This is a genomic window from Kribbella sp. NPDC049174, from assembly GCF_043197365.1.
In the GTDB taxonomy this organism is placed as follows: Bacteria; Actinomycetota; Actinomycetes; order Propionibacteriales; family Kribbellaceae; genus Kribbella.
In genome coordinates, this window is the sequence record NZ_JBICSZ010000008.1 from 1 (window position 1) to 54,820 (window position 54,820).

Consider the following 54,820-nt stretch of genomic DNA (forward strand, 5'->3'; position numbering starts at 1 on the left):
GGCGTGCCAATATGCACAGCGACTGGAATGACGAGGGAAGGCCGGGAGCCAAGGCCCCATGACCACGCCGGCGCCGAAGGCCCGGCCAAAAGCACCGTCATGCCGCCACCCCCGGTCCGGTCAGGGACAGGAAGACCTCGTCCAGGGTCGGTCTGCGCAAGGTGATGTCCTCCGGTTCGATCTTTGCCTCGTGCAATGAATTGGCGATCGTCACCAGTGCCCGGGTGCGGTCCTTCACCGGCACACTGATCCGTACGTCGGTGACCCGGATCTCCCCGTCCGCCAGGGGTTCGGCCAACTCGACCACCCGCGACACGTCCCCGAGATCCGCCAGCACCAGGTCCAGCCAGTCCGACCCGAGCCGGGTCTTCAGCTCGTCCGGGGTGCCCTCGGCGACGACCACCCCCTCCTTGAGCATCGAGATCCGGTTCGCCAGCTGATCCGCCTCCTCCAGGTACTGCGTGGTCAGCAGCACCGTCGTCCCGCCGTCGACGAGTTGCCGGATGGCGGACCACACCTCGAGCCGGCCGGCCGGGTCCAGCCCAGTGGTCGGCTCGTCCACGAACAGCACCGACGGCGCCACGATCAGGCTCGCGGCCAGGTCGAGCCGCCGCCGCATCCCGCCGGAGTACTTCGTCACCGCCTGGTTCGCCGCCTCGGTCAGGCTGAACCGCTCGAGCAGTTCGTCCGCCCGGCGTACCGAGGCCGCGTGGCCCAGGTGGTTCAGCCGGCCGAACATCACCAGGTTCTGCCGGCCGGTCAGTACTTCGTCGACCGCCGCGTACTGGCCGACCAGTCCGATCCGGCGCCGGACCTCCTTGCCCTGGCGGTGTACGTCGTACCCCGCGACCGTCGCCGTACCGGAATCCAGTTCGAGCAGTGTGGACAGGATCCGCACCGCTGTCGTCTTGCCGGCGCCGTTGGGGCCGAGGAGCCCCGTCACGGTGCCGGCGGTGACCTCCAGGTCGAAGCCGTTCAGCCCCGCCCCCTCGGTGCCGCCTTTGTAGTTCTTCCGTACGCCGACGGCCTCGATCACACGTTCCGTAGTCACTTCCCACCTCTCGCCGGGGTTGAACCGTAGAGTGTACCGTACACTGTACGACTCAGGTACGATCGGGTCAACGACGAGCGGTTGGAGTTTGTTCCCTTGAGTCCGAAGAAGGCGGTCGCGCCCGATCCGGCGCGCAGTCTGGCGCTGTTGTGGGGCAGTCACACGAAGGCGGGCCGGTCCGGCCTGACGGTGCGTTCGATCGTCGACACCGCGATCGAGCTGGCCGACGCGAACGGGCTCGAGGCGGTCTCGATGCGGATGGTGGCCGAGCAGCTGAAGGTCGGCACGATGTCGCTCTACACGCACGTCCCGGGCAAGGGTGAGCTGACCGACCTGATGTTCGACAGCGTGTACGGCGACCTGTACGCCGACGTCGACGAGCCGGCCCGGCAGTCGGGCGGCTGGCGTGGTGCGCTGGAGTTCATCGCCCAGCGCAACTGGGACGTGCTCACCAAGCACCCGTGGATCCACGAGGTCCCGACGATGCGGAACGCGCTCGGTCCCAACATCACGCTGAAGTACGAGGCCGAGCTCCGTCCGCTGGACGGCCTCGGCCTGACCGATGTCGAGATGGACTCGGCGCTGACTCTCGTCCTCACCCACGTCCACGGCACCGCCCGTGCCGGTGCCGAGCAGCTCCGCACCCAGCGCGACACGGGCCTGTCCGATCAGGAATGGTGGCGAGAGATCTCCCCGACCCTGACCCACGTCATGGCCGGTGCGGCCGACCGCTTCCCGGTGGCCGGCCGCGTAGGCACCTCGGTCGGCGAACACTTCCAGTCTGTCATCGACCCGGCCCACGCCCTCTCGTTCGGCCTGACCCGAATCCTCGACGGCATCTCGTTGCTGATCGACGAGCGTTAGCCGTTGAGCAGATCCTCGAACGGGGTGGGGTTCTCGTAGGGGTCGGCCTGCGTCGGCGTCTCGTGGTGGAGGGTCGCCACCAGCTCGGTCGCGGCCTGCGCGATCCGGGTACGGAGCTTGGTCGCGCCGGTGCCCCAGTCGGTGGAGGCGGCGTACACACCGGTCGGGACGGGGAGCGCCTTCAGATAGGCGAACAGGGGGCGAAGGGCGAAGTCGAGCACCAGGGAGTGGCGTTCGGTGCCGCCGGTCGCACCCAGCAGGACCGGCTTGCCGGCTAGCGCCTTGTCGTCGAGGACGTCGAAGAACATCTTGAACAGCCCGCTGTACGACGCACTGAACGTCGGCGTCACCGCGATCACAGCGTCAGCCCGAGTGACCGTGTCGAGCACCTTGCTGAGCTCCTCGGACGGGAAACCGGTGAGCAGGTTGTTCGTCAGGTCGTGCGCGTAGTCGCGCACCTCGATGGTCTCGACCCGCGACGCGATCCCGCGACCGGACAACTCGTCCCGGACGGCGGCCGCCAGCTGGTCGGCGAGCAGCCGGGACGACGAAGGTGTCGTCAGCCCGGCCGTCACCACGGCGATCAGACGCTCGCTCATACCGTCGGCTCCTCGATGGTCTCCAGGTCATGGGCCCGCTCGGCCGCGGCCTTCAGTGAAGCGTGCGTCGGCGCGTCCGGCACGTGCGCAGGCTTCTTCGCCGCGAACTCCTTGCGCAGCACCGGAACGACCTCGGACCCGAGGATGTCCAGCTGCTCCAGCACGGTCTTCAACGGCAGTCCGGCGTGGTCCATCAGGAACAGCTGCCGCTGGTAGTCACCGAAGTGCTCCCGGAACGTCAGCGTCCGCTCGATCACCTGCTGCGGGCTCCCGACCGTCAGTGGGGTCTCCCGGCTGAAGTCCTCCAGCGACGGGCCGTGCCCGTACACCGGCGCGTTGTCGAAGTACGGCCGGAACTCCCGGACCGCGTCCTGCGAGTTCTTCCGCATGAAGACCTGACCGCCGAGCCCGACGATCGCCTGGTCCGCGGCGCCGTGCCCGTAGTGCTCGAACCGGCTGCGGTAGAGCTCGATCATCCGCTTGGTGTGGGTGACCGGCCAGAAGATGTTGTTGTGGAAGAAGCCGTCACCGTAGTACGCCGCCTGCTCGGCGATCTCGGGCGACCGGATCGACCCGTGCCAGACGAACGGCGGTACGCCGTCCAGCGGCCGAGGTGTCGCGGTGAAGCCCTGCAACGGGGTCCGGAACTTGCCCTCCCAGTCGACCACGTCCTCGCGCCAGAGCCGGCGCAGCAGGGCGTAGTTCTCCACCGCGAGCCCGATGCCGTTGCGGATGTCCTGGCCGAACCACGGGTACACCGGTCCGGTGTTGCCGCGACCCATCATCAGGTCGACCCGGCCGTCGGCCAGGTGCTGCAGCATCGCGTAGTCCTCGGCGATCTTCACCGGGTCGTTCGTGGTGATCAGGGTGGTCGCGGTGGACAGGATCAGCTTCGACGTCTTCGCCGCGATGAACCCGAGCTGCGTGGTCGGGGAGGACGGCACGAACGGCGGGTTGTGGTGCTCACCCTGGGCGAACACGTCCAGGCCGACCTCCTCCGCCTTCAGCGCGATCGTCACCATCGCCTTGATCCGCTCGGCCTCGCTGACGGTCCGGCCGGTGGTCGGGTCCTCGGTCACATCACCGACGCTGAACACACCGAACTGCATCCTGTCCTCCTCCAAAACCTTGGTAGTTCACAATTAAACTACCTTTGCACCGCACAACGCCAATCCATGGTCCGTCATTCCCAGCTCTTGTCAGCGCGGGTCCGCGTGGTGAAACTAGGTCCCGCCACGCGAAACCGTCGACCGGCCGAAGCACCCGCACCAGAAGCCGCCTCACCGCCCCGAGGAGCGTTCCATGCAGCATCGCCTGACCCGCCGCCTCTTGCTCGGCAGTGCCGCCGCCATCCCCGCGACCACCTTCCTCAACCGATCGGCCAACGCGGGGAGCCCGCCCGCGGCCGGCCCGCCCGACCTCTCGACCCGGCTCCTCTCCGAGTGGGCCGAGGCTCCTGGTGCTCACCCCCTGATCCCCGACCTCTCGCACGCCGGTTACCGCGGCGGCTCGCGACCACGCCGTCCGCGGGTGGTCGCGAATGTCACCGACTTCGGTGCCCGCCCCGGCAGCCCCGACGACTGCGCCGGCGCCTTCAACAGAGCAGTGGAGTACGCCGGAACACGCGGCGGCGGCACGGTCGTCGTACCGCCCGGGGTCTACCGGCTCGACTCGCCGGTGTGGATCCACTGGTCCGGCGTCGTACTGACAGGCTCCGGCCGGGAGCGCACGATCCTGCACTTCACCCGGCCGATCGAGCAGAGCTACCGGCCGAACCTGCAGTCGACCGGTAACAGCCGATGGTCCTGGACCGGTGGGCAGATCTGGGTGATCGCCCCCGAACGGAAGGCTCGCTCCGAGGCCGAGGACTTCGCCTCGACCGAAGGTTGGCTGCTCGGCGAGACGTTGGCCGAGGTCGGGTCCGCATCGCGTGGTCAGCGGACGGTGGTCGTGTCGTCGACCGAGCACCTCACGGCCGGCGACATCGTCGTACTGGAGACCGACAATCCGGCGGATGCCGGCGTACTGCGGCATCTGGCCGGGGACGTGCCCGGGACGCGGGAGTACGACTGGCCGGTGAAGGCGCCGCAGCTCACGACCGGATCGGGTGGACAGTACGTGCAGTACGCGACGCTCCAGTGGCCGGTGCGGATCGCGGAGGTGCTCGGCGACCGGCTGGTGGGGTTGGCGCAGCCCTTGCGGTACGACCTTCGGCCAAGCTGGCCGTCGCGGCTGCGGGAGATCGGGCCGACCGTGCACGACGTCGGCGTGGAGTCGCTGACGATCCGGAACGAGTTGCGGCCGATGACCGCGCACAACAAGCACCCGGGCTCGAACGGCCTGTGTTTCCAGGCGGTTCACGACTGCTGGGCGGACGACGTCCGGGTGGAGAACTGCGATCTCGGGTTCGGGTTCACCACGACCAAAGCGGTGACGCTGACGAACGTGGTGGTCGGCGGACGATCCGCGCACCACAGCTTCGCGTGCCGGATGCAGTCTCACGACAACCTGGTCGACGGCTTCGAGATCGAGCCGTTCTCGGTGCCGCTGCCGACCGGCGCGCTGCATCACGGGCTCAACCTGGAGGGCCTGTCGGCCGGCAACGTCTGGCGGCGCGGACGGATGGCCGAGGGGACGTTCGACACGCACCGGGCGATGCCGTTCGAGAACGCCCGGACGGACATCACCCTGGTCAACAACGGCCGCGTCGGCGGCTCGGCCGCCTCCGGACCACTCTTCGGCGCGCGGATCGCGCACTGGAACATCCGGATCACCTCCGGCAGTCCGTACGCGATCCACCTCGCCGACGTCGCTCCGCGCAGCATCACCGTCGGCCTCCAAGGCCTGACCGGGAACGCCAGCGGCCTACCCCGAGACTTCCAAGGCGACCTCGAGAACGGCACCTACCTACTGGGCCAACGCCCGGCCGTTGCCGACCTGTACTCCGCCCAACGCCAACTCAGACGCGATGGGGCTTGAGCAACTCGTCGTCACCGGTGAGCGCCGCCGCGATCCGGCGGTGCTTGCCGGCCTCGTCACCGCGCGACAACCGCTCGAGCGTCCGCGCCAGCATCAGGTGCGCGTAGTACTCGGTCGGCTCCCGCTCGATCACCTCGAGCAAGTGCTCCTCGGCAGGCTTCAGCAACGCCGCGTGGTAGTAGGCCCGAGCCAGCAACAACCGCGTGCCGACGTCGTCAGGCGTTTCCTCCACCACCGGCAGCAGCGCCCGGATCGCTCCCCGATAGTCCCGCTCATCGAAGTACTGCTGCCCAAGCCCATAGCTCAACGCCCGCAGGTCTTCCACGGGGAACCTCCTGTCTGTCGGGGACATGACAGGAACGCCCCGGCACACGGAGCTATTCCGTGGGCCGGGGCGCCGGTGCGGATCAGGCTGCGTCGAGAGTGGCTACCTGGTCGGCGGTGAGCTCGAGGTCGAGGGCGGCGTACGAGTCGAGGATGGTTTCCGGGCGGCTGGAGCCTGGGATGGGGATGACGTGCGGGGACTTGGCCAGCATCCAGGCCAGGGTCAGGCGCTGCGGGCTGACGCCCAGCTCGGCGGCGAGTTCGTGGAAGGCGGGGTGCTTCGCGCCGAGCTCGCCGGCGTTGGAGATGCCGCCGAGCGGCGACCAGGGCAGGAACGCGATGCCGAGCTTGTCGCAGAACTCGAGCTCGGGTTCGCTGGAGCGGAAGGCGGGTGAGAACTGGTTCTGCACCGAGACGAGCCGGCCGCCGAGGATCTCGTTGGCCTGCTGGATCTGGGCCGGGTTCGCGTTCGAGATGCCGGCCATCCGGATCTTGCCCGCGTCGAGCAGGTCGCGGATCGCGCCGATCGAGTCCTCGTACGGCGTGTTCGGGTCCGGCCGGTGGAACTGGTACAGCCCGATCGCCTCGACCCCGAGCCGCTTCAGCGAGGCGTCCGCTGCCTCCTTCAGGTGCACCGGTGAACCGTCGAGCGTCCACCGCCCGTCACCCGGCCGCAGGTGCCCGCCCTTGGTCGCGACCAGGACGCCGGACGTGTCACCGCCGTACGACGCCAGCGCCTTGGCGATCAGGGTCTCGTTGTGACCGACGTCCGTCGCGGTCAGGTGGTACGCGTCGGCCGTGTCGATCAGGGTGATCCCGGCGTCGAGGGCGGCGTGGATGGTCGCGATCGACCGCGCCTCGTCCGGCCGGCCCTCGATCGACATCGGCATCGCGCCGAGCCCGATCCCACTGACCTCGACCTCGCCGATCCGCCGCGTCTTCTTCGTCTGAGCTGCCATGGGTTCAAGCCTTGCGCGCCGCCACTCAGACTTCCAACAGGAATCTTCGCAGACACCAAGTACTCCGGTTGCTGAATCTTTGGCGACTTCCAGTCAATCACTGACATTACGGACGGGACATACGTAAGAATGTGACGCAAGTCAGCTCTCCCCCTGTCGAAGGAGTCCGCCCGTGCCTCCACCCACATCACGTCGTACCTTTCTCCATCTCACCGGCCTGAGTGCTGCGAGCGTCGCGCTGGGCGTCTCAGCGCCGGCGAGTGCTGATGCCACGCCGGGACGTCCGATCCCGTCCGGTGCGTTCGCGCTCGGTGTCGCCTCGGGTGATCCGCGGCCCGATGGGTTCGTCCTCTGGACCCGGTTGGCGCCGACCCCGCTGGCCGCCGACGGTCATGGTGGGATGCGTGCCGACCACGTGCCCGTGCAGTACGAGGTGGCCGAGGACAGCGGGTTCAAGCGCGTCGTCCGGCGCGGGCTCGCGATCGCCACGCCGGAGTTGGCGCACGCCGTACACCCCGAGGTGCGTGGGTTGCGGCCCGAACGTGAGTACTTCTACCGCTTCCGCGTCGGCAACGAGCTCAGTCCGGTCGGCCGGACCAAGACGCTGCCGGTGCACGGCTCGCGGTTCAGCTTCGCCACCGCGTCCTGCCAGGCCTGGTACCACGGCTACTTCCCGGCGTACCGGGACATCGCCCGCCGCGCACCCGATGCGGTGTTCTTCCTCGGCGACTACATCTACGAGTACGGCATCGTTGCTGGCGGCAACCTCTGGCGCGAGGGCGTGTCGGTCGGTCCCGAGCACGGGGTGGAGATCGAGACGCTGGAGCAGTACCGGTTGCGGTACAGCCTCTTCAAGACCGACCCGGACCTGCAAGCCGCGCATGCGGTCGCACCGTGGCTGAACGTCTGGGACGACCACGAGGTGCAGAACAACTACGGTGCGGACAACTCGATCTACGGGATCCCACCGGAGTTGTTCGTCCACCGCCGGGCCGTCGCCTACCGGGCGTTCTACGAGAACCTGCCGATCGGGTTCGGCAGTCTGCCGAAGGGACCCGACACCCAGGTCTATCGACGGTACGACGTCGGCTCGCTGGCGCGACTCAACCTGCTCGACAACCGGCAGTATCGCGACCCGGTTCCGGTCGACGAGGCCGATCGGGTGTCCGAGAAACGCACCATCCTGGGTGCCAAGCAGGAGCAGTGGCTGTACGACGGACTGCGGCGTTCACCCGCGACCTGGAACGTCCTGGCCGGCGGTGTCGTCCTCACCGCGATCACCGACGACCGGATCGAGCAGTGGGACGGCTACCCGGCGAACCGGCGCCGACTGCTGACGGCGATGCAGGAGGCCGCCGGGCCGTCGGTGATGCTCACTGGTGACATCCACCGGCACGTCGCATCCGAGCTGAAGGCGGACTTCGCGGACCCGGCGTCGCCGACGATCGGGGTGGAGTTGGTGTGCTCGTCCATCGGGTCCGACGGGGACGGCGCCGACACGGATCAGTACGCGAAGGACTGGCTCCAGCATCCGTACGTGAAGTTCTACAACGCCCGGCGCGGCTACGTGCACACGACGCTGACCCGGTCCGAGCTGACCGCCGAGTTCGTCAACTTCCCGTACATCGAGGCGGACGCGAACGCCGAGGCCCGCGTGGTCGCGTCGTTCCGCTCGCCGGTCGACTCTCCCCGTCTGGAGGCCCTGTAAATGAATCGTCCTCCTGCCATCACCGAGCTGACCGGCAGCGGTCAGCTCGGCACCATCACGCTCGACTGGAAACCGGTGTCGTGGGCAACGGTCGTCGACCACTACGCCGTCTACGTCCTGGCCGACGGCTCCTACGAACTGGCGGGCAAGACCGTCTATCCGCACTTCGTCCATCGTGGACTGGGCTTCACCGGTGTCACCAGGTCCTATCGCGTCGTCACGGTCGATGCCGCAGGCAACCGGTCGAGGCCGTCGGCAACAGTTGCCGCGACCAACCTGACGTCGGTCACCGTCTCGGGGACCTCGCTCGCGCGGGTCGGCGAGTTCGACGGCAAGGGCTCGGAGTTGGCCCTGTCGCCGGGCGGCTACGCCAGCTATCCGACGCGGTTCCCGTCGGATGTCGACTTCACGTTCGGTACGTCGACGCCGTCGGCCGACTGGTCGTACCTGCTGCCGGGGCCGGCCGACAAGTGGGCCGGGTCGAAGAACCACCGGGCGACGTTCCGGTTCGATCTGGCCGCCGTACCGGCGCAGGATCTCGACCTGGCGTTGTGGCTGATCGACAGTCACGCCAGCCTCGCCGGCACGGCCCTCCTCACCGTCAACGGCACCGAGGTCGGCCGGCTGACGTTCGCGAACGGCGCCACCAAGGGGTCGACGATCGCCGACAGCACCTACCCGGGATCGCCGCTCAAGCCGTCGTACCTGGAGAAGCCGTTGTCGCGGGCCCTCTTCAAGGAAGGGCCGAACGTGATCGAGTTGTTCAAGGACAACGGTTCCTGGATCGCGTACGACGCTCTCGGCATCTACGCGCGGAAGTGAAGGGGAGGACCCCGGGGCGCCCGGGGTCCTCACCTCTGTCAGGACGCGTGGACGTGAGGGTTGCGGTCCTCGACGACGTACGACGCCCGGGTGGTGATCGGGGCGCCGGGGGTGGTGACGTAGGGGACGACGCGATAGTCGGAGCGCCACTGCTTCCGGTTCACGGTGACGCGGACGTAGCCGCGCTGGGCGTTGAAGAACTTCAGGTGCGGGTTGGCGGCCAGGAACTGCTGCCCCCTCGTGTGTCGGGCGGGGAGGATGCCAGCTTCCGGCGCTTGGTGTCCTGAGAGTTAATGGTCCAATGCAGACTGACGAACGAGTACGCCGGGCGCGACCGGACGACGTACCGGCGCTGGTGGAACTGGTCTATGGCCTGGCGGAGTACGAACGAGCCCCCGACGAGTGCAGGCTCACCGCGGAACAACTGCAGACCGCGCTGTTCGGCGAGTCGCCCAAGGTCTTCTGCCACGTCGCCGAACACGAGGGCGTGGTGGCCGGCTGCGCCATCTGGTTCCTCAGCTTCTCCACCTGGCGCGGTGTCCACGGCATCTACCTGGAAGACCTCTTCGTCCGCCCCGAAACCCGCGGCGCCGGCCTCGGCAAAGCACTCCTGACCGCCCTGGCCCAGGAATGCGTCCGCAACAACTACGAACGCCTCGAATGGTCCGTCCTCGACTGGAACACCCCCGCCATTGACTTCTACCAGTCCCTGGGCGCCCATCCCCAAGACGAATGGACCACCTACCGCCTCACCGACGAACCCCTCACCCGCCTGGGCTCCTGAGCTTCAGTTGCGGCGTTGTTTGGACTCGTACATGGCCTGGTCGGCGGTGTGGAGGAGGGTGTCCAGGTCGGTGGTTTCGGGCGTGATGGGGGCGGTCCCGATGCTGGTGGTGACCTGGACGGTGATGTCGGGGAGGGGGCGGCTGACGGCGGACTCCAGGCGGCTGATCAGGGTGGCCAGGTCGTCGTCGGCGATGTCCTCGGCGAGGATGGCGAACTCGTCGCCGCCGAGGCGGGCGACGGTGTCGCCGTGGCGGACCTCGCGCGCCAGCCGCTCGGCGATCTCGCGGAGGGCCCGGTCGCCGGCCTCGTGACCGTAGCCGTCGTTGACCAGTTTGAAGTGGTTCAGGTCGCAGAACAGCAAGGCACCGCGGCGGCCGGAAGCGCGGGTCCGCTCGAGTGCCGCGGCGAAACGGTGCTGGAGCAGCCGGCGGTTCGGCAGGCCGGTCAGCGGATCGTGCGCCGCGTGATGGCGGAGTTCGCGTTCGGCGTCCTTGCGGGCGGTCACGTCGTCGATCTGGACCAGCAGGATCCGTGGTTGACCGGCGCCGACGATGGCCGCCGTACCGCCGAGCCAGATCTCGTTGCCGCTGGGCTGGGAGAAGATCCGCTCGAACCGGTACGTCGCGTTGCCGGCGGCGACCTTCTCGAGCTCCCGCCGGGACTGGTCGGGCTCCTCGTCGCGGAGGAAGTCCACCAGCAGGGCACCGATCAGCTGGTCGGCGGTATACCCGGTGATCCGGCAGAAGGCGTCGTTGACCCGCAGGATCCGGCCCGCCTCCGGCCCGTCGAACGCGATCGTCGCCATCCCGTTCCCGGCGCCTTCGAACACCATCCGGAACGTGGTCTCGCTGGCCTCGAGCCGTGACTTCTCGGCCAGCAATTGATCCGTCAACCGGGCCTTGTCGATCGCCAGCCCAGCCTGCGTGGCGAAGATCTCCAGCAGTTCCCGGTGGATCGGCCCCGGCCGTCGCTGGTCCTCGGGCAGGTCGACGGACAGCATCCCGACCAGCTCACCGTCCGACGAGTACAGCGGCGCGAACAGAGCGTCGAGCGGGTGCCAGGCGGCCGGGTCGTCCGACACCGGTACGTCGGGCACCCAGCCGATCACCTCGCCCTCCGGCAGCCGCTCGTGCGGCACGAACCGCAGCCGGCCCCACTCGTCGGCGATCGCGAACTCGGCATCGAAGATGTCCGCCGCGCTCACCGTGCCGAGCAGGGCCTCGCGGGCCTCGGGTGACCCGGCGACCGCGATCACCTCGAACTTCCCGTCCGGCGCGCGCAGGTTCACCACCGCGATCCCGAACCCGAGTCCGTCCACGACGCCGTCGGCGACCGCCTGCATGGTCTCGGCCAGGCTCCGCCCAGCGCCCATCCGGGCGCTCACTTCGTAGAGGCGGCGAACGGCAGTCAACCGAACAGTGGGTTCGTTCTGCACGCGTCGAGCTTAGGCCGATCTCACCCGCGGTGAGCAGTTGTAATCAGGGCTGATCCGGTTAAGGGTTTGCTCAGAACCGGAGATCGGACAAACCGCGGTAACTGCGTTCGGCTGATGCCCAGGCGTCCGTCGGCTTGTCGTGCTCGACCAGCCACTGCTCGACACCACCGTTCTCGGCGTACGCGAACATGCCGGCGAAATCGAGCGTGCCGGCGCCGACGTCCTCCCACGACCCGTCCGCGGCCATGTCCTTGACGTGCAACGCGGGGAATCGTCCGGGGTGGTCTCGGAAGTAGTCCACCGGGTCCTTGCCGCCGTTCACCACCCAGTACAGATCCAGCTCGAAGCCGAGCAGTTCGGGATCGACGTCCAGCAGGATGTCGAACAGCACCGTCCCGTCGACCTCGTCGAAGTCGCGTCCGTGGTTGTGGAACAGCAACTTCAGCCCGGCGTCCCGAGCCGCCTTGCCGGCCTCGGTGAACGCGGCGGCCGCCGTCCGGAACCCCTCCACGGAGTGCAGCTCGGACGGGATCGACGGTACGACGGCCCACTTCCCGCCCAGCGTCTGTACGTCGGCCAGCGCGCCGGCCCAGTCGTCGGCGAGCCGGTCGTACTTCACGTGCTCCAGCACGATCGACAGCCCGGCCTCGTCCGCGAACGAGCGGATCTTGTCCGCGGAGTGGCCGAACCGCCCACTCACGCCGACGGTCCGGTACCCGATGCCGGCCAGCCGCTTCAGTGTCCCTGGATAGTCCTCGGCCAGTACATCCCGCATCGTGTAAAGGTGCATTCCGATGCCGTCGGCGGGAATAGTCATACAGGCAGCTCCTCCGAGTTAGACGACGTGCTCCTGGTACCGCTCCAACGCCAGGTCGAAGACCTCTTGTCCTGGCGCGTCCCACAGCTTCTGGTTGAAGATCTCGACCTCGATCGGGCCGTCGTACCCGGCCGCGTCACAGGCCTCGCACAGGCGGCGCAGCTCGATCGAGCCGTCGCCCATCATGCCCCGCCCGAGCAGCGTGTCCGCCGGCAGCGGAACGACCCAGTCGCTCACCTGGTAGGACAGGATCCGCTCGCCGGCCCGCTCGATCTGCCGGTACACGTCGGCGTCCCACCACAGGTGATAGGCGTCCACGATCACGCCCACCTGCGACGCCGGGAACTGCTCGGCCAGATCGAGCGCTCCCGACAACGACGACACCACGCACCGGTCCGAGCAGAACATCGGATGCAACGCCTCGACCGCCAGCTTGACCCCACGTTCGGACGCGTACGGCGCCAGCTCGGCCAGCCCGTCGCGGACCATCTCCCGCGCTCCGTCGATATCGCGCGACCCCGGCGGCAGTCCACCACTCACGAGCACCAGCACGGAGGTCCCGATCGTGGCCGCCTCGTCGATCGCGCGGCGGTTGTCCTCGATCTTCGCCTTCCGCTCGGCCACATCGGTCGAGGTGAAGAATCCGCTCCGGCACAACGACGACACGTTCAGCCCGGCGTCCGCGACGAGCCGGGCGGCCTTGTCGACGCCGTACTCCTGGATCGGCTCACGCCACAGGCCGATCCAGGACAGCTCGGCCTTGGCGCTGGCCGCGACCACGTCCTCGAGCGGCCAGTACTTGGTCGTCGCCTGGTTCAGGCTGTAGCGATTCACGCGTCGACTCCACCCACGAGCAGCAGCTGCCGGAACCGCGCCACGGCCAGCTCAGGATTCGTCAGTACGCCGGCCTGATCGGCAAGCCGGAACGTGTCGGCCAGGTGCGGCAACGACCGGCCGGTCTGCAGACCGCCGACCATCGAGAACCCGGGCTGATGCCCGTTCAGCCAGGCCAGGAAGGCGATTCCGGTCTTGTAGTAGTACGTCGGTGCCGAGAAGATCTGCCGGGACAGCGGCACGGTCGGCGCGAACACCTCGTCGTACCGCTGCAAGTCGCCGTCGTCCAACGCCTTCAGGGCGGCTGCGGCGGCAGGCGCGATCGCGGCGAAGATGCCGAGCAGCGCGTCGCTGTAGGCATCGTCATCGCCCTTGATCAGCTCTGGGTAGTTGAAGTCGTCGCCGGTGTAGAGACGAACGCCCTCGGGCAGCCGGTTGCGCAGGGCAACTTCGCGGGACGCCTCCAGCAGCGAGACCTTGATCCCGTCGACCTTCGCCGTGTGGTCGCCGATCAGCTCGACCACCACGTCGGCCGCGGTGTCGAGCGAGTCGCTGCCCCAGTAGCCGTCGAGCGCCGGGTCGAACATCGCGCCCAGCCAGTGCAGGATCACCGGTCGCGACGACTGGTTCAGGAGCCGGTCGTACACCTTCCGGTAGTCGTCCGGCGACCCCGCCGCCGCGCACAACGCCCGGCTGGCCATCAGGATCGGCTGCGCGCCGACCTCCTCGGCGACCGCGAGCTGCTCCTCGTACGCACCGATGACCGTCTCCAGCGAGTGGTTGCCGGCCGCAAGCTGATCCGTACCGACACCGACTGCGATTCGTCCGTCCGGCGCCTCGGCCGCGGAGCGCCGGATCAGCTCCTGCGTCGCCGCCCAGTCCAGACCCATCCCGCGCTGCGCGGTGTCCATCGCCTCGGCCACCGACAGCCCGAGCGACCACAGGTGCCGCCGGAACTCGAGCGTGTGCTCCCAGTCGACCACGGCGGGCTGGCCCGGCGAATTGTCGCCGAGCGGGTCCGCCACCACATGCGCCGCAGCGAAGGCCAAGCGACTCTCCGCGGGCGCATAGGTGCCCTGGGCAACCGGTTCGCCGATCAGGCGATACTCCGACAGGCCGCCGTCCAGCGGTAGCTTGAGTGAAAGCGTCACAGCTGCGCCTCGATGTCGAGCGGCGGCACCTCGAGCTTGCGGCCCTCACGCCACGACTGCAGCCCCAGCTCCGCGAGCTGCACACCCTTGGCGCCCTCGACGAAGTCCCAGGTGAACGGCGCGTCGTCGACCACGTGCCGCAGGAACATCTCCCACTGCACCTTGAACCCGTTGTCGAACACCTCGTTGTCCGGCACCTCGGCCCACTGCTCGCGGAACTTCTCGGTGGCCGGCAGATCCGGGTTCCAGACCGGCTTCGGCGTCGCCGACCGGTGCTGCGCCCGGCACCTCCGCAGACCGGCGACCGCGCTGCCCTCGGTCCCGTCGACCTGGAACTCGACCAGCTCGTCGCGGAACACCCGGGTCGCCCAGGAGGAGTTCATCTGGGCGACGATGCCGCCCTCCAGCTCGAACACGCCGTACGCCGCGTCGTCCGCGGTGGCCGGGTACTCCTTACCCTGCTCGTCGTACCGGGTCGGGATGTGGGTCGCACCCTGGCAGTAGACCGACTTGACCGAACCGAAGATCTGGTCGAGCACGTACCGCCAGTGGCAGAACATGTCGACGATGATCCCGCCGCCCTCTTCGGACTTGTAGTTCCAGGACGGCCGCTGCGCCTCCTGCCAGTCGCCCTCGAAGACCCAGTAGCCGAACTCACCACGGACCGAGAGGATCTGGCCGAAGAACCCGCCGTCCACCAGCCGCTTCAGCTTCCGCAGGCCCGGCAGCGACAGCTTGTCCTGGACCACGCCGTTCTTCAGCCCGGAGTCGCGGACCAGGCGGGCCAGGTCGACCGCGGCCTCCAGCCCCTCGGCGATCGGCTTCTCGCAGTAGATCGCCTTACCGGCCTCGACGGCGGCGCGAACGCCCTTCTCGCGCAGCTGGGTGAGCTGGGAGTCGAAGTAGATCTCGACGTCCGGCTCGGCCAGGGCCTCGGCCAGGTCGGTGGTCCACCGGGTCAGCTCGTACTGCTCGGCGATCCGGCGCAGCTTCAGTTCGTTGCGGCCGACCAGGATCGGCTCGGGGATGATCATCGTTCCGTCCGCGGCCAGGATGCCGCCCTGCGCGCGGATTGCCACGATGGAGCGCTCGAGGTGCTGGCGCAGGCCCATCCGGCCGGTGACACCGTTCATCACAATGCCGATGCGTCGCTCGTTCACAGTCTTACCTCTCACGTATTGATCTCGTAGGTGTCGAGGCGACCGCACATGCCGTGCCGGCCGAACTCGGTGGGGGCGGGGAGTTGATGGAGTTCAGCGGTCTGCAGGTGCGGCGCGGTGCCGGCGTCCAGCGCGTCCAGCGCGGCGCCGGTCTCGTCGGCCAGGCGGCGGGCGCCCTGCTTCCAGCGGCGTCGCCAGTCCGCCAGCTGTGGCTGGACGATGCGGATCGCGGCCGCGTAGAAGTCGTCCAGCGCCGACGGACCATCGGCTTCGTACGACTCACGCAGTACGGCGAAGCCCTGCAGTGCGAGGTCGCGGCGAGCCATCGCGGACGGGGTCCGCGCCTCACCCTCGCCGGTGAGGGTGGTCGCCTGCAGATAGGTCTCGCGGTCGGTCAGGTGCTCGGGCGGGAGGGTCAGTACGGCGTCGCCAGCCTCGGGGAGACCGGAGTTCGACATCAGGGTGAGGATCTGGAGGCCGCCGCCGTTGACGAGCCGGTGGATCGTGCCGGGGTCGAACCAGACCACGGTGCCGGCCTGCAGCGGTGTCTCGGTGAAGCCCTTGGGGGTCAGGGTCTGGACCGCGCCGGAGCCGGCGATCACGTAGTACCCCTCGGAACAGGCCAGGTGGACGTGCGGCGTACCGCCGACCAGACCGTCCGGGGCCTCGATGTCATAGACCGTCAGCCGCGAGATGCCGATCCCGCCGGGCAGCGCCACCGCGGAGCCGGGCCCGAACTCGCACATGAGCGCCTCCCTCGTGAAGCCTTGGAAAGGGCTTTCCGAGGCTTGTGACCGCAACCTTAGGTGGGCTGTCACGACGAGTCAACCTGTTGCGGAAAGCGATCTCCGACCGCATCCGGCCAACCCCGCTAGGTACGCACGGCCGCCACGGCAAGTGCCCAGTGGGTACGGCGGGCAACCCGGGATTCGGGGTCGATCGCCGGCTCGAAGATGCGTCCCGTGCGCTTGTCGGCCCACGAGGTGGTCTCACCGAGGGTGGTCCAGGCGAGTTCGGCGGTGCCGAGGGCGGAGATCTCGGCGACGTCCGCCGCCTCGACCGGGTGGCCGAGCAGGTCGGCCTGGGTCTGCATCAGCAGGTCGGAGACGGTCGCGCCGCCGTCGGCCCGCAGGCGACCGGGCGTGCCGGGAATCGTGTCGACGATGTCGCAGATCTGATGAGCGACGGCGTCGACGCAGGCGCGCGCGACGTGTGCGCGGGTGGTGGAACTGCTCATGCCGGTCAGCGCAGCCCGGGCGTTCCGATCCCAGTGCGGCGCGCCCAAGCCCGCGAGTGCCGGCACCAGTACGACGCCGCCCGTGTCAGGCACCGTGGCCGCCATCGCCACCAATGCGCCGACATCCGGCAGGCCGAGCAACTCCGCGGTCCAGGCCAGCGCTGCGCCGGACGACACGATGTTGCCCTCGAGCGCGTAGAGCGGCTCGTCGGTCAGCCAGGCCAGCGTGCAGCCATCCGCGACGAACGCGTCGACCGGCGTCATCACCGACGTCCCGGTCCCGTACGTCGCCTTGATCATCCCGGCCCGTGTGCATCCCTGCCCGTACATCGCCGCATGTGAGTCGGCCAGTACGGCGACGATCGGGATCCCGTCCCGCAGTCCTGGTACGCCGGACGTCGTGCCGAAGCCGCCGTTCGACGCCCGCACCTCCGGCAAGACCGACTTCGGTATGCCGAACGCGTCCAGCAGCGACGTGGACCAGTCGAGGTCGAGAACGTCGTACAGCAAGGTGCGGGACGCGTTGCCGGCGTCGGTCAGATGCTCCCGGCAACCAGTCAGCCGATGGATCAACCAGGAGTCGATCGTGCCGACGCGATCCGCGGTCGCGTGATCGAGCAGCCAGTGCAGCTTGGGTGCGGAGAACATCGCGTCGACGCGCAGTCCAGTGCGCTCGCGGACCAGCGCGTCGACCGAGGCCGGCAACGCGGCGCACCAGGCAGTCGTCCGTACGTCCTGCCAGCCGATGACCGGTCCCACTGCCTCGCCCTGGCTGTTCCACCCGACGACCGACTCACGCTGTGTTGACAGGGCGATCCCGGCGATCTCCACGGGACCAGCCGCGGTAACGCACTGTGAGACGGCCCGAAGCACGCTCTGCCAGATGTCCTCGGCGTCCTGTTCGGCCCAGCCCGGCTGAGGTGTGGACAGCCTGACCGGCGCCGATCCGGTCGACAACACGGCGCCGTCCGGGCTGACCAGGACGGCCTTCGAGTTGGTCGTGCCCTGGTCGATGGCCAGCACCGCGGATTCGCCCACGTCCAGCGCCTTTCCGGTGGGACAACTTTCAACTGAGGTCTTGACGGGACTCTAGCGTCATGGCGACACTCATCGCGACAGGTTATGCACTAGTGAATATCCATTCAAAGTGTGAACAGGGAGGTCGCAGGGGTGACGAAGCCGAGCAGACGCCGGGTGATCATCAACACGGACGCGAAGAACGAGGCGGACGACCAGTTCGCGATCGTGCACGGGCTGCTGTCGCCCACGTTCGACATCCGCGGGCTGATCGCCGCGCACTTCGGCACCCGGCGGTCGGACCGGAGTATGGCGGAGTCGCGCGAGGAGATCGACCTGCTGGTCGACCTGATGGATCTGACCGGCCAGGTGCCGGTCGCGAACGGTGCGCCGACCGGGATCCCGGACGAGCAGACCCCGCTGGACTCGCCCGGTGCGCGGCTCATCATCGAGGAGTCCCAGCTGGCGTCGGCGGGCGATCCGCTGTTCGTGTCCTTCCTCGGCCCGCTGACCGACATGGCCTCGGCGATCCTGCTCGACCCGGAGATCGTGCACCGCGAGGTGATCGTGATCTGGATCGGCGGCCGCGGGTACGACGGCTACACGTCGTACCCGGGGATCGAGTTCAACCTGTCCAACGACATCCACGCCGCCAACGTGGTGTTCGGCTCCGGTATCACCATCTGGCAGGTGCCGAGCGACGTGTACACGAAGGTCTCGGTGAGTTACGCGGAACTCGACGAGAAGATCGGCGACGCCGGCCCGCTCGGCAAGTACCTGATCGAGCAGTTGCACGAGTGGAACGCCACCTACCACGGCGAGCCGATCGAGTCCCGCTCTCTCGGCGACTCACCGGCGATCGCCTTGATGCTGTTCCCGCGCAGTGGGGACCTGCGGGTCCGGCCGGCGCCGCGGTTCGGCGTCGACGGCTGGTACCTGCCCGGTACCGACAACCCCATCAGCGTCTGCGAACACGTCGACGTCCGGTTCCTGCTGGAGGACATGTTCGCCAAGATCCGCCGTTTCGCCCGGCAAAGGAGTCAGTCATGACCGGTAGTTCGTTCACCCGCCGAGGGTTCCTCGGTCTCACGTCCGCCGCCGCTGTCGGCGTCGGTCTGTCCGCCTGCACCGGTGGTGGTGCGTCGACCAGCGGTGGCGCCACCGCGGCGGCCTCGAACAACCTGCGGCTGTTCACCTACGAAGCCGACGAGACGATCGGCCTGCTCAAGGCGCAGGTCAAGAAGTTCGACGAGCAGAACGGCACCACCACGACAGTGGACAGCCTGCCCGGGTCCGGTGCGGCGGTGTACCCCGACAAGCTGCGGACCGAGTTGCTCGGTGGAAAGGGCCCGGATGTCTGGCGGATCTGGGGCGGCCAGATCGGCGCGCCGTTCGCGAAGGCCAAGCAGTCTCTCGACCTGGCGCCGTACTACTCGAAGTTCGGCTGGGACTCGAAGATCAACACCGCGGCGATCAGCGGGATGACGTTCGACGGCGTGAAGGCCGGGGTCCCGTTCGTCTCCCTCGGAATAGGTGCCTGGTACAACAAGTCGCTGCTCGCCAAGGCGGGCGTGAGCGGTCCGCCGACGACGTACGCCGAGCTGGAGGCGATGAACGACAAGCTCGTCGCGGTCGGCGTGACGCCGTGTGGCCTCGGTGGGAAGTACGGCTGGGACATCATGCGGCTGTTCGAGTACCTGCTCGAGCACACCGCCGGGCCGGAGCTGCACGACAAGCTGCTCACCGGCGGCGAGAGCTGGGACCGGCCCGAGGTGGTCGAGGCGTTCGCGCTGTTCAAGAAGTGGCAGGACAAGAAGTGGCTGCCGGAGGGTGCGCTCGGTCTGGACCCGGCCGATATCGAGCCCGCGTACGTCCAGGGCAAGACGGCGTACACGATCACCGGACCGTGGACCGAAGCGGCCGCGATCCTGTCCGCGAAGAAGAACCCGGCCGGCTTCGGCAACTTCGAGCTGCCCACCGACCAGAGCCCGGCCCGCCACTCCGGCTTCGTCGAGGGCTACATGATCAACGCCAAGACGGGGAACGCCGACAAAGCCGCGGCGCTGATCGACTTCATCGTCCAGCCCGCGACGCAGAAGGCGATGCAGGTCAGCGCCTCGACCGTGAAGGGTGCCGAGCCCGACCCGAAGGCCCTGCCGTTGTCGGCCGAATGGTCACAGAAGTACGGCTCGAACCCGTTCTACACGATCCAGGACCAGGCGTTCCCGAAGAAGCAGGCCGACCAGTACTTCAGCGTGCAGAGCGACCTGCTGCAGGGTTCGGTCACCCCGGAAGCGGCCGCGAAGAAGATGCAGGAGATCGTCTCCGCCTGGGCGAAGGGCTGAGTCGAGGTCATGGCGACGGTCGCACTCTCGAAGCCCGCCCCGGCGAAGGTCAAACGCGGTGGCAAGTGGTCACCCTGGTTGTTCGCCCTGCCCGCACTGGTGGTGTACGTCGCGTTCCTGGTGTACCCGGCGATCTCCTCACTGTGGTTCAGCCTGACCGACTGGGACGGCCTGAGTGCGACGTACAACTTCGTCGGGCTGGACAACTACGCCAAGATGCCGAGCGATCCGGTGGTCGCCACCGCGGTCCGGAACAACCTGATCTGGACCGTGGTGACGATCGTGGTCCCGACCGTGATCGGGCTCGGCCTCGCGATCGCGCTGAACGGCAAGGTGCACGGCAAGCCGGTCCTGCGGCTGATCTTCTACACCCCGGCCGTGCTGCCGCTGGTCTCGATCGCCTCGATCTGGGGCTGGCTCTACAACCCGCAGTACGGCGCGATCAACTCGTTCCTCCGGTTGATCGGTCTGGACGGGCTGGCCCAGCCGTGGCTCGGGCAGGACTCGACCGCGTTGTGGGCGGTGATGGTGCCGGCCATCTGGTTGCGGACCGGCTTCCCGATGTTGCTCTACCTGGCCGCGCTGCAAGGGATCCCGAACGAGCTGTACGAGGCCGCGACGGTCGACGGTGCGAGCCGCTGGCAACAGTTCTGGCACGTGACGATGCCGAGTCTGCGGCCGGCCCACTACATCGTGCTGGCGCTGTCGCTGATCGACTCGTTCAAGGTCTTCGACATGATCTACGCGATGACGTACGGCGGTCCTGGTACGGCGACACAGGTGATGGGGACGTGGATGTACGCCAACGTCTTCCAGTACTACCAGGCGGGATACGGCACCGCGATCGCCGTGGTGATCACCCTCGTGGCGATCGCAGTCGGCATCCCGTACGTGCGCTCCCAGACCAAGGAGGCGTCATGACAGTGCTTTTGGCCGGGCCTCCGGCGCCGGCGTGGTCATGGGGCCTTGGCTCCCGGCCTTCCCTCGTCACTCCAGTCGCTTCGCTCCCTCCGCTCCTCAGTCCAGGCCTTGGCTCCCGGCCTTCCCTCGTCACTCCAGTCGCTTCGCTCCCTCCGCTCCTCAGTCCAGGCCGGGAGGCCCCATGACCTCGATCGCACCGGTCCGGGTCGACGCGCCCGTCGTACCGACTGAGACTGTGCCGGCGAGCGAGCCGCCGAAGGGCCGGAAGGGCCTGGTCATCACGTTGGTGCTCGTGGTGGTGGCGCTGTTCTGGATCTCGCCGCTGGCGTTGCTGGTGATCACCGCGGTCCGGCCGCTGTCGGACTTCATCGGCAGCGGGCCGCTGTCCTGGCCGGACCAGTTCACCTGGTCGAACTTCAAGGACGCGTGGGGGATCGGCAACTTCGCCACCACCTACCGCAACAGCGCGCTGCTGGCCCTGATGAAGGTGCCGCTCGGCGTGCTGATCTCGGCGATGCTCGGGTACGCGCTGGCCAAGCTGCGGATGAGGTTCCGCCGGACGGTGATGTTCGCGGTGTTTCTCGGGCTGACCATCCCGATCTACATCACCATCGTCCCGGTCTTCATCATGATGCGCTCGGCCGGTGCGACCGACAGCCTGTTCGGGTTGCTCGGGCCGTACCTGGCCTTCGGCATCCCGTTCGAGGTGCTGGTGCTGCAGTCGTTCTTCCGGCAGATCCCGGACGAGATCCTGGAGGCCGCCAAGGTCGACGGCGCCGGCGACTGGCGGATCTTCTTCACCATGATCCTGCCGCTGTCGCTGCCGGCCCTGGTGACGGTGGCGATCCTGGACGCGGTGGCGACCTGGAACGAGTTCCTGTTCGCGCTGATCCTGCTGAACTCCGACGCCACCAAGACGATCCCGGTCGGACTGCTCAACTTCCAGGGCCAGTTCGCCAACAACAACACCGGTCTCGCGGCGGGCATCCTGATCGCCGTGGTGCCGATCCTGATCGCGTACACCCTCCTGCAGCGCTGGATCGTCGGCGGCCTCACGGCCGGCGCGACCAAGGGCTGACCGACTAGTGAAACCGCCCCGACAGAAGAGATGACGACAATGACTGATCTACCGACCTTCGGTGCCGGCATCTGGCACTTCGCCACCTACAAGGACCGCTACGCGACCGACGGGTACGGCGATCCGGTCGGGCTGCTGGAGCAGATCGACCGGGCCGGCGCCGTCGGCGACCTGTCCGTGGTCGACCTGAACTGGCCGTTCGCCGGGTACGACGGGACGCTCGACGAGGTGAAGGCGGCGCTGGCGCGGAACAACCTGAAGGCGATCGCGATCACCCCGGAGATCTATACCCGCGACTTCGTCAAGGGCTCCTTCACCAACCCCGATCCGGGCGTCCGCAAGCAGGCGCTGGACCTGATGCACAACGCCACCGAGCTGGCCAAGGACCTGGGCTGCTCGTACGTGAAGCTGTGGCCCGGCCAGGACGGCTGGGACTACCCGTTCCAGGTGAACTACCACGACATCTGGAACCTGGCGCTGGACGGCCTTCGCGAACTCGTCTCGGCCCACCCGGACATCGACTTCGTGATCGAGTACAAGCCGCGCGAGCCGCGGGTCAAGATCATCTTCCCGAACGTCGCCCGGACCCTGCTCGGGATCGAGAAGATCGGCCTGCCCAACCTCGGCATCCTGCTCGACTTCGGCCACTCGCTGTACGGTCAGGAGACGCCGGCCGACGCGGCGCAGCTGGCGATCGACTACGGCCGGCTGTTCGCGATCGACGTGAACGACAACCTGCGCGGCTGGGACGACGACATGGTGGTCGGCTCGGTCCACCTGGTCGAGACGTTCGAGTTCTTCCACACGCTGCGGCGGAACAACTGGGAGGGCGTCTGGCAGCTGGACCAGTTCCCGTTCCGCGAGGACAGCGTCGAGGCCGCGAAGCAGGCGATCCGCTTCCTCAAGGCGGTGCACCACGCCCTCGACGTCCTGGACGAGGAGGCTCTCGCCGCGGCCCAGGCGTCCCATGACGCGCTGGCCGCGCAGAAGCTGGTCCAGAAGGTACTGCTGAGTTCCATGGCGGAGATCGCATGACTGTGTTGAACGCCTCGCCTCCGGCTCGGGGGTCACGGGGCTTTGACTCCCGGCCTTCCCTCGTCACTCCAGTCGCTTCGCTCCCTCCGCTCCTCAGTCCAGGCCGGGAGGCCCCATGACCCTGACCGTCGAACACACGACGATGCCGGTGCTCGGTCGGCTGCCGCTGCACAGCAGCCGGGCCGAGCAGGTCGCGCACATCGCCGAGGCGGCCAAGCAGATCCGGATCCAGGACCTCAAGCTGGTCCACCACGCAGGCGCCGGCCACATCGGCGGTGACTTCTCCGCGATCGACATCCTGGCCACCTTGTACGGCGCGGTCCTCGACATCACCCCGGACACGGTGACCGACCCGGAGCGGGACCGGTTCATCCTGAGCAAGGGCCATGTCGCCGGTGCGCTCTACACCACCCTCGCCGCCTTCGGGTTCCTGCCGGTCGAGGAGCTCGCGACCTTCCTCAAACCCCTGTCCGCGTTGAACGGGCACCCCAACCGGAACAAGGTGGCCGGGGTCGAGGCCAACACCGGTCCGCTCGGTCACGGACTACCGGTTGCGGTCGGACATGCGTTGTCGGCCAAGCTCGACGTCTCGTTGCGCCGTACCTATGTGCTGGTCGGGGACGGCGAGCTGCAGGAGGGCAGCAACTGGGAGGCGATGATGGCGGCCTCGCAGTACCAGCTGGACCGGCTGACCGTGATCGTCGACCGGAACCGGCTGCAGCAGGGTGCCACCACGAAGGAGACCAACGACCTGGATCCGCTGCCGGAGAAGGCGACCGCGTTCGGGTTCGCGGTGGTGGAGGTGAACGGGCACGACCACGGCGAGTTGCTCGACGTGCTGTCCGCCGTACCGTTCCGGCCGGGCAAGCCGACCTTCGTGATCGCGCACACGCACAAGGGCCACCCGATCTCGTTCATGAGCAACAACGTCGCCTGGCACCACCGGGTGCCCGACGAAGAGGAGTTCCAGCAGGCCCTGACCGAGCTGGAAGTCGGGGGCAGACCTCGATTCGACAGGGAGCCGGTATGACGGTGCTTTTGGCCGGGCCTTCGGCGCCGGCAGGGTCATGGGGCCTTGGCTCCCGGCCTTCCCTCGTCGCTCCAGTCGCTGCGCTCCCTGCGCTCCTCAGTCCAGGCCGGGAGGCCCCATGACCACCGTGCACACGTCCGTCGCCGACCAGCCGCGGTACGACTGCCGGGACGCGTATGTCGAGACGCTCGCCGAGCTCGCACACGCCGACCACCGGATCGTCGGGGTGGTGAACGACTCGGTCGGTTCGAGCAAGCTGAACAGTTTCCGCAAGGCGTTCCCGGACCGGTTGATCAACGTCGGGATCGCCGAGCAGGACATGGTCGGCGTGGCGTCGGGGCTGGCCAACGGCGGCCGGATCCCGTTCGTCTCGGCCGCGTCCTGCTTTCTGACCGGCCGCGCGCTGGAACAGATCAAGGCGGACGTCGCCTACTCGAACACCAACGTGAAGCTGTGCGGGATGAGCCCCGGCGTCGCGTACGGCGAACTGGGCCCGACCCACCACTCGATCGAGGACATCGCCTGGCTGCGGGCGATCGCGAACCTGACCGTGATCGTGCCGGCCGACCCGATCGAGACGGCGGCCGCGCTGCGCTGGGCGGCGGCCTCGGACGGGCCGGTGTTCATCCGGGTCAGCCGGATGAGTGTGCCGAAGGTGTACGCGGAGGACTACGAGTTCCAGCTGGGCAAGGCGATCACGGTCCGGGCCGGTGACGATGTCACGCTGATCAGTAACGGCACCGTGCTGTGGCGGGCGATGGTCGCGGCCGAGCAGCTCGCCACCGAAGGGATCTCGGCCCGGGTGCTGTCGATGCCGACGGTGAAACCGCTGGACGTCGACGCCGTGGTCGCGGCCGCGCGGGAGACGGCCGGCATCGTCACCGCGGAGGAGGCGGTGACCGGCGGCGGCCTCGGCGGTGCGGTCGCGGAGACCGTCGTACAGCATCATCCGGCGCGGGTGTCGATCCTCGGGATCCCCGAGTTCGCACCCACGGGGTCGGCCGGATATCTGCTGGACCGCTACGGGCTCTCGCCGGAGGGCATCGCGGACTCCGCCCGGCAGTTGCTCAAGACAAGTAACTGACCAGGTCGGCGATCGAGATCATCGCGAGATCGTGAGTGTCGGCGAACGCGCGCAGGTCGGGCCCGGTCATCAGGGTGCCGTCGTCGTTCATCAGTTCGCCGATCACACCGACCGGCGGCAGTCCGGCCAGCCGGACGAGTTCGACGGTGGCCTCGGTGTGACCGGGCCGCTGCCGGACGCCGCCCTCCACCGCGCGCAACGGGAGGATGTGACCGGGCCGGATCAGGTCCGCGGGCTGTGCCGACGGGTCGGCCAGCACGCGGACGGTCCGGGCCCGGTCGGCCGCCGAGATCCCGGTCCCGATCCCGGTGCTCGCGTCGACCGAGATCGTGTACGCGGTCCGCAGGCTGTCCTGGTTGTTCGGCACCATCAGCGGGAGCTCGAGCCGGTCGAGGAGCTCCGGCGCGGCCGGGGCGCAGACGTAGCCGCTGGTGTGGCGGACCAGCAGGGCCATCAGTTCGGGAGTGGCGAGGCTCGCGGCGAAGGTCAGGTCGCCTTCGTTCTCGCGGTCCTCGTCGTCGACGACCACGACGGGCCGGCCCAGGGCGATCTCTTCGATCGCGCGCTGGATGGTGTCCAGGTGGGTTGTAGTCGCGGAGCTCACGGTCGTTGTCCTCTCGGCCTGGCACTCCGGGGCAACGACAAGCTCCGCGGGCACCTCCGACGGAACCGTCGGCAGCGCACCGCGAAGACTGCCACGTGCGTCTTCCCATCCGGACTTTCACCGTCGGTCCCGGAGTTCCACCAGGTCAACCGCACCTCCTCGCGGAGGTACGGGTCGCGGACTGTCACCGCCGGCTCGGAATTTCACCGACCCCAGAGCACGTGTGGTCTTGCTGTTCGCCGCTCAGTCTATCCGTCACAACCACCCTTGGAGTGTCATGTCCATCTCAGTCTGGCGTGAGCACGAGCTCGAGCTGACCGGTGTTCCGGAGGTCGCCGACCCCTACACCGACGTCGAGGTCTGGGCGGAGTTCGAGCACGAATCCGGCCTGCGGCTGCGGCGCCCGGCCTTCTGGGACGGTGGACGGACGTGGCGCGTCCGCTTCGCTGCGCCCGAGCCCGGCCGCTGGAAGTGGTCGAGTGGCGACGAGAGTGGTGAGTTCGACGTCACCGCCGCCGACAGCGAGCACCCGTTCTACGCCCACGGTTTCTGGCGGATGTCGCCCGGCGGCCGCAGCCTGGTGCACGCGGACGGTACGCCCGCGATCCTGGCCGCGGACACCGCGTGGGCGCTGCCCTGGCGAGCGACACCCGAGCAGGTCCGGGAGTACGCCGCCGACCGGCAGGCCAAGGGCTTCAACGCCGTACTGCTGATGACTGTCCAGCCCGACATGCGAGCCGTCGGCCCGCGGGACCGCACTCAGGACGAGAGCTTCGCCGTCGGTTTCGAGGACCTCCCCGAGGGCCACCTGAACGAGCTGAACGTCGAGTACTTCCAGTACCTCGACGAACTGCTCCGGATCCTGGTCGACCACGGCCTCGTCCCGGTCCTCCAGCCCGTGTTCCAGGGCTTCGGCTGGAAGGGCCTCGAAGTCGCCGGCACCGTCGTACCGCCGGCTGAGTACGCGCGGTACTGCCGCTACCTCGTCGCCCGGTACGGCGCTCAGCCCGCGATCTACCTGGTCGGCGGCGACGGATCGGGCCGCGAACCGCAGATCGCAGCCGGTGGAGAGGAGGTGCACGCGACCGACTGCTACGGCCAGCCGACCGGGATCCACTACCGGCCCCACATCCAGGCGAACGCCCACCAGGACGCGGAGTGGCTCGACTTCCAGTGGTGCCAGACCGGCCACCAGGGCGAGCACGTGCCCGAGCGAGTCGCGGACATGTGGCGGAACCTGCCGGTCAAGGCCGTCGCGAACGGCGAGCCGACGTACGAGAACACCCGGGACCTCGGCAGGGCGGCCGGCTGGTGGCAGGGGCACGAGGCCTGGAGCAACCTGTGTGCGGGCGGGACGATGGGCGTCGTCTACGGCGCGGGCAGTCTGTGGCAGTGGCTGTTGCACCCGGGTGAGACCGGCCAGTCGGAGTTCTTCACCGCGCCGGGAGCCGGCTGGCGCGAGGCGGTCGGCTTCGAGGGGTCGTCGTACGTCGGGCTGCTGCCGAAGATCCTCGCGGGGCTGGCGACGACCGACATGGCACCGGACTGGACCGGGGCGATCACCGGGCGGGCGCTGAGCGTGCCCGGCGAGCTGTTCGTGGTGTACCGGGACAACGGCGGGCCGGTGATGATCTTCGACGACGCGATTCCGCTCGGTTACCGGATCGTGGATCCGCGCGACGGCTCGGTGGTCGCGACCGGGAAACGCGCCGCGCCGCGGGATCCGCTGCCAGACCCAGGCGGCGCACCGCGCGTCTACATCTGCGCGGCTGACCTATAGTCCAATGCTGATCGTCTGTTAGGGGGTTGAGGTGGCCAACGGCAACCGCGCGGTGCGCCAGCCGGGGCTGGACGAGCTGCGGCTGCTCGCGAAGGTGGCCCGGATGTACCACGAGAAGGGCATCCGGCAGCCCCGTATCGCCACCGAGCTGAACCTCTCTCAGGCCCGCGTGTCGCGGATGCTCAAACAGGCCGTCGAGGTCGGCATCGTGCACACCGTGGTGACCATGCCGAGCGGGGTGCACAGCGATCTCGAGGACGAGTTGCAGGGCCGCTACGGACTGCGGGACGCGGTGGTCGTCGACACGCTCGGGGTGGTGGGCGACGACGTACTCCCGGCGCTCGGCTCGGGTGCGGCGGCGTACATCGACATGACGCTGACCGGCGGGCACGTGATCGGGATCTCGTCCTGGAGCGAGACCCTGATCAGCGCGGTCGACCGGATGCCGCGCAAGAGCGTGCCGGTGGTGGACAAGGTCGTCCAGATCGTCGGCGGACTGGGCGACGCGGCGGTGCAGATGCAGGCGACCCGGCTGACCGCCCGGTTCGCCGAGCTGACCGGCGGGATGCCGGTCTACCTGCCCGCGCCGGGGCTCGTCGGGACGCCCGCGGTCCGGCGGGCGATGATGAACGACGTGTCCGTTCGGGACGTTCTGGGCACTTGGGGACAGCTCACCGACGCCCTGGTCGGGATCGGCAGTCTCGAGCCCTCGCCGCTGCTGCAGCGCAGTGGGAACGCGGTCGCCGAGGCGGACCAGGAAGAGCTGCGCCGGCTCGGTGCGGTGGGTGACGTCTGTTTCCGGTTCTTCGACGAAGAGGGAAATCACGTGCGCTCGACGTTCGACCAGCGAGTCATCGGGGTGACCGCCAAGGAACTGCTGGCGGTGCCGCGCCGGATCGGGGTGGCCGGCGGGGAGCGGAAGTTCTCCGCGATCCGGGCCGCACTGCTCGGCGGCTGGGTCAACATCCTGATCACCGACCTGGCCATGGCCGACCGGCTGCTCGAAACCTGATGGATCGCGACGAACAGCGCGACGTCTACCGGACACTCGACCTGGCGCTGCGGGTCGGCGAGGTGCTGCTGTCCAGCGGCGCCGGTACGGCCGACGCCACCGCGACCATCCTGGGCGTGACCGCGGCCGGCGGGCTGCGCGGCTGCGAGGTCGACATCACCTTCACCTCGATGGCCATCTCGTACCAGGCGGCACCGGACGTCGCGCCGGAGACGCACATCCGCCTGGTCCGTTACCGATCGCAGGACTTCTCCCGGCTGACCGAGGTCGATCGGCTGGTCCGCCGACTCACCCGGGGTGACGTCACCCGCGACGAGTCGAGCCGGGAGCTGGCGCGGTTGACCTCGGCAGGGCCGCCGTACCCACGCTGGAGCGCCGTACTGGCCTGGGGCGTGATGGCCGGCGGCGCGACGCTGCTGCTCGGTGGTGGCTGGCTGATCACGTTGGTGGCGGTCGTCACCGCGATCGTGATCGATCTGAACAACCGGTGGTTCAACCGGCAGCGACTGCCCGCGTTCTACCAGCAGGTGGCCGGCGCCTTCGTCGCCACCGCGGTCGCGCTGATCCTGTACGCCGTCCATGCGCCGGTGAAACCGTCTCTGGTCGTTGCCGCAGGCATCATCATGTTGCTCGCCGGGATCGCGCTGACCGGTGCGGTCCAGGACGCGCTCACCGGGTACTACGTGACGGCGGCGGCCCGGAGTCTCGAGGCGATGCTGCTGACCGGCGGGATCATCGCTGGGGTCAGCCTCGGCCTCACGCTCGGCATCAAGCTCGGGCTGCATGTCGGCATCGAGGCGCAGACGATCCAGCTGGCGAACCTGCCGATCATGGTCGGCTCGGGCGCTCTGATGGCGCTCGCCTTCGCCTATGCGTCGTACGCCCCGCTGCGGTCGCTGCTGCCGATCGCGGTGATCGGCGCGGTCGGATCGCTGGTGTTCACGCTGATGACGCGTGCGTCGTTCGGGCCGGCCTGGTCGACCGCCGCCGCGGCCTTCGCCGTCGGCCTTGGCGGCTACTCCCTCGGCCGCCGGACCGGCGTGCCGCCGCTGGTGGTCGTTGTCTCCGGCACCATCCCACTGCTGCCGGGGTTGACCATTTACAAGGGGCTGTACGAGCTGATGGGCCTGGGCAACCTGATCGGAATCGTCAGCCTGGCGACCGCGGTAGCCATCGGTGTCGCGCTCGCCTCCGGTGTCATCCTCGGCGAGTACGTCGCACAGCCGATCCGCCGCGAGGCCCGGCGACTCGAAGATCGCCTCGCCGGGCCTCGTCTGGTCGGACCACGCCGGCCGATACGTCGTCGTACCGGCTCCCGGCGCGGTCGCAGCCGGTCCGCGTCGTCCTAACTGGCCCGGCCGGTGGCGTAGTACGTCTTGCAGATGCCGGCGTCGTAGTCGGAGGCCAGTTCCAGGACCCGCTTGCTGTCGGGAGAGACGAGCAACGGTGAGCTGTAGTTGGGGCAGTAGTTGTTGTAGGGGTTGGTGACGGCTACGGGCGCGGGGATCGTGCGCCAGTTGCCGTTCCTGCTCTTCACGAACAGGGTCCGCCCGTTGCCAGAGGCAACTGAGCCGTCGGGGTTCTGCAGGATCTGACCCACCGCCAGCAAGTTGCCGTTCGGCGCGACCGCGATGGTCGGTGCGTGGGTGAAGTACTTGCCGTCCGCCGTCTTGGTGAGGACGCCGGGCGATCCCCAGTTCCAGCCGTCCGTGGACTGCCGGGTGTACGCGGCGCAGTCGTACTGACCGCCTTGGCCGCAGATCTCGTGCGACATGAGGTAGGTGCCGTTCGGCAAGCGCCGTACGACCGGCATCCCCGGACGGTGCGCGACCGTCGGGCTGGCGACCGTCGGAGTGGGATCGGTCCAGGTGACACCGTCGGAGCTGCGGACCTGCATCAGCTTCTGGCTGTGAGCCGGATCGGTCTCGTCCGCGTAGTGACAGACCAGCCGGCCGTCCTTGGCAATGGAGAACTCGGGCTCCCAGAGTCCACGGTCGTTCGGAGCGGTCGCGCAGCTGGACAGGTACGACCAGGTGCGGCCGACGTCGTTGCTCTTCCAGATCCGCAGCGACATCGGCCGGTCCGAGGCGCCGACGCTCGCTGCCCAGAGGAGGGTCCCGGCCGGCAACGCGCCAACCGGCTTGGGAAGCTCGAAGAGCGTTGCGCAGCACAGGCCTTGACCGTCGGCCGCCTCGGGATCCTCGACGGTTCCGACCTGGGTGAAGCTCTTGCCGGCATTCGTACTCTCGTAGATCGCGCCGATGCCGTCAGCGTTGCCCATGAAGGTGACGACGCTCGCCAGGATCCGGCCGTTCGACAGCTGGATCACGCGTGGGTAGAGCCCCGTGTCGTCCCGGAGCAGCTGACCGGTCGCGGCCTCCGCGGTGGTCGGTGCGACCAGGAATCCGGCGATGAGCGCGAGTACGACGACCAGCCGCCTCACCTGATCTCCTCGAGTACGACGTCGTCCAGCTGGAGCCAGACGTCCTGGCCGTGGCCGAAGAAGCCGCCGTACAGCTGGATCAGCGACTCACGTCCGGAGTCGAACTCGACACTCACCTCTTCGTACGTCGGGTGCGCGCCACCGGTCTTCTGCGCGATCGGCGTGCCGCGCAGCGTGCGAACGCCGACCATCGTCTCGGAGTTGTTCTCGGCGGTCCGCATCCAGGCGGACAGGCGGTAGCGGTGATGCGGGCGGACGGCAATGTTCTGCTGGAGTTGGTGAGTGCCGACCGAGTCGCGGACGTAGGCGTTGTTGGCTCCGCTGTGGCCTAGGTTGGCCCGGTCGATGCCGCCGCGGCCGTTGAGTTGCCAGGGTGCGGTCGGCGTACTGCCGGTCTGGTCCTCGAAGCCGGGGTCGGTGACCAGGTTGGTGACCTGACCGTCGTCGGCGAGCTTGGTGTGCATCAGGAACACGTTGTACGGGTCCCACTGCGACATCGTGAAGTAGAGATCCTCACCGGACGACCAGGGGTGCAGGTACGTTCCGTAGAGTCCGGGGAAGTCCTTGCCCTTGACAACGACCTTCTCGCCGCTCCACGGGCCGGTCAGCGACTCCGACGACCGCAGTACGACGGAAGCCCGCGACTCGTCAAGGTACATCATCAGCCACTTGCCGAGGTGCGCGTTCCACTGCACCGAGACCTCGCTGATCGGGCCGATCGCGATCGGGACCGCGGTGCTCTCTTTCGGCGACCAGGTGCGGCCGTCCCAGTAGCGCCAGGCGCTCTTCGACAGGACCTGCTGCTCCGGGACGCGGGCGATGTGGGCGTTGCCGAAGCGGCCGTTCGGCGTACCGATCATGTAGACGTAGCCCTTGTCACGGACCAGGGCCACCATCTGGAAGTTGTTGTCCCACGCCTTGGTGTTCTGCCAGCGCGCCTTCGGGTCCTTGGTCCAGGTCTCGCCGTTGTCGTCGGAGTAGGCGAAGCCGGAGTAGTTGGTGAACCAACTGCCGGCCGGACCCCAGTAGTTGACCGACATGTACTGCACGTACTGCCGCTTGCCGACCGCGATGCCGCCGGTCGGGATCACGGTGTGCTCGTCGCGGTCGATCTTCTTGCAGTCGAGGAACTGCTTGGCATGGCCAGGGCGGTCCTCGGCAGCCGAGTCCAGCGACATGCCGTCGGCCAGGTTGCGGTCCTTGCTGCGGAACAGCAGGTTGCAGCGCCAGTCGATCGTGGCCGGATCGCCGACACCGCCGCCGGGCCCGGTCCAGCCACTGCCGTAGCTGTCGCCGAACGCGGTCAGGATCTCGCCGGACCCGTTGTCCCACAGGATGCCGAGGTCAGTCGCCTTCAGCGCGAACCGTGCCTCGGTGTCGTTGATCGACCCCGGCCCGGTCAGCTTCGCGACCTGGTCGGCGGGGGACGGTACGGCTGCGGCTTGAGCGTCGGGAGTCTGGTCGGCCGGCACCAGCGCGGCTCCGATCAGGAGGGGTAGAACCAGCAACAATCGTTTCCGCATGGCGTTGTCTCCTCGGGCGGGGCAGAGCACATCGGTGAGAAATCGATTTCCGCCGAACCTAGTCCTTCGTTGTCAACCGGTCAACAGTTCGGCCGCGGCACGGTGTGGTTTACTGCCGTCTGGTGCGATTCCAAGGTGTGACGGTCGGGATTTCCCGGGCCCGTCGGCTTCGCCGGACGGCGGAGTGACCCGGCGCTGACCGGGGCCACGCGGTGATACCCCGCTTCAGCTCGGACCCTCCCAGGTCCCTGGCCGGAACTTTCAGCCGGAGAGCGAAGCATGTTCACAGGAAGAATCGAGCACACGGCCACGGTCGCTGAGGTCAGCGGCGACGTACTGCGGGTCAAGTCCGCGATCCCGGTCACGCCGGGTGGTGCGGTCTGCCTCGACGGGATCAGGTTCACCGCCGAGTCGGCCGACGCCGGCGAGGTCCGGGTGGTCGTGACGGACGAGACCCGGCGCCGTACGACGCTGGACCGCATCGCGGCCGGTACGACGATGAACGTCGAGCTACCCATCGCCGCCGGAGACCGGATCGACGGACACCTGGTCCAGGGTCATGTAGAAGGCGTCGGCAAGGTACTCCGCATCAGCGTCGAACCAGCCGGTCAACGCGTCTGGATCAGACCGCCGGACCGCCTGCTCGCGAAACTGGTGGCGAAGTCGTCGGTCGCGATCGACGGCGTGAGCATCACCGTGGCCGAGGTGCTGAAGGATCGGTTCTCGGTGGTCCTGGTGCCGAACACCCTGGAGAAGACCACGCTCGGCGCGCTGGCCGAGGGGGACCGGGTGAATCTTGAGAGCGACCTGCTGGTCCGGATGGCCCGCGACAGTCACGGTCCCGAGTTGCTGCGGGCGGTCAGTCAGTTGCCGTGGGCCGGCCAGTTCAGCGGTGAGGTCGGCGTACAGAAGGTGGTCGCGCAGATCGCCGCCGGCGGTGGGGTCGTGGTCTGGGATCCGACCGCGGAGAGCGAGGGCGATGTCGTCTTCGCCGGTGAGCGGTTCCGTCCGGAGGCGATGACGTTCCTGCTCACACAGGCCTGTGGACACACGACCATTCCGGCTGCGGCCGACGTACTGCAGCGGCTGGAGATTCCGCCGATGCCGGGTGAGGGCGACCGGCAGGGTACGGCGATGCACGTGTCGATCGATCTCGCATCGGCGGCCGGGACCGGGGTGTCCGCGGCCGAGCGAGCGGCGACGATTCGCCGGCTGGCGGCTGCGGACGCCGTACCGACGGACTTCCTTCGGCCAGGGCATGTGTTTCCGCTTGCTGCCCGGCCCGGACTGCTGGCCGAGCGGCTCGGGCACACCGAGGCGACAGTCGCGTTGTGTGTCGCGGCCGGGCTGGCGCCGGTTGGCGTGTGTTGCGAGGTGATGCGGCCGGATGGCGTGATGGCCGGGCCCGCCGACCTGGAGCAGTTCGCGCTGCGCTGGGAGTTGCCGATGATCGACATCCATGACCTGGTCCGCTGGCTGTGAAGGGCTCCGAACTGTACGACGATCCCGACTTCCTGAGCGGGTATCGGCAGTTGCGGCGGGACCGCCTCGGGCTCAACGATTCGCTGGAGATCCCCGCGATGAACGCCGTACTGCCCGCGGTGGAAGGGCTGCGGGTGGTCGACCTCGGGTGTGGTGAAGGCAGGCTCGCGGTCCGACTGGCGTCCGGTGGAGCTGAGGTGGTCGCGGTTGATGCGTCGGAGCAGATGTTGGCGGCTGCCTCTCGGCATCCGCGGGTGCGCTATGTCCGGGCGGATCTGGCCGAGTTCGACCTGCCGCCGGAGTCTGTGGAACTGGTGGTGAGCAGTCTGGCGCTGCATTACGTCGAGGACTTCTCTGGGCTGGTCGGGCGGGTTGCGCGGTGGTTGACGCCCGGCGGGACCTTCGCGTTCTCGATCGAGCATCCGGTGGTGACCGCGCCGCTGGTCGCGGCGGACTGTGTGGTCGACGACTACGCGGATGAGGGGCCGCGGCAACGAGCCTGGTTCGTGGACGGTGTGATCAAGTATCACCAGACCCTCGGGACAGTGCTGGGAGTGCTTCGGCAGCACGGGTTCCGGTTGAACGTCGTAGACGAGCCGCTGCCGACCGCTGAGCAGGTCGAGAGACATCCGCATCTCGCCGTCCATCGCCGTCGGCCGCCGTTACTCCTGGTCTCTGCCGTCCGTTAGAGTTACCGACTGGAAACATCGGCTGATCGCCGGGGTGGCCCGGCGGGCTCGGAGGATCGACGTGGCTTTGGGTAGGACATCCCCACGGGACCTGCCGCTGTTCGCGGAGCTGTCCGGACGGGACATCAGGGACATCTTCCGGGCCGGCGAGGAGGTCTCCGTGCCGGCCGGCTGGTCGCTGATTCTGGAGCAGACCCCGCCGGACGCGGCGTACCTGATCCTGAGCGGGACGGCGGCGGTCCGGGTCAAGGGCGAGGAGATCGCCGAGCTCGGCCCGGGTGACATCGCCGGCGAGGTCGCGGTCCGGAAGAACACGTTGCGGACGGCAACGGTGACGGCGAAATCGCGGCTGCAGCTGCTGCACTTCACCCGGGAGAAGTTCGACGACCTGACCAACCGGCTGCCCGCCTTCCGGGACGCGATCGACGCCACCATCGCCGAGCGCCGCGGTGGATCCTGACCCCTCGGAGCCCGGTGCGGTGGATCTCGCCGGGCTCCAGCGGGACTTCGAGCAGGCGCTGCTCGGCGGAGAGCGGAAGTTCACCCGGATCCAGGTGTCGGAGCGGGCGGGAATCTCGAGCGCGCGGGCCGAGCGGATGTGGCACGCGCTCGGGTTCGCGACCGTGCCGGACGACGAGATCGCGTTCACTGACGGGGACGTCGAGGCGCTGCGGCTGGTCGCGGCACTGGAGGACGACGGGTTCATCGATCCCGAGCTGGAGTCGTCGCTGGCCCGCAAACTCGGTCAGACCCAGTCCCGGCTGGCATCCTGGCAGTCCGCGATGTTCCTGGAGTTCCTCGGCAACTCGAAGCTGTCCGCCGACGAGGCGATCGAGGTGGCCGGGCAGTTGCTCCCGGCCATGGAGCGGCTGCAGACGTACGTCTGGCGCCGGCACCTGGCCGCCGCGGCCGGGCGGGCGGTGGCCGGGTCCGACGAGGTGGCCCGCGGGATCCGTGCCGTCGGGTTCGCCGACATCGTCAGCTACACCCGGCTGGCCCGCCGCCTGAGTGAGGTCGAGCTCGGCCAGTTGATCGAGCGGTTCGAGGGGACGACCGCGGACGTGGTCGCTCTGAACGGCGGCCGGGTGATCAAGTCGATCGGCGACGAGGTCCTGTTCGTCACCGACACCGCGGCGCAGGGTGCCGCGGTCGCCCTCGCGCTGCAGGACGCGGTGGCGGCGGCCGGCGACCTGCCCGAACTGCGCATCGGCCTTGCCTACGGCAACATCCTGATCCGGCTCGGTGACGTGTACGGCGAGGTGGTCAATCTCGCTGCCCGTCTCACTTCGGAATGCAAGCCCGGCCGCGTTCTCGCCGACCGTGAGCTGGCAGCGGCTCTGGACGGCCACGTCGACTACCGGCTGCGGCGGCTGCGCCGGGTCTCGGTCCGCGGCTACCACCACCTGGTCCCGTACGCCCTGCAACGTGCGGAGTGAGTCAGAATTGCCCGTGTGCGTGAGATTCTGACGACGGCCGAGTTGGCGAAGGTGAGTGCGGGCGATTCGGTGATCGTCTGGGCCGGGCAGGGTTTCCGCCCCGGAGTCCGCGCCTGGTACGACGGGGATGCGGTCGCCGTCGCCGCGCCGGACTTGTCGAAGCGCGATCGTCTCGCGGTCGTCGGGCCGGTGGACTCTGTCGCACGGCTCGCGGCTGAGGTCTTCGCCGAGGTGGGTCCCAGCTTTCGCCCGTTCGGCGACGAGCAGCTGATCCGAGACCTCGCCGACTACGTGCCGGACCTGTCCTTATCGGCCGCGTTCGGCTGGATGGACACGGCCGAGCTTCCGGTGGTGACGACCACGGCCGCCTGGCTCGAGGGCGATACCGGCGTCGAGGCGCTACTGGCCGAGTCGGCGCCGGCGTCGTACGCCTGGCCCGGCCGTTCCGGCGTACGACGCTGGGCGGCAGCTGCCGGTGACAGCGGGGAGCTGCTGAGTGTGGCAGCGGATGCGTGGAGCGCCCCGGAGATCGGCTTCCTGGCCGGCGTCGCCACCCACCCGGTTGCCCGAGGCAAGGCCTGTCCCGCCAGGTCTGTGGCTTCGTCACAGCCGAACTGATGAAACGCCACGGCCGCGTCGGGCTGATGGTCGACGGCGACAACGCTGCCGCCATCGCGGTCTACCACCGCTTGGGCTACACCTACCGCCGCGTCGCGGCCGCGCATCTTTAGGTATTCAGTCGGGGAGATCGGCGATCCTGGTCGAAATGCGTTCGAGTACGGCGAGTTCCTCGGCGCTGAGGTGGTCGATGAACCGCTGCCGGACCGAGTCGAGGTGACCCGGTGCCGCAGCGGCCAGGACGTCGAAGCCGTGGTTGGTGAGGTGGTAGATCGAGCCGCGGGCGTCGTTCGGATCCGCCTCCCGTTCGATCAGGCCGCGTGCCTCCATCCGGGCAGCGTGATGTGACAACCGGCTGCGGGACCACTGCATCTTCTCCGCGAAGTCCTTCAGTCCCCACCGCCGGCCCGGCTTCTCCGACAGCGTGCTCAGCACCTCGTAGTCGGCGGCCGACAGACCCAGCCGGTTCAGGTCCCGCGCCAGTCGCGACGGTACGACGGTCAGCAGCCGGCGTACCGCCCGCCAGGCGCGTTCCTCGTCGGCGCTCAACCAGTTGGTCACGGCGCGATCCTACTCTTTGACGTGTCAAAGAGGGTGGTAGGCTCTTTGACATGTCAAAGAAAATCCTCGTGGTGATCGCCAGCACCCGGCCCGGTCGGCTGGGGCCGGCGGTGGGCGACTGGTTCGTCCGGGCGGCGGCAGCCACGGCAGCCGATCTCGGCGCCGACCTCGACGTCACGGACCTGGCCGAGGTGAATCTGCCGTTCCTGGATGAGCCCGAGCATCCGTCGACCGGGATCTACCTGCACGAACACACTCGGGCCTGGAGCCGGCGGGTTGCTGCCGCCGATGCGCTCGTCTTCGTCACCAGTGAGTACAACTTCGCGATGCCGGCCACGCTGAAGAACGCCTTCGACTACCTGCATGCCGAGTGGGCGTGGAAGCCGTGCCTGTTCGTCGGCTACGGGAACACCTCGGCCGGCACCCGTGGGGTGCAGATGGCCCGCGGTGTAGCGACCTCGCTGCGGATGCTGTCGATCGGGGGTGACATCTTCCTGCGGATCGCCGAGAGCATGCGTGACGGCGTGGTGATCGACTCGGAGCAGTTGAATGCGCGGGCCGGCGAGGCTTTACGTCAGCTTTGTCGCGTGGCCGACGTACTGCGACCGCTCTATCGCGACGGGATCGAGATCACCCGGGCGGCGCCCGCCGACGCGGCCGAGCTGCTCGTGCTGCAGCGGTGCTGCTGGGTGGACGAGGCGATCGCCAACGACCGGCTCGATCTCCCGGCGCTGCTGGAGTCGGAGGCTGACGTCCGCTCGGACCTGCGGACGTGGTCGACCTGGTGTGTGCGATCCGGTGCGCGGCTGGTCGGCTCGGTGCGGGCCAGACTCGACGCGGACACCTGGGAGATCGGCCGGCTGATGGTCGCGCCGGACCATCGACGTACCGGCCTCGGCCGTCGCCTGCTCGGTTTCGCCGAGGCCCAGGCGCCGGACGGGGCCACGGTCGCCACCTTGTTCACCGGAGAACGCAGCGACCGCAACATCGCGCTCTACCAGAAGTCCGGCTACGTACTCACGGACGACCCGGCGCCGGCCGGAGCCGTCCGCCTCAGCAAGCCGCTCGCCGGCTAGCGGGTGGGCTGAACGGTCAGCGTGACGCTGGGCCTTGCCGACGCGGTGGGTGTCGTGGGTTTGGTGCTGGGCGTAGCGGTCGGGGTTGCGGTGGTGGCCGGCGCCGGCGGTGGAACGAAGGACGCCTTGTCTGAGTCCTTGCAGGTCTCCTCGCTGACGTTGCCGGACTCGTCCGGTGTCGCGATCTTGAGCGGGAAGACGTTGCTGGTCGTGCTGTGGTCGACCCGGCCGAAGCGCGCGTCGCAGTCATCCCGCGGTAGGGCGATCGGGTTGCCGTCCTGGTCGTACAGCCGCACGGTGACTTGCTTGCCCTGAGCATCGAACGGGTAGATGTTGCCGATCGTCATACCGTTCAGAACGAGACCGTCCGGGGTGTACGACGCCCCACTGCTGCTGTAGTCGCCGTAGTTGTTCAGGAAGCCGAACGACGCTCCCATGTACGCGGCGGCGAGGAACGCGGGTACAGCGACTGCCGCGACGAGGTTGAGCGGTACGACGTACCAGAGCCAGCGCGGGTCCTGCTGGGTCCGGCGGCCGATCCAAACCGACACCGCGGCACCGGCGAGCGCGCCGACCACCGTGACCGCCCCGGCGCCGAAGAGCGCGAAGAAACCGCCGCCGCCGATCGCGCCGCGGGCGACCCACCAGACCGGCTGGCCGATGGTGACCAGCTCGCGACGGACGTTCGGCGGGATCTGGTCGATCAGGTCGCGGATCGCGGCGGCGCCACGCTCGCCGCGCGGGGTCTCCAGGACGATCCGCGGATCGTTGCCGCGCAGTGCGCGAACGCCGAGGTACGCCGAGCCGAACAGCACCGCCAACCCGAGTACGCCGAAGAACAGGGTCTCCTCGTGCGACCAGGCGAAGATGCCGATGGCAACGAAGAACGGGCCGACGGTGGCCGCGATCAGTCCCCAGCGCAGCGCCTTGCGGCCGGCGTCGCGATCCGCGACCGGCTGCGTGCGGGGCGGGTATCCGGCGGCGGTGCGCAGTTCGTCGGCGTACTCCCGCGGTGTGCCGAGGCGCTCCTGCAGAGCGGCTGTGGTGGGCTCCGCCTCGAACTCGGCCGCCACCTCGGTGAGGTGACCGCTCACGTCCTCGAGCACGTCCTCCAACTCACCCGGCGGCAGGTCGCTCAGCTCGGCCCGCACCTGGGCCAGGTAGATCGCGACCACTCCGGTCAGGGTGCTGTTCACGCGGCCTCCTTCTCCAGCAGCAGCACCGACATCGTGTCGGCGAAGTGATTCCAGGTCTTGGTCGACTGGGCGAGCAGATCCCGGCCGGTCTTGTTCAGCCCGTAGTACTTGCGATGCGGGCCTTCCTCACTCGGCTGCACGTACGACGTCAGCGCACCGGCCGCGAACAGCCGCCGCAACGTCCCGTACACCGAAGCGTCCGCGACATCCTCGAGTCCAGCGGCCCGCAGCCGGCGCAGCACGTCGTACCCGTACCCGTCGGCATCCCGCAACACGGCGAGCACCGCCAGATCCAGCACACCCTTGAGCAACTGGCTCGTATCCATAACGCCTCCTCGGCGCACCGGGAGGCCGGACCCCTCAGACCACCCTCCCGGTGCTCTACTGACCACACTACTACACATTGCGGAGTACTCCACAACACAGCACCCCGTGGTCGTCCCACGCGCCCAGCCCACAGGACCCCGCAGACCGGCTGCCGCGATGGCGGTGGTTCTAAGCCGCAGGAGTGTCTGCTGCGGTGAGCAGTTCGATGCGGCGGCGGAGTTGTCTGGGGTAGAGCCAGCCGGAGTACAGCATCATCGCGGTCGAGTTGGCGTAGAGGACAGCCCAGAGCGAGCCGGAAACTGCGGCTCCGACTGTGGCGATCGCCAGTACGACACCGATGGCCGTGATGGCCTTCGGGCCGGGGCGCCAGGACGAGCCGGTCAGCGAGTGTGAGGCGATCCGGAGTGCGGCGGCTCGGATCTCGGGGTCGGTCGGCACCGGGCCGCGCTCGGCGGCGCGGCGCGCGAGCTGCAATGTGTCTTCCGGAAGGTCGCCTTCAACCTCGGCCCACTCGCGCTTCCACCGCGGCTCGAACCACCAAGCACCCAGCGCGAACAGGACCGCGCTGATCGCGGCGAAGACACCGGATTCCGTCCAGCTCTGCCCGTCGGTTCTGACGAAGATGCCCGTCCCGGCGCCGCCGATCAGGCCGGCCAAGGCAGGCAACAGCCACCTGGGCGGGCCGGAGAAGTAGCTGCGCACGGGCTCATCATCCATGGAACATCAGCGTGGCGGTACGGGGATCGGGGGAGGTCAGCAATTTCGATCAAGTGCTGCGTCTGGGGCTCGGGCACAGTGGGGGTATGGCGGATGTGTTCGAGGAGTTCGTTGCGGTGGTGGCTGAGGGGTTGGCCGGGCCGGGTGAGGACGAGCGGCTGGGTGGGGTTGACCTGGCCGGGCGGGTGCATTTGTCGCGGTTTCACTTCGATCGGGTGATCGGGGCGGTGGCGGGCGAGTCGCCGTACGCGTTTCGGCGGCGGGTGTTGCTGGAGCGGGCGGCGTTCCGGCTGCTGGCCGAGGACTCGCCGGTGCTCGACGTCGCGGTCGAGGCGGGGTACGGGTCGCACGAGGCGTTCACGCGAGCGTTCGTGCGGGCGTATGGGATGTCGCCGCGGGAGTGGCGGCGGGAGTCGTCGCGGGTGTTCTTCCTGTCGGCTCCGAGCGGGGTTCATTTTCAGCCGCCAGCGGGCCTGCGCCTGCCGGCCAGGAAAGAGGTGAGAGGGATGGATGTCCTGGTCAGAATGGTCGAACATCACGTCTGGTTGACCGGCGAGATGATCGAGCGCGGCGCCCGCCTGGACGCGGCGGCGCTGGACCGGCCGATCGAAATGTCGGTGGAGGGGATCGACGACGACATCTCGATCCGCTACCTGCTGGATCGTCTGGTCTGGCAGGAAGAGATGTGGCTGGCCTCGGTGGAGGACCGCCCGTTCCAGGTGCCCGAGTGCGGCCGGCAGGTCGTCACCCCGATCCCGGAACTCCGCGACCGGCACGCGATCGCCGGATCCCGTTTCGTTGCCTTGGTCAACCAGTTAAACGAGGAGGGCCGCTTCGACGAGTCCTTCGTCGACACCACCTGCGAACCACCCCGCGTCTTCACGTACGGCGGCATGGTCGCCCACGTCCTCACCTTCGCTGCCCACCGAAGGTCCTTGCTCATCGGCGCCTTCTACACCGCCGGCATCACCGACCTGGGCTTCGGCGACCCCATGCACTACGTAGCCGAAGGCAAGTAGTTACCCCACGTCCCAGCATGGGACACTCGGGCACGTGTCGGCGGCCAGTGATGACGAGGAACAGTTGGCGAAGACCCTGGATCTCGCGTACGACGTACAACCGGCCGAAATCACCCGAATCGCCGCCGGAACGTCAACGATCAACTACCGCGTCACCGACCATGCAGGTGCCCAGTGGTTCGCCAAGATCTACCGCGACCGCGCAGCTCTGCGACGAGAGTACGACGCGGTCGAGCTGGCCGAATACGCTCGAGCGGGCCGAGTGCCGGTGCCACGCCTGCGCCCGACCCGCAAGGCCAGGCTGATTGAGGATGCGGCGCTACCGATGTCGCTGTGGGAGTACGTCGCCGATGCCGAGACCGCCGAAGCAGGGATCGTCGGCGGCCGGTGGCAGGCCGTCGGCGCCGTACTCGGCAGACTCCACCGCCACCTCGCCGACCACCCCGCAGCCGCACCCACGGTCCGACCCGCGACCGGTGTGTCAGACATCGAACGGTCGCGGGCCCGCTTCGATCGGCTCATCAGCGAGTACAGCCGGCGCAAGACGCCAAGCCCGTTCGAGGCATGGGCCTTGGACGCCGTCAGGCAGCGGCGCGCATTGCTGGACCGAGCCGCTGTCATCTTGGCGGACCTCCCCGATCTAACCGTGCAGATCGTGCACGGAGATCTCGCCTCTCCGAACCTGCTCCTGCGCGCGGACCAGGTCGCCGCCGTCATCGACTTCCAGCCCCCGACGCCGCGCTATCTGTCGTGGGAGATCGCCCGTATCGGTTGCGACCCGAGAACCATCCTCCTAGGCGACCAATGGATCACCGGCTTCCCCGAGCTCCTCGCCGCATACCAGGACGAGCACCCCACCGTGAGACCGGAAGACCTCACGTCCGCAGTCGCCGTCGGCTGCGCCTACATGCTGGCCTCGACCTACCCACTCAGCGAACACCTGGACAACCCAACCGCGGTCGAGCCGTCCCTCCAGACATACGCACGGGCCCGCCACGAGGCCGCACTGCTCATGTTGGACCGCCTCGACGAAGTCCACCGCGGTCGTTGAAGTACCTAGGGGACGGTGAGTACGGCGGGTGCGTCGGGGGTCGCGAGGACGTGCCGGTAAACAGCGGCAACCTCAGCCGCCGGAATGGAATCGGGGGATGTCCCAGTCCGGTGGAATGCTCTCGCTCACCCAGCCTGGTGCCACCACGTGTGCCCGGACCGGCAATTCCCGTCGGGCCGCAGTGATGAAGGCGGCCAGCGCGGCGTTGACCGCCGTACCCCCGGAACCCCCGTCCAGGTCGGGCGCCGCGCCACCGGTGAGCACCACGACGCCGTTCGTCATCAGTCGGGCAGCAACACGGAGCGCCTCGATCTGACCGAACAGCTTCCCGGCGAAGTCCGCCTGCAGCTGCGCGGGCGACAGCTCGTCGAGGGGCCGCAACGGCGTACCAGGACCAAGGCAGATCAAGGCATCGAACGGCATTAAGGTGCCCAAGGCACCTTTCAGCGACTCCGGCTTGCTCAGATCCACACCGGGCTCGGACGACCGAGACACCCCGACAACCTCATGCCCATCCGCCTTCAGTACTTCACTGACCGCGGTCCCCAACGTCCCGGCACCAACGCTGACAACTCTCATCCTCCATCCGTATCACGGTCGGCTGACTTGCCGTGCTGGTTATCGATCAGCTCGGTGACCGCGGTGGGCGACAGGAATACAGAGGACGGGGGGCACTCTGTTCATGACGTTCGGCGACCGGATGCGTGAGTACCGCGATCATCGGGGGTGGTCGTTGGGGGACTTGGCTCGCGCTACTCACTACAGCCGGGGGCATCTCAGCAATGTTGAGAACGGTCGTAAGACGCCGACCGAAGAGCTTGTGCGTGTGTGCGACAGAGCGCTGCGTGCGAAGGGGGAACTGATCGGTGCGTTCGAGGCGGAGGCTGTTGCGCGCCTGGACATGACGCCTTGGGAGACGGCCGAGCTTGTGCAGCGGATGCAGGTGAGCGACACCACCTCTCGAACACTCGAGACGCTCCATGCGACCGTCGAGGAGCTGTGTTGCCAGTACAACCGACGCGACGCCCTGGAGCTTCGGCGGGAGGCTCACGGTTGGCTTCAGCACGTCGTCGATCTTCTGCATCGTCCGACTGGTCTCAAAGCGCATCAGGAATTGCTGGTCGCAGGCGGTTGGCTCGCGCTGCTGGCCGGATGTGTCGAGTACGACCTCGGGCTGCGGTCGGCGGCGGAGGCTACGCGCACCGCCGCTGTCCAACTCGGCGTCGAGGCGGAGCACCAGGAGATCGTCGGATGGGGTCACGAGATGACCGCCTGGTTCGCGTTGACCCAGGGCCGCTTCAGGCAGGCGATCGACGCGGCGCAGCGGGGCCAGGCGGCTGCGAAGTTCTCCAGCGTCCACGTCCAGCTCATCGCCCAGGAGGCGAAGGCCAAGGCCCGGCTGGGTGAACCAGGTCTTCAGGATCTGCTGGAATCCGGCCGCGCCATGCTGGAGCGCCTCCCGTATCCCGACCGGCCCGACAACCACTTCAAGGTCGATCCGGCAAAGTGGGACTACTACAGCATGGACGTCCATCGGATCGGCGGGGACAACGACCGTGCTCGCGCCCACGCGCAGACGGTCATCCGGGACAACATCGCGCCGGACGGCACCGAGCTGAGCCCGATGCGGATCTCGGAGTGCCGACTGACCCTCGGCTTCGTGGCCGGCCGGGAAGGCGACCTCGAGCAGGCCGTGGGGCTTGGCCTCGACGGACTTCGGGATGGCAGGCAGAGCCGTGTCCACCTCCTCATGGTCGCCGGCGAGCTGGACCAGGAACTGCGGTCCCGCTACGCCGGCGAAGGCATGGTCCGTGATTTCGGAGAGGCGCTCAGGGCGGTCTGACACTCGCAAACGGATGCCGGGATGGTGCCGAGCGTAGGCGCATGAGGGCCGCTCACAACCCCGGTCCACGGTGGGTTGAGGATCCGCGCGCAGGCGAACCGCGGGGTAGTCGATTTGCGGGCGGTAGCCCGCCGACGCGCGCGGCAGCGCGCAACTTCAAGGGTGGGTGGGAGCGCCGGCGAGCACGCGACGGAGGAGCGCGCGTAGCGGTGCCGTGGGTCTACCAGGTCAGCTAGTTGGTCGGGTCGTGGAGGTCGGGACGTTGGGTGGGGGTGGTGATGTCCACGTCGATCGGCTGGACCTTGCTCGGGGCCGCGATCTTGCCGGAGGTGACGGGGAGGTTGAGTTTGCTGCCGGCCAGGTCGATGTCGATGGTGGCGCCGGTGTCGTTGGGGGTTGTCCATTCGGTGTCGCTCAAGGTGACGGCGAGACCGAGGATGCGGCCCTTGGGGATGACTTCGTCCTGGGCGCGGAGGGGGACGGTGACGGTGGTCCACTCGCCGGGGGTGAGCGGTTTCGGTTTGCTCAGGGAGCTGCTGTGGGCGGCGTCGATCCAGCCGCGGCTGACGATGCCGTGGTCGCTCTGGGTCGTGAGTTTCTCGACCGTGTAGTAGCAGGCGTCGTCGTAGTCGGTGCTGTCGCCTTCGCAGGTGCTGTCGTCGGTACGGCGGATGCCGGAGAACCGGTCGGCGTCGCCGTACTCGATCAGTCGTGCGGTGACCGGCGTGGTGACCGAGTCGGCCTTGATCTTCAGGGTGACCGTCGGCGTACCGCTGATCCGGATCGGGGCCGGCAACGGTGCGGACAGGAACATCTGCCGGCCGGCGATCACCTCGGACGGGGTCGCGACGATGTCGTCCTCGGTCAGTTCCGGGTCGTCCGTGACAGTGACCGTTCCCTTGCCTGGGGCACCTAGTTTGCCGGCCGCGAGCGGCACCGGGACGGTCCGGTTGACGGCAGGCCAGGTCTTGTAGTCGCGCCAGACATCGGGTGCGGTCTCGACCGACGCCATCGGCTCCTTCATCACGCCGTTCTGCAGGCCCTGCAGCCAGTAGTCGAACCACTCGTGCAGTTCGTCCACCCAGGCGTCGCGACGGAACTCGAACGGATCCACGTGGTCCTCGAGACCCAGCCACAGCTTGCGCGGCACGTTGTTCTTCGCGAGTGCGGTCCACCACTGCGAGAAGTGGTTCGTCTGGACGTTGTAGTCGCTCAGGCCGTGGGTCATGAAGACCGATGCCTTCACCTTCGAGGCGGTCTTCAGATAGTCCCGCTCGGCCCAGAAGGCGGTGTAGTCGCCGGTGTCGTCATCGTCGTTGTCGCCGAGCTCGGCCCGTACGGCGTCGCACGCGGGCGTGTCGTGGCCGACATAGCTACCGAGCCACGGCATGTAGTCGTCGGAGTACGGCACGCCGCCGGAGCGCGTGTAGTCGTACCACGAGGAGATCGCGGAGATCGGCACGATCGTCTTCAGGCCGTTGACTCCGGTCGCGGCGACACCGTTCGCCAGGGTGCCGTCGTACGACTTGCCGATCATCCCGACCGCGCCGCTGGACCAGGTCGCCTCGACGTCCGCACCGTCGGCGGTGTGTGCGGTGTTGCGGCCGTTCAGCCAGTCGATCACCGCGACGACGGAGTCGATCTCGTCCTTGCCGCCGACGTCTCCGCAGCCGCTCGACCTGCCGGTGCCGACGATGTCGACGCCCACCACGGCGTACCCGCGGGGGACGAAGTAGTTGTCGTAGAACAACGGCATCTTCTGGATGACGCCGTTCTCGTCGTACGTCTTCTTCTCGCTCTCGTTGCCGCGACCGCAGCAGGAGTAGTACGGCGACGCGTCCATGATCACCGGGATGCGCAGCCCGGTCAGGTCGGTCTCGCGCGGCCGGACGATGTCGACCGCGACGACGTCGTTCGTGCCGTCCGAGTCGGTGTCCAGCTTCGTGTCGACGTAGACGGACTCGCGGAGTGCGTCAGCGTAGTCGTAGACCGGGCGCGTGCTCTTGGTGGCAGGGTCGACGTACGGCGGCGCCGCCGGGCTCGGCGCCGGTGCGGCGGCGCCCGATGCGCTCGGGTCGTCCGGCATCCGGGCAGCCGTGGCGGTACCGGTCACGGTTCCCAGGCTGAGGATGGTGGACGAGACCAGGATCGTCACCCTGGCGCGGACGGTCGTCATGGCTGGGAAGGCTAGTCACTCAGGAGGCCTAAAGCCAGATTCTGACGATATTGGCAGCCACTTCCCAGCCACAGAGCGTAATGGTGGACTAGTTCCGATAGGGTGACCGCCACCACCCAGGGGGAGAGTACGGAAGGGTAGGCCAGTGAATCTGCGAGCACCGGTGACATTGCTGGACGTGGCACAGCGCGCGGGTGTGTCGGTCGCGACCGCGTCCCGCGTGCTCAACGGCGGGGACCGGGTTCCCCGTCCTGAGCTGCAGGAACGGGTCAAAGCCGCCGCGGACGAGCTCGGCTACACGCCGAACGCGCAGGCCCAGGCACTGGCCAAGTCGTCGACCAACGTCGTCGGCATCCTGGTGCACGACATCGAGGACCCGTACTTCGCGGCGATCGCGAACGGCGTGATGCGGGCGGCCGACGAGCGCAATCTGCTGGTCATGATGGCCAGCACGTTCCGTGACTCCGATCGTGAGATTGCTTATCTGTCGTCGTTGCGTGCACAGCGGGCCCGGGCCGCGGTGATGATCGGCAGCCGTCGTACCGATGCGGAGAGCCTGGCCCGTACGGCGACCGAGGTCGAGACCTTCCTCAACTCCGGTGCCGGACTGGCGCTGGTCAGTCAGTCCGGGATGCCGGCGCACACCATCGAGCCGGACAACCGTGCCGGTGCGGCCGAGTTGGCCCGGTCGCTGGTCGGGCTCGGCTGGCGGAAGTTCGCCGTACTGGGTGGACCGGATGCGCTGGCGACGGCGCGGGACCGGCGGGACGGATTCGTCGCCGGGCTGGCCGAGGCCGGGCTGCAGCCGGTCGCGGTCGAGGCCGGCGAGTTCACTCGGGACGGCGGGTATGCCGCGGCCGAGGCGCTGCTGGATCGCAAGACCGATCTGGACTGTGTGTTCGCGGTGAACGACGTGATGGCGGTCGGCGCGATGTCCGCGCTGCGGGCCCGCGGGGTCGACGTACCGCGGGAGCTGGGTGTGGCCGGGTTCGACGACATCGCGACCCTGCGGGACGTGTGGCCGGGGCTGACCACGGTCCGGCTGCCGTTGGAGCAGATGGGCCGACGGGCGCTCGAGCTCGCGATCGAGGGCGGCGAGGCGACCACCGAGACGTTCAAGGCCGAGGTCGTCCTGCGGGAGAGCACCGCACACCGCTGAGTCCTGCGGGAAAGCACCGCGCGGCGCTGAAATATGCTCGGCGGCGTGACCGAAGCCGAGCACGTCTCCGAGATCTTCGACCCGTCGGCCTGGAAGCAGGTGGACGGGTTCGACCTGACCGACATCACCTACCACCGGGCGGTCGACGCCGGGGTGGTGCGGATCGCGTTCAACCGGCCCGAGGTGCGCAACGCGTTCCGGCCGCACACCGTGGACGAGTTGTACCGGGTGCTCGACCACGCGCGGATGTCGACCGACGTCGGTTGTGTGCTGCTCACCGGCAACGGACCGTCGCCGCGGGACGGCGGCTGGGCGTTCTGCTCGGGTGGCGACCAGCGGATCCGGGGCAAGGACGGTTACAAGTACGCCGAGGGGACCACGGCCGAGTCGATCGACCCGGCGAAGGCGGGCCGGCTGCACATCCTCGAGGTGCAGCGGCTGATCCGCTTCATGTCGAAGGTGGTCATCTGCGTCGTACCGGGGTGGGCCGCGGGTGGCGGGCACAGCCTGCACGTGGTCGCCGACCTGACGCTGGCGTCCGCGGAGCACGCGCGGTTCAAGCAGACGGACGCGGATGTGGCGTCGTTCGACGGTGGCTTCGGATCGGCGTACTTGGCCCGGCAGGTTGGGCAGAAGTTCGCCCGGGAGATCTTCTTCCTCGGTGACGAGTACAGCGCCGAGGACGCCTACCGGATGGGCATGGTGAACAAGGTCGTCCCGCACGCCGAGCTCGAGGCGACCGCGCTGGAGTGGGGCAAGAAGATCTGCGCCAAGTCCCCGACGGCGCAGCGGATGCTCAAGTACGCGTTCAACCTGATCGATGACGGCCTGGTCGGCCAGCAACTGTTCGCCGGCGAGGCCACCCGCCTCGCCTACGGCACCGACGAGGCCGCCGAGGGTCGCGACTCCTTCCTCGAGAAGCGGCCGGCCGACTGGTCGCCGTACCCGTACGCGTTCTAACACGGATCACTGAGTAGTTCGCAGGAATTTTTGTGCGAAATGGTGACAGTTCGCGGTAAGACACTTACCGTCGACCGGTATGGACAACCTTTCCCGCCGTGGGTTGCTCAGCGGGGCCGGCGCGATCATCGCTGCCGGCACGCTGGGTGCATCCACCGCCTCCGCCCGCCCTGTCCGCCCTCTCGCCCTGCCCGCCACCAAGCGCTTCGTCATGGGCGGAGCCGGTGGTGAACTCTTCCGCAGCAAGCCGCTGTGGGGACCGACTGTCATGCAGTCGTTTGCGTTCGACACTCCCAACAACCGCCTCTTCACCGGTCAGTTGCGATCCGGTACGCCGGCCAACAGCGGCGACCTCACATTGAGCCAGCTGAGCTTCTCCGGCACCGTGCTCGGTCACATGTACCTGACCGGGTTCGGCCATGCCGTGTCCATCGGCGCCGAGGCTGTCGGCAGTACGACGTACATCTGGACCGAGACCGACGTCGACACGGCCAACGGGCGCGGGCGGCAGATCGCCCGCTTCCCGTGGCAGAACGGCGCGACGAAGACGTCCAGTCAGGTGACGAAGTGGAAGCCCGTCTCGAACGGCAGCGTGTTCACACCCGCGGTCGATCAGCGGTACGGGCGTCTGGGTGTGCGCTACTCGTTGTCCGACGGGATGCACATCAACGTGTACTCGCTGGCCGCGGCGCGCGCCGGCGACTTCTCGACCGTGCTTGCGTCGTTCAAGCAGCCCGCGTTGACGTCCGGGATCGACTTCCAGGGGTGGGCGCTGTACGGCTCGTACGTCTACTTCTGGGAGGGCGAGGCATATCCGGGCGACCCCGACCCGGCCCAGGCGACGTCGAAACTGTGGTGCTACGACATCAACACCGGGCAGATCGTCGACTCGTTCCGCACCCTCGCGGGCCAGAGCCTGACGTACCGCGAGGCCGAGGGGATGGCCGTCTACGGCTCCACCGACGCGACCGCGCGCCTGTACTTCGGCTTCGCCTCCGGCGTCACCGGCGACCGCCGCGCCAGTTTGTTCTACCGCAACCAACTCGTCTGAGCCTGTCCTTGCGTCCGAAGAAGTGGGGCCGATGGCCCGCACTTCTTCGGACGTAACGGGCTACTGGGCAACGCCGTACAGGCGGTCGCCGGCGTCGCCGAGGCCGGGGACGATGTAGCCCTTCTCGTTCAGGTGCGAGTCCATGCCGGCGATGACGAGGTTGCAGGGTACGGCGAGCTCGGCCAGCTCACGCTCGATCCGCTCGACCCCCTCGGGTGCGGCGAGCAGGCAGATCGCGGTGATGTGGTCGGCGCCGCGCTCCACCAGGAACTGGATCGCCGCGGCCAGCGTGCCGCCGGTCGCCAGCATCGGGTCGAGCACGTAGCACTGGCGTCCGGACAGGTCCTCCGGCAGCCGTTCGGCGTACGTCGACGCGGTCAGCGTCTCCTCGTTGCGGACCATGCCGAGGAACCCGACCTCCGCGGTCGGCAGCAGCCGGCTCATCCCCTCGAGCATGCCGAGACCGGCCCGCAGGATCGGTACGACCAGCGGCTTCGGCGCGGTCAGCTTGATGCCCTGGGCCTCGGCGACCGGCGTCTGGACGGTGACCGGCCCGGTCCGGACGTCGCGGGTCGCCTCGTAGGCGAGCAGCGTGACGAGCTCCTCGGTCAGCCGCCGGAAGGTGGGCGAGTCCGTGCGCTCGTCCCGCAGCGCGGTGAGCTTGTGGGCGACGAGCGGATGGTCCACGACGAGGATCTGCATAAGCCGGAACGGTACCGTCGGCGATTCGCGGCGGGGAAGTTCGCTCGCTGTCAGACTTGAAAGTGCACCGGATCTGCCCTGTTCGCCCCCCAGGGAGTACGCCGATGACGGAGAACGCCGGCAAGACGCCAGAGCATCTCGACCGCCTTCGCCGACGTGCCGCATTCCTCCGTGAACTGGAGGAGGCCAAGGCCCTCCGCGACCGGATCGCGCCACGGCGCGCCCGGGTCCGGCAACTGCGGGAAGCGATGCGCAGAGCGACGTACCATCACTGAGCGTTGGTACTACTGATATCGCGTCGAGATCACGAATACCTCCCGTGGTCGCCGTGAGTCTGCGACGATGAGGCCGTGTCTGATGCCACGGCAGGGCCGATGACCACCGACCTCGACTTCGCGGTCGCCGCGTACACCGAGGACGGGGTCTGGACCGTCACACCGCTGGTGCTGCGCGGTGAGCCGGACCTGTCCACCCTGGTGTCCGCGCTCCGGCGCTACCCGGGTGAGGCCGGCGTGCTGGGGATGATCTCGGTCGACGAGGACTTCTTCATCCTGGTCCGGGTGATCGGCGGCCGGGCCCGGTTGCTGATCTCCGACGTCACCGCCGCCACCGAGTGGCCGCTGGCCCGGCAGGTGGTCGACGAACTCGACATCCCGCTGGCCGATGACGACGACGAGCAGGTCCCGGCCGGTGATCTCGCCATCATCGCCGACCTCGGCATGAGTGCGATGGATCTCGGTGCGCTGTGCGACGACGTCGACCTCTACCCGGAGGAGATGCTCGAGGAGGTGGCCGAGTCGCTCGGGTTCGGCAACCAGTTCCACGAGGCGATCGAAGCCATTGGTTAGCCCGGCGGTCCGGCGGGAGTGGGCCCGGCTGATGGCACTCGCGCTGGCGGAAGGCGAGAAGGCGCTGCCCGACGTACCGATCGGGGCGATCGTGGTGGACGCCGACGGCGAGGTGATCGGCCGCGGCCACAACGAGCGGGAGACGACCGGTGATCCGACCGCGCACGCCGAGGTGGTGGCGATCCGGGAGGCCGCCCGGCACGTCGGTGAGTGGCGGCTGACCGGCTGCACGCTGGTCGTCACCCTGGAGCCGTGCACGATGTGCGCGGGGGCGATCGTGCTGTCCCGGCTGGACCGGCTGATCTTCGCGGCGTACGACGAGAAGGCGGGGGCGGTGGGGTCGTTGTGGGACGTCGTACGGGACCGCCGGCTGAACCACCGGCCCGAGGTGGTGGGCGGTGTGATGGCCGACGAGGCGGGTGCTCGGCTCCGCGATTTCTTCATCGGGCACAGACCTTGATAGCCTCTCCGGCGGTGGCGTGTCCGAGCGGCCGAAGGAGCGCGCCTCGAAAGCGCGTGACGGGCAACCCCCGTCCGAGGGTTCAAATCCCTCCGCCACCGCCATGCGTTGGATGGTTCCGCACGAAGTGTGGGACCATCCGGCGCATATCAAGTGCTGTGGGATTTGGGAGGAGCTGGCGACGGTTCCCTCCGCCACCGCCAACCACCCTCCGGGGTGGAGTAGGACCGGAGACCCTGATGCTGTGTGATGCGTCAGGGTTTTCGTCTCTCGGGACCTGATGCGGGAGAGGGCCCCACGTGGACGTTGCAGAGCTCGACCGGATCTTGCTGGCCGGCGCGGCGGTGCTGCTGGTCGCGATCGTCGCGATCCGGCTGACCGGGCGGATCGGGCTCCCGTCGCTGCTCATTTACCTGTTGATGGGGCTGCTGCTCGGCGAGTCGGGGCCGGGCGGGATCCAGTTCGAGGACGCCCAGCTCGCCCATGCCCTCGGGTTCGCGGCGCTGGTGGTGATCCTGACCGAGGGCGGTCTGACTACCCGATGGAACGAAGTACGCCCGGTGATGCCGCTGGGCGTCGTACTGGCGACTCTCGGCGTCGCGGTCAGCGTGGGCGTGGTCGCCTGCGTGGCGCACTACGGCCTCGGGGTGGACTGGCAGACCGCCGTACTGATCGGGGCCATCACCTCGCCGACTGACGCGGCGGCGGTCTTCTCCGTACTGCGCCGGGTCCCGATCCGACCGCGGTTGCGGGGCGCTCTGGAGGCCGAGTCCGGTCTGAACGACGCCCCGACAGTCCTGCTGGTCACCCTGGTCAGCACCGGCGAGGTCGGCGAGAAGGGCCTCCTGCACTTCAGCGGCCTGGTGCTCTACGAGCTGGTGGTCGGCGCCCTGTTCGGGTTCCTGATCGGCTGGATCAGCGTCGGCCTGATCCGCCGGATCGCCCTCGGCTCGGCCGGTCTGTATCCGCTGGCGATCCTGTCGCTCGCGTTCATCTCGTACGCCGGTGGCGCCGTACTGCTCCATGTGTCGGGGTTCGCGGCGGTCTACGTGACGTCTCTGGTCCTCGGGCGGGCCGAGTTGCCGCACCGGATGGCGACCCGGTCGTTCGTGGACGGGATCGCGTGGCTGGCCCAGATCGGGCTGTTCGTGATGCTCGGTCTGCTCGCGTCGCCTGGGCGGATCGGGTGGGACGACGCCGCGGTCGCCCTGGTGATCGGGATCGCGGTGACGGTGGTCGGCCGGTTCGCGGCGGTCACGCTCTCTGCCCTGCCGTTCCGATTGCCGTGGAAGGAACAGGCGTTCATCTCCTGGGCGGGGCTGCGCGGGGCGGTGCCGATCGTGCTGGCAACCATTCCGCTGGCCGAGGGGGTGCCGAACGCGGACCGGATCTTCGACGTGGTGTTCGTGCTGGTGTTCCTGTTCACCCTGCTGCAGGGGCCGTCGCTGCCCTGGGTGGCCAAACGGCTCAACGTGCTGGACGAGAACGCGGCGTCCGAGGTGGACATCGACGTGGCGCCGCTGGAGTCGCTCGGCGCCGACATGCTTCAGGTGCACGTGCCCAGCGAGTCCCGCCTGGCCGGCGTCGAGATCGGCGAACTCCGCCTCCCCGGCGGCGTCTCGGTCTCCCTGGTCATCCGCGGCGACCGCGCCTTCGTCCCCGACCTCCGCACCGTCCTCCGCGCCGACGACTCCCTCCTCGTCGTCGCCCCCACCCCCCTCCGCGACCAAACCGTCCGCCGCCTCCGAGCCGTCTCCCGCGCCGGCCGCCTAGCCGGCTGGTTCGGCGAACGCGGCCGCGACCCCCAGTGACGAACTCATTTGTTCGGCCAGGACTTCTGAACTACCTTTGAACTATGTCCGAGCTGCAGGAAGTCAACTTCTCCGATCTACTCCAGCGCCCCAACGAAACAGTCGAAAAGCTGAAGGCGAGCCGGAACCGTGCGCTGCGGGTCCGCCGCCGGGGATCCGAGGACGACCTGGTGCTGACCACGGTTGCGCAGGTAACGGAAGAGCACGAGGTGGTGGACCTCGCTGTCCGTGTGCTGCGCGCGGTGATGAGCGACCCGGTACTGCGCTCGCACACCCTTCTCGACATCCTGCCGCGGATCTTCCCTTGGGTGCAGTTCTTGCCGCCCGAGGACCGGGTGGGATTCGCTCAGGAGCTTGTCGATGTGATGGAGGCAGGCTCGGACCTCGGCGTCACGGCGCCGGTGCTGACGCTGATCCAGCAATGGCGCAACACGGCCGAGATCTGGGCGGATCCAGAGTTGCTCGCCATCCTCCGATCGCCCCGCAAGGGTGATTTCGGTCCGGTGCCCAGGCCGACTGTCGAGTGACGCCGGCGAAGCGCGGTGATCGGGTCGCTCCTCCCGCGGGGCCCGATCAGTGGGAGTTGAAGTTCCTGACGACGCCCGCCGCCAAGGGATGGGAGGAACTCTGCCGGCAGGCGCCGGGCAACACGGCGAAGGCGTGGGCGGAGATCCGGACAGAGCCCCAGCCCTTTCCGGATTCAGGCCGGCATCACCGTCTGAAAGGACAACTGTCCACAGACAACGGGCTCGAGCAGTGGCAGTACGAGGTGACCGGCGGCGGACGGATTTGGTATCTGGTCGATCCGGACAGGCGCACGGTGTGGATCAGCTACGCCGGGACCGGGCATCCCAAGGCGACCGACTGACTGACTGGTCAGTTGGGGTTTTGGCCTGAGGGGATGGGTTGGGGGGTGTGGATGACGGGGAGGCAGACGGTGGAGTCTGGGGGGACGGTGACTGAGGCGAGGCCTTTGGCCTTGAGGGTGGTGTAGCCGCGGCCGACGATCAGGTCGACGGTGTGGTCGGTGCGGCCGTCGC

At 68.4% G+C, this 54,820-nt stretch carries 58 protein-coding genes, 1 tRNA gene and 1 riboswitch (1 of these 60 cut by a window edge); of the genes, 35 read left to right on the forward strand and 24 right to left on the reverse strand.

All coding sequences use genetic code 11. The annotated features are described in order from the left end of the window. Positions 1 to 97: 97 nt before the first annotated feature. Positions 98 to 1,051 carry an ATP-binding cassette domain-containing protein gene (locus ACGFIF_RS31955; protein ID WP_393159740.1) on the reverse strand — a complete coding sequence of 318 codons (954 nt, stop codon included), beginning with the start codon at positions 1,049 to 1,051 and terminating at the stop codon, positions 98 to 100. A 96-nt stretch (positions 1,052 to 1,147) separates the two neighbouring features. Between ACGFIF_RS31955 and ACGFIF_RS31960 the strand changes: the two genes are divergently transcribed. Then, on the forward strand, positions 1,148 to 1,915 hold the full coding sequence (locus ACGFIF_RS31960; RefSeq protein ID WP_393159742.1) for a TetR/AcrR family transcriptional regulator: 768 nt from the start codon (positions 1,148 to 1,150) through the stop codon (positions 1,913 to 1,915). On the opposite strand, the gene ACGFIF_RS31965 is transcribed toward ACGFIF_RS31960, so the two are convergent. Next, positions 1,912 to 2,514 (reverse strand): FMN reductase, encoded by a 603-nt coding sequence (locus tag ACGFIF_RS31965; protein ID WP_393159744.1) that lies wholly within the window; start codon positions 2,512 to 2,514, stop codon positions 1,912 to 1,914. The two genes, ACGFIF_RS31960 and ACGFIF_RS31965, sit on opposite strands and share 4 nt — an antisense overlap. Next, positions 2,511 to 3,623 (reverse strand): LLM class flavin-dependent oxidoreductase, encoded by a 1,113-nt coding sequence (locus ACGFIF_RS31970; RefSeq protein ID WP_393159746.1) that lies wholly within the window; start codon positions 3,621 to 3,623, stop codon positions 2,511 to 2,513. The genes ACGFIF_RS31965 and ACGFIF_RS31970 overlap by 4 nt, the downstream gene beginning before the upstream one ends. Positions 3,624 to 3,816: 193 nt before the next feature. Between ACGFIF_RS31970 and ACGFIF_RS31975 the strand changes: the two genes are divergently transcribed. Then, on the forward strand, positions 3,817 to 5,493 hold the full coding sequence (locus ACGFIF_RS31975) for a glycosyl hydrolase family 28-related protein (protein ID WP_393159748.1): 1,677 nt from the start codon (positions 3,817 to 3,819) through the stop codon (positions 5,491 to 5,493). Here ACGFIF_RS31975 and ACGFIF_RS31980 read toward each other — a convergent pair. Further along, complete coding sequence (locus ACGFIF_RS31980; RefSeq protein WP_393159750.1) at positions 5,474 to 5,818, reverse strand: tetratricopeptide repeat protein; 345 nt, start codon at positions 5,816 to 5,818, stop codon at positions 5,474 to 5,476. The two genes, ACGFIF_RS31975 and ACGFIF_RS31980, sit on opposite strands and share 20 nt — an antisense overlap. A gap of 82 nt (positions 5,819 to 5,900) precedes the next feature. Further along, positions 5,901 to 6,776 carry an aldo/keto reductase gene (locus tag ACGFIF_RS31985; protein WP_393159752.1) on the reverse strand — a complete coding sequence of 292 codons (876 nt, stop codon included), beginning with the start codon at positions 6,774 to 6,776 and terminating at the stop codon, positions 5,901 to 5,903. Positions 6,777 to 6,948: 172 nt separating this feature from the next. On the opposite strand from ACGFIF_RS31985, the gene ACGFIF_RS31990 reads away from it, so the two are divergent. Further along, a complete protein-coding gene (locus ACGFIF_RS31990) occupies positions 6,949 to 8,484 on the forward strand; it encodes an alkaline phosphatase D family protein (protein WP_393159754.1) in 1,536 nt (511 codons plus the stop codon). Next, positions 8,485 to 9,306, forward strand: a complete 822-nt coding sequence (locus ACGFIF_RS31995) for a polysaccharide lyase family protein (protein ID WP_393159756.1) — start codon at positions 8,485 to 8,487, stop codon at positions 9,304 to 9,306. A gap of 38 nt (positions 9,307 to 9,344) precedes the next feature. Here ACGFIF_RS31995 and ACGFIF_RS32000 read toward each other — a convergent pair whose 3' ends face one another. Then, positions 9,345 to 9,470, reverse strand: a complete 126-nt coding sequence (locus tag ACGFIF_RS32000; protein WP_393159758.1) for a hypothetical protein — start codon at positions 9,468 to 9,470, stop codon at positions 9,345 to 9,347. 137 nt (positions 9,471 to 9,607) lie between these two features. Here ACGFIF_RS32000 and ACGFIF_RS32005 point away from each other — a divergent pair, with 137 nt between their 5' ends. After that, the gene (locus tag ACGFIF_RS32005; RefSeq protein ID WP_393159760.1) at positions 9,608 to 10,090 is read left to right on the forward strand and encodes a GNAT family N-acetyltransferase; all 483 of its coding nucleotides are present in this window, start codon (positions 9,608 to 9,610) and stop codon (positions 10,088 to 10,090) included. A gap of 3 nt (positions 10,091 to 10,093) precedes the next feature. Here ACGFIF_RS32005 and ACGFIF_RS32010 read toward each other — a convergent pair whose 3' ends face one another. From ACGFIF_RS32010 to ACGFIF_RS32040, 7 genes are all read right to left on the reverse strand, one after another. Then, the gene (locus ACGFIF_RS32010) at positions 10,094 to 11,527 is read right to left on the reverse strand and encodes a diguanylate cyclase domain-containing protein (protein ID WP_393159763.1); all 1,434 of its coding nucleotides are present in this window, start codon (positions 11,525 to 11,527) and stop codon (positions 10,094 to 10,096) included. 70 nt (positions 11,528 to 11,597) lie between these two features. Further along, positions 11,598 to 12,344: a sugar phosphate isomerase/epimerase family protein gene (locus tag ACGFIF_RS32015; protein ID WP_393159765.1), complete on the reverse strand. Its 747-nt coding sequence runs from the start codon at positions 12,342 to 12,344 to the stop codon at positions 11,598 to 11,600. Between the two features lie 18 nt (positions 12,345 to 12,362). Continuing rightward, the gene (locus ACGFIF_RS32020; protein ID WP_393159767.1) at positions 12,363 to 13,178 is read right to left on the reverse strand and encodes a sugar phosphate isomerase/epimerase family protein; all 816 of its coding nucleotides are present in this window, start codon (positions 13,176 to 13,178) and stop codon (positions 12,363 to 12,365) included. Continuing rightward, the gene (locus tag ACGFIF_RS32025) at positions 13,175 to 14,329 is read right to left on the reverse strand and encodes a dihydrodipicolinate synthase family protein (protein ID WP_393159769.1); all 1,155 of its coding nucleotides are present in this window, start codon (positions 14,327 to 14,329) and stop codon (positions 13,175 to 13,177) included. The genes ACGFIF_RS32020 and ACGFIF_RS32025 overlap by 4 nt, the downstream gene beginning before the upstream one ends. After that, positions 14,326 to 15,489, reverse strand: a complete 1,164-nt coding sequence (locus ACGFIF_RS32030; protein ID WP_393159771.1) for a Gfo/Idh/MocA family protein — start codon at positions 15,487 to 15,489, stop codon at positions 14,326 to 14,328. The genes ACGFIF_RS32025 and ACGFIF_RS32030 overlap by 4 nt, the downstream gene beginning before the upstream one ends. Before the next feature lie 11 nt (positions 15,490 to 15,500). Beyond that, positions 15,501 to 16,235, reverse strand: coding sequence for a cupin domain-containing protein (locus ACGFIF_RS32035; protein WP_393159773.1), 735 nt, complete (start codon positions 16,233 to 16,235; stop codon positions 15,501 to 15,503). A gap of 125 nt (positions 16,236 to 16,360) precedes the next feature. Beyond that, a complete protein-coding gene (locus tag ACGFIF_RS32040; protein WP_393159774.1) occupies positions 16,361 to 17,764 on the reverse strand; it encodes an FGGY family carbohydrate kinase in 1,404 nt (467 codons plus the stop codon). Between the two features lie 132 nt (positions 17,765 to 17,896). On the opposite strand from ACGFIF_RS32040, the gene ACGFIF_RS32045 reads away from it, so the two are divergent. From ACGFIF_RS32045 to ACGFIF_RS32075, 7 genes are all read left to right on the forward strand, one after another. Continuing rightward, positions 17,897 to 18,793, forward strand: coding sequence for a nucleoside hydrolase (locus tag ACGFIF_RS32045; protein WP_393159776.1), 897 nt, complete (start codon positions 17,897 to 17,899; stop codon positions 18,791 to 18,793). Further along, on the forward strand, positions 18,790 to 20,088 hold the full coding sequence (locus tag ACGFIF_RS32050; RefSeq protein WP_393159778.1) for an ABC transporter substrate-binding protein: 1,299 nt from the start codon (positions 18,790 to 18,792) through the stop codon (positions 20,086 to 20,088). Before ACGFIF_RS32045 ends, ACGFIF_RS32050 begins: the two co-directional genes overlap by 4 nt. 9 nt (positions 20,089 to 20,097) lie before the next feature. Further along, the gene (locus tag ACGFIF_RS32055) at positions 20,098 to 21,009 is read left to right on the forward strand and encodes a carbohydrate ABC transporter permease (RefSeq protein ID WP_393159781.1); all 912 of its coding nucleotides are present in this window, start codon (positions 20,098 to 20,100) and stop codon (positions 21,007 to 21,009) included. 181 nt (positions 21,010 to 21,190) lie between these two features. Then, a complete protein-coding gene (locus tag ACGFIF_RS32060; protein WP_393159782.1) occupies positions 21,191 to 22,087 on the forward strand; it encodes a carbohydrate ABC transporter permease in 897 nt (298 codons plus the stop codon). A gap of 39 nt (positions 22,088 to 22,126) precedes the next feature. After that, on the forward strand, positions 22,127 to 23,122 hold the full coding sequence (locus tag ACGFIF_RS32065) for a sugar phosphate isomerase/epimerase family protein (protein WP_393159784.1): 996 nt from the start codon (positions 22,127 to 22,129) through the stop codon (positions 23,120 to 23,122). 115 nt (positions 23,123 to 23,237) lie between these two features. Then, positions 23,238 to 24,152, forward strand: coding sequence for a transketolase (locus ACGFIF_RS32070; RefSeq protein WP_393159786.1), 915 nt, complete (start codon positions 23,238 to 23,240; stop codon positions 24,150 to 24,152). A gap of 118 nt (positions 24,153 to 24,270) precedes the next feature. Next, positions 24,271 to 25,236 carry a transketolase family protein gene (locus ACGFIF_RS32075; protein ID WP_393159787.1) on the forward strand — a complete coding sequence of 322 codons (966 nt, stop codon included), beginning with the start codon at positions 24,271 to 24,273 and terminating at the stop codon, positions 25,234 to 25,236. Here the strand turns inward: ACGFIF_RS32075 and ribB are convergent. Beyond that, positions 25,220 to 25,840, reverse strand: a complete 621-nt coding sequence (gene ribB, locus ACGFIF_RS32080) for a 3,4-dihydroxy-2-butanone-4-phosphate synthase (protein ID WP_393159789.1) — start codon at positions 25,838 to 25,840, stop codon at positions 25,220 to 25,222. The genes ACGFIF_RS32075 and ribB overlap by 17 nt on opposite strands. A 91-nt stretch (positions 25,841 to 25,931) precedes the next feature. Then, a riboswitch (FMN riboswitch) is annotated at positions 25,932 to 26,065 on the reverse strand. Positions 26,066 to 26,117: 52 nt separating this feature from the next. On the opposite strand from ribB, the gene ACGFIF_RS32085 reads away from it, so the two are divergent. Genes ACGFIF_RS32085 through ACGFIF_RS32095 form a run of 3 tightly spaced genes read left to right on the forward strand, consistent with a single transcriptional unit; the run spans position 26,118 to position 29,981 of the window. Further along, the gene (locus tag ACGFIF_RS32085; protein ID WP_393159791.1) at positions 26,118 to 27,620 is read left to right on the forward strand and encodes a DUF4038 domain-containing protein; all 1,503 of its coding nucleotides are present in this window, start codon (positions 26,118 to 26,120) and stop codon (positions 27,618 to 27,620) included. A 31-nt stretch (positions 27,621 to 27,651) separates the two neighbouring features. Beyond that, the gene (locus tag ACGFIF_RS32090; protein ID WP_393159793.1) at positions 27,652 to 28,632 is read left to right on the forward strand and encodes a sugar-binding transcriptional regulator; all 981 of its coding nucleotides are present in this window, start codon (positions 27,652 to 27,654) and stop codon (positions 28,630 to 28,632) included. Then, positions 28,632 to 29,981 (forward strand): threonine/serine exporter ThrE family protein, encoded by a 1,350-nt coding sequence (locus tag ACGFIF_RS32095; RefSeq protein ID WP_393159794.1) that lies wholly within the window; start codon positions 28,632 to 28,634, stop codon positions 29,979 to 29,981. The genes ACGFIF_RS32090 and ACGFIF_RS32095 overlap by 1 nt, the downstream gene beginning before the upstream one ends. Here the strand turns inward: ACGFIF_RS32095 and ACGFIF_RS32100 are convergent. Next, on the reverse strand, positions 29,978 to 31,075 hold the full coding sequence (locus ACGFIF_RS32100; RefSeq protein WP_393159795.1) for a sialidase family protein: 1,098 nt from the start codon (positions 31,073 to 31,075) through the stop codon (positions 29,978 to 29,980). The two genes, ACGFIF_RS32095 and ACGFIF_RS32100, sit on opposite strands and share 4 nt — an antisense overlap. Further along, complete coding sequence (locus ACGFIF_RS32105) at positions 31,072 to 32,598, reverse strand: DUF4185 domain-containing protein (RefSeq protein ID WP_393159797.1); 1,527 nt, start codon at positions 32,596 to 32,598, stop codon at positions 31,072 to 31,074. Before ACGFIF_RS32105 ends, ACGFIF_RS32100 begins: the two co-directional genes overlap by 4 nt. A 279-nt stretch (positions 32,599 to 32,877) precedes the next feature. Between ACGFIF_RS32105 and ACGFIF_RS32110 the strand changes: the two genes are divergently transcribed. The 6 genes from ACGFIF_RS32110 to ACGFIF_RS32135 all read left to right on the forward strand — a co-directional run bounded on the left by ACGFIF_RS32110 (position 32,878) and on the right by ACGFIF_RS32135 (position 36,936). Next, entirely contained in the window at positions 32,878 to 34,080 is a 1,203-nt protein-coding gene (locus ACGFIF_RS32110) for a 3,4-dihydroxy-2-butanone-4-phosphate synthase (RefSeq protein WP_393159799.1), read from the forward strand. Beyond that, a complete protein-coding gene (locus ACGFIF_RS32115) occupies positions 34,077 to 34,769 on the forward strand; it encodes a class I SAM-dependent methyltransferase (RefSeq protein ID WP_393159801.1) in 693 nt (230 codons plus the stop codon). Before ACGFIF_RS32110 ends, ACGFIF_RS32115 begins: the two co-directional genes overlap by 4 nt. Before the next feature lie 61 nt (positions 34,770 to 34,830). Beyond that, positions 34,831 to 35,229, forward strand: a complete 399-nt coding sequence (locus tag ACGFIF_RS32120) for a cyclic nucleotide-binding domain-containing protein (RefSeq protein ID WP_393159802.1) — start codon at positions 34,831 to 34,833, stop codon at positions 35,227 to 35,229. Next, entirely contained in the window at positions 35,219 to 36,205 is a 987-nt protein-coding gene (locus ACGFIF_RS32125) for an adenylate/guanylate cyclase domain-containing protein (protein WP_393159803.1), read from the forward strand. The genes ACGFIF_RS32120 and ACGFIF_RS32125 overlap by 11 nt, the downstream gene beginning before the upstream one ends. A 15-nt stretch (positions 36,206 to 36,220) precedes the next feature. After that, positions 36,221 to 36,823 (forward strand): GNAT family N-acetyltransferase, encoded by a 603-nt coding sequence (locus ACGFIF_RS32130; protein WP_393159805.1) that lies wholly within the window; start codon positions 36,221 to 36,223, stop codon positions 36,821 to 36,823. Next, positions 36,823 to 36,936 carry a hypothetical protein gene (locus ACGFIF_RS32135; RefSeq protein WP_393159807.1) on the forward strand — a complete coding sequence of 38 codons (114 nt, stop codon included), beginning with the start codon at positions 36,823 to 36,825 and terminating at the stop codon, positions 36,934 to 36,936. Before ACGFIF_RS32130 ends, ACGFIF_RS32135 begins: the two co-directional genes overlap by 1 nt. A gap of 4 nt (positions 36,937 to 36,940) precedes the next feature. Here the strand turns inward: ACGFIF_RS32135 and ACGFIF_RS32140 are convergent, their stop codons facing one another. Beyond that, positions 36,941 to 37,384, reverse strand: a complete 444-nt coding sequence (locus ACGFIF_RS32140; protein ID WP_393159808.1) for a MarR family winged helix-turn-helix transcriptional regulator — start codon at positions 37,382 to 37,384, stop codon at positions 36,941 to 36,943. A 50-nt stretch (positions 37,385 to 37,434) separates the two neighbouring features. On the opposite strand from ACGFIF_RS32140, the gene ACGFIF_RS32145 reads away from it, so the two are divergent. After that, complete coding sequence (locus ACGFIF_RS32145) at positions 37,435 to 38,460, forward strand: GNAT family N-acetyltransferase (RefSeq protein ID WP_393159810.1); 1,026 nt, start codon at positions 37,435 to 37,437, stop codon at positions 38,458 to 38,460. Here ACGFIF_RS32145 and ACGFIF_RS32150 read toward each other — a convergent pair. The 3 genes from ACGFIF_RS32150 to ACGFIF_RS32160 all read right to left on the reverse strand — a co-directional run bounded on the left by ACGFIF_RS32150 (position 38,457) and on the right by ACGFIF_RS32160 (position 40,700). Then, positions 38,457 to 39,656: a DUF1700 domain-containing protein gene (locus tag ACGFIF_RS32150; protein ID WP_393159812.1), complete on the reverse strand. Its 1,200-nt coding sequence runs from the start codon at positions 39,654 to 39,656 to the stop codon at positions 38,457 to 38,459. The genes ACGFIF_RS32145 and ACGFIF_RS32150 overlap by 4 nt on opposite strands. Next, positions 39,653 to 39,982 carry a PadR family transcriptional regulator gene (locus tag ACGFIF_RS32155; protein WP_130445805.1) on the reverse strand — a complete coding sequence of 110 codons (330 nt, stop codon included), beginning with the start codon at positions 39,980 to 39,982 and terminating at the stop codon, positions 39,653 to 39,655. The genes ACGFIF_RS32150 and ACGFIF_RS32155 overlap by 4 nt, the downstream gene beginning before the upstream one ends. 169 nt (positions 39,983 to 40,151) lie before the next feature. Beyond that, on the reverse strand, positions 40,152 to 40,700 hold the full coding sequence (locus tag ACGFIF_RS32160; protein WP_393159813.1) for a hypothetical protein: 549 nt from the start codon (positions 40,698 to 40,700) through the stop codon (positions 40,152 to 40,154). An 86-nt stretch (positions 40,701 to 40,786) separates the two neighbouring features. On the opposite strand from ACGFIF_RS32160, the gene ACGFIF_RS32165 reads away from it, so the two are divergent. Both ACGFIF_RS32165 and ACGFIF_RS32170 read left to right on the forward strand, forming a co-directional pair. Further along, a complete protein-coding gene (locus ACGFIF_RS32165; protein ID WP_393159815.1) occupies positions 40,787 to 41,719 on the forward strand; it encodes a helix-turn-helix domain-containing protein in 933 nt (310 codons plus the stop codon). 34 nt (positions 41,720 to 41,753) lie between these two features. After that, complete coding sequence (locus tag ACGFIF_RS32170; RefSeq protein WP_393159817.1) at positions 41,754 to 42,770, forward strand: phosphotransferase enzyme family protein; 1,017 nt, start codon at positions 41,754 to 41,756, stop codon at positions 42,768 to 42,770. Between the two features lie 72 nt (positions 42,771 to 42,842). Here the strand turns inward: ACGFIF_RS32170 and ACGFIF_RS32175 are convergent, their stop codons facing one another. After that, positions 42,843 to 43,349, reverse strand: a complete 507-nt coding sequence (locus ACGFIF_RS32175) for a hypothetical protein (protein ID WP_393159818.1) — start codon at positions 43,347 to 43,349, stop codon at positions 42,843 to 42,845. Between the two features lie 103 nt (positions 43,350 to 43,452). Between ACGFIF_RS32175 and ACGFIF_RS32180 the strand changes: the two genes are divergently transcribed. After that, positions 43,453 to 44,613 (forward strand): helix-turn-helix domain-containing protein, encoded by a 1,161-nt coding sequence (locus ACGFIF_RS32180; RefSeq protein WP_393159820.1) that lies wholly within the window; start codon positions 43,453 to 43,455, stop codon positions 44,611 to 44,613. Positions 44,614 to 44,845: 232 nt separating this feature from the next. Here the strand turns inward: ACGFIF_RS32180 and ACGFIF_RS32185 are convergent, their stop codons facing one another. Beyond that, on the reverse strand, positions 44,846 to 46,789 hold the full coding sequence (locus ACGFIF_RS32185) for a Xaa-Pro dipeptidyl-peptidase (protein WP_393159822.1): 1,944 nt from the start codon (positions 46,787 to 46,789) through the stop codon (positions 44,846 to 44,848). 145 nt (positions 46,790 to 46,934) lie between these two features. Here ACGFIF_RS32185 and ACGFIF_RS32190 point away from each other — a divergent pair, with 145 nt between their 5' ends. The 3 genes from ACGFIF_RS32190 (at position 46,935) to ACGFIF_RS32200 (ending at position 49,959) form a co-directional block, all read left to right on the forward strand. Continuing rightward, positions 46,935 to 47,948, forward strand: a complete 1,014-nt coding sequence (locus ACGFIF_RS32190) for a LacI family DNA-binding transcriptional regulator (protein WP_393159824.1) — start codon at positions 46,935 to 46,937, stop codon at positions 47,946 to 47,948. Between the two features lie 33 nt (positions 47,949 to 47,981). Continuing rightward, a complete protein-coding gene (locus tag ACGFIF_RS32195; RefSeq protein ID WP_393159826.1) occupies positions 47,982 to 48,908 on the forward strand; it encodes a 1,4-dihydroxy-2-naphthoyl-CoA synthase in 927 nt (308 codons plus the stop codon). 79 nt (positions 48,909 to 48,987) lie between these two features. After that, positions 48,988 to 49,959, forward strand: coding sequence for a hypothetical protein (locus ACGFIF_RS32200; RefSeq protein WP_393159828.1), 972 nt, complete (start codon positions 48,988 to 48,990; stop codon positions 49,957 to 49,959). Positions 49,960 to 50,019: 60 nt separating this feature from the next. Here the strand turns inward: ACGFIF_RS32200 and upp are convergent, their stop codons facing one another. After that, on the reverse strand, positions 50,020 to 50,661 hold the full coding sequence (upp, locus tag ACGFIF_RS32205) for a uracil phosphoribosyltransferase (RefSeq protein WP_337007598.1): 642 nt from the start codon (positions 50,659 to 50,661) through the stop codon (positions 50,020 to 50,022). Positions 50,662 to 50,765: 104 nt separating this feature from the next. Here upp and ACGFIF_RS32210 point away from each other — a divergent pair, with 104 nt between their 5' ends. The 7 genes from ACGFIF_RS32210 (at position 50,766) to ACGFIF_RS32240 (ending at position 54,648) form a co-directional block, all read left to right on the forward strand. Beyond that, positions 50,766 to 50,936, forward strand: coding sequence for a hypothetical protein (locus tag ACGFIF_RS32210; RefSeq protein ID WP_393159830.1), 171 nt, complete (start codon positions 50,766 to 50,768; stop codon positions 50,934 to 50,936). A 75-nt stretch (positions 50,937 to 51,011) separates the two neighbouring features. After that, positions 51,012 to 51,509: a tRNA adenosine deaminase-associated protein gene (locus tag ACGFIF_RS32215; RefSeq protein WP_393159832.1), complete on the forward strand. Its 498-nt coding sequence runs from the start codon at positions 51,012 to 51,014 to the stop codon at positions 51,507 to 51,509. A 31-nt stretch (positions 51,510 to 51,540) separates the two neighbouring features. After that, entirely contained in the window at positions 51,541 to 51,969 is a 429-nt protein-coding gene (locus ACGFIF_RS32220) for a nucleoside deaminase (protein WP_393159834.1), read from the forward strand. Positions 51,970 to 51,982: 13 nt separating this feature from the next. Then, positions 51,983 to 52,073, forward strand: a tRNA-Ser gene (locus ACGFIF_RS32225). A 195-nt stretch (positions 52,074 to 52,268) separates the two neighbouring features. Further along, positions 52,269 to 53,780 carry a potassium/proton antiporter gene (locus ACGFIF_RS32230; RefSeq protein WP_393159836.1) on the forward strand — a complete coding sequence of 504 codons (1,512 nt, stop codon included), beginning with the start codon at positions 52,269 to 52,271 and terminating at the stop codon, positions 53,778 to 53,780. Between the two features lie 44 nt (positions 53,781 to 53,824). Continuing rightward, positions 53,825 to 54,307, forward strand: a complete 483-nt coding sequence (locus tag ACGFIF_RS32235) for a hypothetical protein (protein WP_393159838.1) — start codon at positions 53,825 to 53,827, stop codon at positions 54,305 to 54,307. A gap of 56 nt (positions 54,308 to 54,363) precedes the next feature. Then, positions 54,364 to 54,648, forward strand: coding sequence for a hypothetical protein (locus ACGFIF_RS32240; RefSeq protein ID WP_393159840.1), 285 nt, complete (start codon positions 54,364 to 54,366; stop codon positions 54,646 to 54,648). Between the two features lie 8 nt (positions 54,649 to 54,656). Here the strand turns inward: ACGFIF_RS32240 and ACGFIF_RS32245 are convergent, their stop codons facing one another. Next, positions 54,657 to 54,820: the end of a LytR C-terminal domain-containing protein gene (locus ACGFIF_RS32245; protein WP_393159842.1), read on the reverse strand. Its footprint extends 400 nt past the window's final position; 164 of the gene's 564 nt are visible here — the last part of the coding sequence; its start codon lies off the right edge, out of view — the gene reads right to left on this strand; its stop codon occupies positions 54,657 to 54,659.

Bases quoted from the DNA above. Each gene is read 5' to 3' on its own strand.
- ACGFIF_RS31965 (WP_393159744.1), bottom strand. From the start codon at position 2,514: ATGAGCGAGCGTCTGATCGCCGTGGTGACGGCCGGGCTGACGACACCT.
- ACGFIF_RS31970 (WP_393159746.1), bottom strand. From the start codon at position 3,623: ATGCAGTTCGGTGTGTTCAGCGTCGGTGATGTGACCGAGGACCCGACC.
- ACGFIF_RS31975 (WP_393159748.1), top strand. From the start codon at position 3,817: ATGCAGCATCGCCTGACCCGCCGCCTCTTGCTCGGCAGTGCCGCCGCC.
- ACGFIF_RS31985 (WP_393159752.1), bottom strand. From the start codon at position 6,776: ATGGCAGCTCAGACGAAGAAGACGCGGCGGATCGGCGAGGTCGAGGTC.
- ACGFIF_RS31995 (WP_393159756.1), top strand. From the start codon at position 8,485: ATGAATCGTCCTCCTGCCATCACCGAGCTGACCGGCAGCGGTCAGCTC.
- ACGFIF_RS32005 (WP_393159760.1), top strand. From the start codon at position 9,608: ATGCAGACTGACGAACGAGTACGCCGGGCGCGACCGGACGACGTACCG.
- ACGFIF_RS32015 (WP_393159765.1), bottom strand. From the start codon at position 12,344: ATGACTATTCCCGCCGACGGCATCGGAATGCACCTTTACACGATGCGG.
- ACGFIF_RS32035 (WP_393159773.1), bottom strand. From the start codon at position 16,235: ATGTGCGAGTTCGGGCCCGGCTCCGCGGTGGCGCTGCCCGGCGGGATC.
- ACGFIF_RS32050 (WP_393159778.1), top strand. From the start codon at position 18,790: ATGACCGGTAGTTCGTTCACCCGCCGAGGGTTCCTCGGTCTCACGTCC.
- ACGFIF_RS32055 (WP_393159781.1), top strand. From the start codon at position 20,098: ATGGCGACGGTCGCACTCTCGAAGCCCGCCCCGGCGAAGGTCAAACGC.
- ACGFIF_RS32060 (WP_393159782.1), top strand. From the start codon at position 21,191: ATGACCTCGATCGCACCGGTCCGGGTCGACGCGCCCGTCGTACCGACT.
- ACGFIF_RS32065 (WP_393159784.1), top strand. From the start codon at position 22,127: ATGACTGATCTACCGACCTTCGGTGCCGGCATCTGGCACTTCGCCACC.
- ACGFIF_RS32070 (WP_393159786.1), top strand. From the start codon at position 23,238: ATGACCCTGACCGTCGAACACACGACGATGCCGGTGCTCGGTCGGCTG.
- ACGFIF_RS32075 (WP_393159787.1), top strand. From the start codon at position 24,271: ATGACCACCGTGCACACGTCCGTCGCCGACCAGCCGCGGTACGACTGC.
- ACGFIF_RS32085 (WP_393159791.1), top strand. From the start codon at position 26,118: ATGTCCATCTCAGTCTGGCGTGAGCACGAGCTCGAGCTGACCGGTGTT.
- ACGFIF_RS32095 (WP_393159794.1), top strand. From the start codon at position 28,632: ATGGATCGCGACGAACAGCGCGACGTCTACCGGACACTCGACCTGGCG.
- ACGFIF_RS32105 (WP_393159797.1), bottom strand. From the start codon at position 32,598: ATGCGGAAACGATTGTTGCTGGTTCTACCCCTCCTGATCGGAGCCGCG.
- ACGFIF_RS32110 (WP_393159799.1), top strand. From the start codon at position 32,878: ATGTTCACAGGAAGAATCGAGCACACGGCCACGGTCGCTGAGGTCAGC.
- ACGFIF_RS32135 (WP_393159807.1), top strand. From the start codon at position 36,823: ATGAAACGCCACGGCCGCGTCGGGCTGATGGTCGACGGCGACAACGCT.
- ACGFIF_RS32145 (WP_393159810.1), top strand. From the start codon at position 37,435: ATGTCAAAGAAAATCCTCGTGGTGATCGCCAGCACCCGGCCCGGTCGG.
- ACGFIF_RS32155 (WP_130445805.1), bottom strand. From the start codon at position 39,982: ATGGATACGAGCCAGTTGCTCAAGGGTGTGCTGGATCTGGCGGTGCTC.
- ACGFIF_RS32160 (WP_393159813.1), bottom strand. From the start codon at position 40,700: ATGGATGATGAGCCCGTGCGCAGCTACTTCTCCGGCCCGCCCAGGTGG.
- ACGFIF_RS32165 (WP_393159815.1), top strand. From the start codon at position 40,787: ATGGCGGATGTGTTCGAGGAGTTCGTTGCGGTGGTGGCTGAGGGGTTG.
- ACGFIF_RS32175 (WP_393159818.1), bottom strand. From the start codon at position 43,349: ATGAGAGTTGTCAGCGTTGGTGCCGGGACGTTGGGGACCGCGGTCAGT.
- ACGFIF_RS32180 (WP_393159820.1), top strand. From the start codon at position 43,453: ATGACGTTCGGCGACCGGATGCGTGAGTACCGCGATCATCGGGGGTGG.
- ACGFIF_RS32185 (WP_393159822.1), bottom strand. From the start codon at position 46,789: ATGACGACCGTCCGCGCCAGGGTGACGATCCTGGTCTCGTCCACCATC.
- ACGFIF_RS32195 (WP_393159826.1), top strand. From the start codon at position 47,982: ATGCTCGGCGGCGTGACCGAAGCCGAGCACGTCTCCGAGATCTTCGAC.
- ACGFIF_RS32200 (WP_393159828.1), top strand. From the start codon at position 48,988: ATGGACAACCTTTCCCGCCGTGGGTTGCTCAGCGGGGCCGGCGCGATC.
- upp (WP_337007598.1), bottom strand. From the start codon at position 50,661: ATGCAGATCCTCGTCGTGGACCATCCGCTCGTCGCCCACAAGCTCACC.
- ACGFIF_RS32210 (WP_393159830.1), top strand. From the start codon at position 50,766: ATGACGGAGAACGCCGGCAAGACGCCAGAGCATCTCGACCGCCTTCGC.
- ACGFIF_RS32220 (WP_393159834.1), top strand. From the start codon at position 51,541: ATGGCACTCGCGCTGGCGGAAGGCGAGAAGGCGCTGCCCGACGTACCG.
- ACGFIF_RS32235 (WP_393159838.1), top strand. From the start codon at position 53,825: ATGTCCGAGCTGCAGGAAGTCAACTTCTCCGATCTACTCCAGCGCCCC.